The sequence below is a fragment of the Acinetobacter sp. SwsAc4 genome (assembly GCF_013391535.1).
In the GTDB taxonomy this organism is placed as follows: Bacteria; Pseudomonadota; Gammaproteobacteria; order Pseudomonadales; family Moraxellaceae; genus Acinetobacter.
In genome coordinates this window covers 1-57,671 of the sequence record NZ_JACAXC010000013.1, presented here as the reverse complement: position 1 = coordinate 57,671, position 57,671 = coordinate 1, and the positions used below count along the sequence as shown (strand labels likewise).

The following is a 57,671-nucleotide window of genomic DNA, read 5'->3' as shown; positions in this document are numbered from 1 at the left end:
CTCGCGACATTAACTCTCAACATTGAGAATGAGCTAAAATCCAAATTTTCTATTGAACATCCAACTATAGCCATTGATTGGCAAGGCAATAGTACTTGTAGCTTAGAAAACCCAACTCAAATTGATCCACACGCTGGACATAATCACTAACCTTAAATCTTTATTGTTATTCACTGATGAGGAGACTTTAATGTCTGATAAATACTACAATTTAGGAGATTACCAGCGTCAAATAACTACGTCATCTCCTGATACTCAACTTTGGTTTGATCGTGGCTTATTATGGACATATTGTTTCAATCCGAGTGAAGCCATAAATTGTTTTAAGAAAGCTCTAGAACATGATGCAAAATGCGCAATGGCTTATTGGGGCATCGCCTTTGCATCTGGTCCAAATTACAATAAAGCTTGGCATTTATTTGATCCTTCAGACTTACAGAATACCATTCCATATATTAATGAAATTATGGAACAAGCAAAGTTAGCAGCGACTCATAATGCGACACAATTTGAGAAAGATTTAATTGATGCCCTTGCTCCACGCTTTCCAAAACACGTGACTATAGATGAACAAGACTTTCATGAGCTGAATTTTGCATATGCTCAAGCTATGAGATCATTTTATGAAAAATATTCTAATGATCTTGATGCAGCTGCAATGTTTGCAGATGCACTCATGTGCTTGAGCCCTCGTAAATTGTGGGATTTAGATACCGGTGAAGCCATAGGTTTAGGTACAGTTGAAGCTAGAAACGTGCTTGAAGTTGCTTTCACTAAACCTGGGGCAAATCGTCATCCTGTAATTAATCATCTCTATATACATTTAATGGAAATGTCACCTTATCCTGAAGTTGCATTGCCAGCTGCTGATAACCTTCGTAATTTATCACCTGATGGGTCACATTTAGCCCATATGTCCACACATATTGATAATGCATGCGGAGATTGGCGTCGAGTGGTTTATTCTAATCTTGATGCAATCGCAGCCGATGAAAGATATTTTTCTAGAGAAAAGAATCCAGGTGGTTGGAATATCTTGTATCGCGTTCATAATTTAATGGTAGGTGCTTATGGTGCAATGATGGCAGGTAAATCACAGGAAGCGTTATTTATGGCTCATCGTATCAATGACATTTTAACACCCGAAGTACTACATATCACTACACCGCCAATGGCTAATTTAACTGAAAGCCATTGCACAACACTACCACATGTTATGATTAGATTTGGCATGTGGGAAGATATTCTGAAACTTGAGCTACCTAAAGATAAAGGTCTATATAGTTCCACAACCGCAATGATTCACTACGCAAAAGGCATAGCATTTGCTTCATTAAGAAGAGTTAAAGAGGCCGAAAAAGAAAGAGAGTCTTTTATAAAAGCAGTAGCTAATGTATCAGAAGAGCGCTTTAACTCTATACCTGTTAAAGAGGTCGAAGCTTTAAAAATTGCTGCCAAAATGATTCATGGCGAAATTGAGTATCGTAAAGGTAATACGAAAGAAGCATTCGCAATCTTGCGAGAAGGCATTAAATTAGAAGATGCTCTTCCTTATTGTGATCCTCCAGCTTGGTTACAACCAGTTCGGCATGCATTCTGCGCACTTAATATGGAACAAGGAAACTTTGAAGTAGCAGCCCAAGAATATCGGATTGAACTGGGGCTAGAAGGTGACCTTGGACGTCGCCGAATTCGCCCTAACAATGTATGGAGTCTTCATGGACTTTATGAGTGTTTAGCAAAACTAGGTCTAGAGAAAGAAGCTCGAGATATTTCGCTGCAACGTGATATAGCACTTGCCTCGGCTGATATTAATATTGAAGCATCCTGTTTCTGCCGATTAAGTGCATTTGAAGATAACACTACAAGTTGCTGTTAAAAACAGATAGCACTTTCCTCAAATAGATATCAAGGCATATAGCTAGACATTTCTTAATTATATGCCCTTGATCTTAACTTTTTGTAGATGATACTGATAACTTAAATAAATGCATGATATATTTCTTGTTTAGAGTAATAAAAATAAAGAATTCCTATAACCCTCTTTCCCCTTAAAGTTATTTAATTTAGATATTTTTGCAATACATTACGTACTACTATAAATTAGTGCTCCTCACTAATATGACTTGCCATATCTAATAAAACCTGACTAACATGTAAATCATCAATCTCATAAAATACTTGTTTAGATTGTCTTTCGCCTTTGACTAAACGAGCTGAACGCAATAAACGAAGATTATGACTGACTAAAGATTGGGATAAATCAAGAGCATCACTGATTTCACCTACTGAACTAGGCCCCCGCATACAAAAAAGTAGAATTTTAAGTCGTGAAGCATCACCTAATAGCCGAAATGTTTCAGCTAAAGACATAATCTCATCTTGAGATAATGGTATCGGGTGATTATTAAAATTCATACTAATACTTAAATTCCTATTATTTAGAAAATATATATGTTTACATATTCTACCCTTGACCTTCCCATAATGGCAAGGTTTATGCTCTTAATAATTGGGTAAGCACTATAGGTATATCTTATGGGAAAGGCAACAGATAAGCTTTCTAATAATATGAAAGTTACATTAAAAATTGAAGGGATGACATGTGCCAGCTGTGTTGGGCGTGTTGAAACAGCACTCAAAAAAGTTGATGGTGTACAGTCTGCCTCGGTCAATCTAGCGACAGAACGTGCAGATATTGTACTTGATCAGCCTGTGGATCGTCAGGTACTGGTTCATGCCATTGAACAATCAGGTTATGACGTGCCCGCAAATAATATTGAATTATCAATTAAAGGCATGACCTGTGCTAGTTGTGTAGGTCGTGTCGAAAAAGCCCTTAAAGCCGTTGCAGGTGTAAAAGAGGCCAATGTCAATCTTGCGACTGAGCGTGCAACGGTCAGTGGTTCAGCAAATGTCGATGACTTGATTACCGCAATTGATAAAGCTGGTTACGATGCCACAGAAATTCAAGCTTCTATTCCTGACCAGACAGAGCTGCTTGAGAAAAAAGATCAAGAACGTGCTGAACTTAAGCGTGATTTGATTCTTGCAACCCTATTGGCTTTGCCTGTATTTATTTTGGAAATGGGATCTCACCTTATCCCTGGTGTTCATCAACTGATTGATCAAACTATTGGGATGCAGAATAGCTGGTATTTACAATTCATCCTGACCACGTTGGTTTTAGTTATTCCAGGACGAAGATTCTATCTAAAAGGTTTGCCTGCATTACTCCGTTTAGCACCTGATATGAACTCGCTGGTTGCGGTTGGTACATTAGCAGCTTACCTATTTTCTATTGTTGCCACATTCATACCCAACATCCTTCCCACAGGAACGGTAAATGTATATTACGAAGCTGCTGCGGTGATTGTGGCATTAATCTTACTGGGTCGTTTTCTTGAAGCAAAAGCCAAAGGGCGAACATCTGAAGCAATCCAGCGTTTAGTCAGCTTACAGGCCAAAACTGCCCATGTTTTACGCGATGGCCAAATGGTAGATATTGCACTAGACCAAGTGGTTGCAGATGACATTATCATTGTGAAACCAGGTGAAAGAATCCCTGTCGATGGTCAAGTCACTGATGGAAAAAGTTTTGTTGATGAATCCATGATTACGGGTGAACCAATCCCTGTTGAGAAAGGCATCGGCAGTGATGTGGTAGGCGGCACCATTAACCAGAATGGCACGTTGACCTTTACCGCTGTGGCGGTGGGTGGCGAAACTATGCTGGCTCAAATCATTCGTTTGGTTGAGCAAGCACAGGGTTCTAAAATGCCGATTCAAGCTGTGGTGGATAAAGTTACCTTATGGTTTGTCCCTGCGGTGATGATTGCCGCAGTACTTACATTCCTAGTCTGGCTTATTTTTGGTCCATCACCAGCCTTAACCTTTGCGTTGGTTAATGCTGTGGCAGTGCTGATCATTGCCTGCCCGTGTGCAATGGGATTAGCGACACCAACCTCAATTATGGTGGGTACAGGTCGTGGTGCAGAGTTAGGAGTGTTGTTCCGTAAAGGTGAAGCCTTACAACTATTAAAAGATGCTAAAGTTGTTGCAGTTGATAAAACAGGGACGTTGACAGAGGGTCATCCTGTGCTGACTGACTTTGAAGTAACCCAATTGTTTGAGCGTGATTATGTTCTAGGCATGGTTGCGGCTGTCGAATCCCGTTCTGAACATCCGATTGCTAAAGCAATTGTTGATGCGGCAAAAAGTGAAAACCTAGCTCTACCTAAAGTCGATACCTTTGATTCAGTCACTGGTATGGGTGTCTATGCAACCATCAATGGTAATGAAAAAATCAATATTGGTGCAGACCGTTATATGGTTCAACTTGGTATTGATGTTGCTCCATTTGCTGTTACAGCTCAGCGTCTTGGTGATGAGGGTAAATCCCCTCTTTATGTTGCTGTCGATGGCGAACTAGCAGGAATTATTGCAGTTGCCGACCCAATCAAATCCACAACGCCAGCAGCGATTAAGGCTCTACACCAATTAGGGCTTAAGGTGGCAATGGTTACTGGTGACAATGTTCGTACTGCTCAAGCGATTGCCAAACAATTGGGTATTGATGAAGTGATTGCTGAAGTTTTACCAGAGGGTAAAGTTAGTGCGGTTAAAGAGCTGAAAGCAAAATATGGCCATATCGCTTTTGTGGGTGATGGTATTAACGATGCGCCAGCTTTGGCTGAAGCTGATGTGGGACTTGCGATTGGTACAGGTACAGATGTTGCAATTGAATCTGCCGATGTCGTGTTAATGTCAGGGAACTTACAAGGTGTTGCCAATGCGATTGCCTTGTCCAAAGCAACGATTGGTAATATTCATCAGAACTTATTCTGGGCATTTGCCTATAACACCATGTTGATTCCTGTTGCTGCTGGTATATTGTACCCAGCCTATGGAATACTGATGTCCCCAATCTTTGCAGCAGGTGCAATGGCTTTGTCCAGTGTATTTGTACTCGGTAATGCATTACGTTTACGTCGATTCCAGTCACCATCCGTCAGTCAAGGCTAAGGAGGATATGATGAACATTGGTAAAGTCTCTAAAGCTTCAGGAGTTACCGCCAAGATGATTCGTTATTACGAGCAGATTGGCCTGATTCCCGCTGCTGGACGTAATAATGCAGGATATCGCTCTTACTCAGTAAATGATGTTGAACGTTTAAAGTTTATCAAACGAAGTCGTGAACTCGGTTTTTCAGTAGCGGAAATATCAGACCTACTCGATTTATGGAATAACCGCAGTAGACAGAGTGCTGATGTCAAACGCCTGGCTCAGGGTCATATTGAAAAGCTGGAAGAACGTATCAATGACCTACAGCAAATGGCGAATACTCTCAAGGACTTAATCGACTGCTGTGCTGGTGATAATAGACCTGATTGTCCGATTCTTGAAGGTTTGCAAGAGCCCCACAATGATATAAAGGACGTTCACCATCATAATGACCTGCTTTCCGTTTCACCTTTAACCCGAAAGAAATGACAAATAATGGGAGGTTATATTAATATAACCTCCTATGCCATACCTATAAAAATTCTTATAAATCAATATAGCTTATTGACTTCTAATATCAGTTCTTCAAAATCTAATTAATTAACTACATTTATGAATATATATGTCAAAAAGAACAAGAGATAATTTCACCCAAAGAACAATTGATGCACTACGTCGCAGAGTATCAAACTGTTGTTCAAACCCTGAATGCTATGTTCTAACAGTGGAGCCTCAAGCGACTGATCCAACAAAAGTAATTGATACAGGTGTAGCAGCACATATTTGTGCTGCATCTATCGGTGGTCCTCGCTATAAGGCAGAGATGACAACTGAAGAAAGAAAAGACATCAATAATGCAATTTGGCTTTGTGCACATTGCTCTATAAAAATAGATAGGGAACCAGAGGCTTATCCAGCCCCTTTATTGCACCATTGGAAGAAAGAAGCAGAACATAGAATAAAAATTAATTCAAACTCAAGGCTTTATACGCAGAATGAGGCAGACTACAAAGTTCATCGTACCTTATTACAAGGTATAGGAGTAAACCTATCTGATCGAATGCAGACTTCCATCTCAGAAGTAGCAAGAGCTGTAAAATCATATATTCATAAATTAGACCCACGGCTAGATGTGGAATACTCTTTTATCAATGGTTCTAACCACTTTGAGATCAATGTTAAAGAAGATACAGATGATCCTGTTATCATCAACTTTATTCCTATTGATCCATCTGAATATAATGAAAAATTTTCGGACTTAATAGATCATGGCCAAACTCTCTCATGTGATATTGCCAAGGTAACCACCAACTCATTAGGGCTAGACTCAATATTTCCCCAGAACCTAAAGGATGGCATCCTGATTATTGAGCCCAATAATAAAAGAACTGCCATTGTTGAGATACAGGATGAAGAGGGTGAAACGCTTATGAGTTTTGAAGATGAATTGATATTAGGAAAAGAAACCTTTTCCTTTTCCTCCATGAAATATAATCATCTTCTAAGTTTTAAAATCAATAAAATTCCATATTCTGGACAACCTATAAAGGATGGTTTTAATCTGGATTTAAACTTCCAGTTATGGGATAACAAAAACTTATCTAAATTACCTTACTTTGATCAAATTTTTAAATTTTATAAATCATTGTCAAATAGTAAAGAATTCAAAGCAATCATATATATAGATGGTTTAGAAGTATTCTCTTCAAGCACCTCAATTGGAAAAACTTATTTTTCCAGACTATTACCTTTACTATCATATACTTATTATTGCAGACTCATTTGTAATGTTCTTCATATCGAATTACCATTCAAAAGTGACATTACGTTTAGTATTGAAGAATACCGCGATGTTTTTGAAACTGCCAAGGCAATAAAAGCAGTTCAGATCAATAATAAATTTTCTTGTACTTTTACCTTGATTAGGGACTCTCTACTATCTATCAGCACCTTTATGGGAAGTAGTGAGATTATTATCCAACAGAATATAATTATAGAGCTCGACAATGTATTCAAAGAGAATATAAAGAAAGATGTTTTTATAAGACATACATTCACTAATCCAAATTTATCTGTAATTAATAATACTAAATCCAAGAAAAATTATACTTACAAAATCAAAGCAGATAACAAACACCATCTTGGTCGATATAAAAGGATGACCACATTAACTCCAATAACACCTGCAAATGAAAAAGAGGTTATGTCTATATGACCACATATATAACCAATAAAGTAAGAATATATAAGTCAATTACTTAAAGAGTTTTTTAATTAGTACCAAGATATTCTATACACCACTGCCAAATCTTGTTCACAGTAGTATTAGAGTGTGAGGATTTTTTCCGTACAAGATAATAACTTGGTTCAATGGTCATTATTTCCGAAACAACCTGTACCAGTTTTCCTGATTTAATCTCTTCATCTACAAAGGCTCGGCATGCTAACGCAATGCCTTGCCCTGACAAAGCAGCGTCTAATGCCAGAGTGGTTTGACTAAAAACAAGTCCAGATAACTTAACATTTGTATTTAGGAACTTGGGCCAGTTATCGTGAGCATCATGTAGAAGTGGCATTGATATTAATTGTTCAGGCTTTAAAGGAAGAGTTAAATCTTGGACAAGAAAAGGACTTGCCACAACAATCAGTTCCTGACGGAACAATAACTGCGCTTCCAAATTCTCTGGAAATGACTTTTTAGTAAGGCGTACAGCAATATCAACCTGATCCCGATCAAAATCTGATACAGCTTCAGTAGCTAATGTATGCAGCTTGATATCAGGCAATGATGTATGTAGTTTACCTAAAAGAGGGATCAACAACTTGGCAGCAATCGTCGGAGTTACACTAATGGTTACGCTATCAGGTTGATCCAAAATCGATTCCGTTTATTCTGTAAGAATATCAAAGGCATGAGTCATATTGACCAAGTAATTAGCTCCCTCTGGAGTCAAAGCCAGTCCTCTTGGAAGACGCTGAAATAGTGTAACCCCCAGATGTTCCTCCAATGCCCGGACCTGCTGAGCAATCGCACCTTGGGTAACTCCCAGTTCATCCGCAGCAGCACGGAAACTCAACTTCCGTCCTGCCGATTCAAAAGCACGCAAAGCATTTAAAGATGGGAGTTTCCGACGAGATAACATAGAACCAAATAGACAGTAGTTTTTCTACACTCTAATGCGTTTATTAATCGTGTGCAAGTCATTCAACTAGTTGAAATAATGTCCTAATAAAAGCAATTTTTATGCTGAGTCTTCCTTTAGAAAATAAAGTATAGGACTGGAAAATTATCCTGACTGAGGTGTCTGTTATGGCAAATGATCTTATTCAAATTAATACTTTGGCCTGGAAAGAACTTGAATTGGCAACTATCACCCCTGAATCAGGTTTCCGCTATATCAATCTATGCTCGGTAGATAAAGAGGATACGCCACAGGCCAGAATGGTCGTGCTAAGACATGTAAATCAATTAAAACGTATTCTTGAGATCCATACCGATATTCGCAGTCCAAAATGGAATGAACTCTTGGCAAACCCATCTACGACCATTCTGGGGTTTTGCTCAAAGACGCGTTTGCAGCTTCGCCTAAAAGGTATTGCCACACTTCATGCTTCTGGTACTGAAGTTGCTCAACAGGCATGGCAATCATTGAGTATATGGACACAGAGAACCTATACGGGTGGACCACCAGGAGATGAGTGTGCTTTTACCACTGGTTGCCACTCACTTCTAGAAACAGACAGTGATGAAAGACAAGATGGATATTCATGTTTTGGTGTTATTTCTGTCCAGATTGAGATTTTAGACTGGTTTCAATTGCAGCACCAAAACAACCAGCGTGCATATTTCACTTATGACAACGATGGAAATTTGATGAATAGCCATTGGATTAACCCCTAAACTGACTCAATAGGATACAGATAAGATGCTTCGCGCTTATGTCGCACTAGTTCTACTTGGAATCATTTGGGGAACAAATTTTATCTATATGAAATGGGCCACTATCCTTATTTCCCCCTCACAAACCGTATTCCTGCGAGTCCTATTTGGATTTCTTCCTCTTTTAGTGATTGCTATTTATACAAGGGCAATCAATCGCCAGCAATTACGTTATCTCCCTCATTTCACCGTGATGTCAGTATTGGCAACGACACTCTATTATTATGGGTTTGTCGCTGGAACAGCTCTTCTTCCCACCAGTATCGCTGGACTGCTTAGTGGCTCTATTCCCATTTTTACGTTCTTGGCTTCCATCATATTTCTTCGTGAGGAACAACCTACAAAGCGGATGACCCTTGGAATTATACTAGGATTCCTAGGCATCATCTTAAGTGCCAGACCATGGGAAAGCACACAGGAGATCCCTTTGATGGGTATCGTATGGATGATTGTTGGAACACTCAGTGTTGGATGTTCTTTTGTTTATGCCCGATATTTTCTTTCTCCCTTAAACTTACCTCCAGTGGCATTAGCAACATGGCAGTCAGGCATCGCAACACTTACATTGTTGCTTCTAACAGACTTTGACCATATTACTGCGATTACATCGGACATCCATACACTATGGGGGGTGATTATTGGCCTAGGGATGTTGGGAACGGGAGGTGCTTTCTTCATTTATTACTACATCATTCAAAAGCTTGGACCAGTAAAAGCTGCTGGGGCTACATATATTGCCCCAATTGTGGCTGTTATCATTGGCGCTATGATTGGAGAAAGTATAGGAGTAATTGAATTATTGGCATTAGTTTTGATTCTTGGAGGGGTGGTGTTAATTCAACTTCCCAAAAATACTTAAGTTTTAGCTTTTTATTGGAAATAAAAAGCGACTACTTTGAGTCGCTTTATTATTTTGTTCACTCTTAGCGAGGAGGAAAACCAGCCTCTGTTAAAGCCTCAACCACTTGTTGCTGAGTTGCAGTTGTTTCAACTTTCACACTGCGATTTGGAGGATCAGTAATTACCTTTGCATTAGCATCAACTGCTTGAATTGCTCTGGTGACACCACGGGCACAACCGCCACAGGTCATACCTTCAACATGAAATTCCATATTTATCTCCACTATTATTCAAGATTTATTTAATATAAACCTTGCCATAATTGTAAGGTCAAGTCTTACTAAAATTTAATTAAGTAAAAAGTAGTTATTTTGGCCATTTCTGGTGGTAATCATCAATTACATATTCATGAATATGGATTCCATTGACCAGATGTTGTTGCAAATGCTCATGTTCTGGTGGTAAATCATCATGATTATGAGCCAAATACATTTCGTCCTGAGCTGACCATACACGCATCGCAAGTATGAGTGAAATAACGGCAATTACTGCCATAGGTATAAAAGTCTGTAATGTTCCCACATTGGTACTCAACCACCCAACTAATGGATAAGTAATCAACCAGCACGCATGAGAAAACGCAAATTGTGCTGCAAATAAAGCTGTTCTATTTTCACTGGATGCTGATTTACGAATTAATCGCCCTGTTGGTGTTTGAGCCACTGAATAGCCCACACCTAAAATAAACCACAATGCCAATAACCAAGCATAGGAATGAATAAAATAGCCAGAGAACAAGCCAATGGTCAGTATGGTTGTACCTGTTAACATCACGGTTCTATCATTAAATTTATCAAGAACTTTAGGCAATATAAATGCTGAAAGCATAGAACCAAGACCAAATAGACCAAACGCCCAAGTTGTTGCATGTTCTGTCAGTTTAAAGGTTGATTGAACCAGTACCACTGTATTGACAATAACTACAGCACTTGCCGAAGCAATGGCTAGATTTAATGCAAGTAAGGCTTTCAATCGTGGAGTATTAAAATATATTTTTGCCCCCTGTTTGATTCGACTATATATACCTTTAAATTCAGGAATTTTTGCTACAGGTAGTTTTGCACTGACAACAAATAATGCTGAACCAATGAAGCCAATGACTGTACCTAAGAATAAATTGTTATAACTAATAACTGTCAATAACAGCCCTGCTAACATCGGGCTAATTATATTTTCTAAATCATAAGCTAGACGGGACAATGATAAGGCGTTGGTATAATCTTTTTCATCAGGCAATACATCTGGAATCGTTGCCTGAAATGTAGGGGTAAATGCTGCTGATGCGGATTGTAAAATAAAAATTAACAGGTAAATCTGCCAGATTTGGGTTACAAATGGTAAGCAAAGTGCTGTTAATGCCCGAATAATATCTAATCCAACCAAAACCTTTTTTCGGGGTAAACGTTCTGCAAAAGCTGAGGCAACAGGTGCGACGGCAATATAAGCAATCATTTTAATTGCCAGTGCAATACCGAGAACCTGTGCCGCTTTTTCGCCAGCCATATCATACGCAAGTAAAGCCAATGCAATCGTAATTAAGCCAGTACCAATTAATGCAATCACTTGTGCAAGAAATAGATGTCTATATGTTGTGTTTTTTAATACTGTAAACATTTTATCGGCTCTCCTAGTTCACCTGCTTTATCCATAGGACACTTAAGAGCATTGCCCTTAAATGTCCTTAAATAGATTAAAAAATCCGTTTTATTTCACTAAACTGTCCTTCAACTGTTAAAGTTACTGTGACAGATTCTTTGTTACGGTTTCGCCAGAACCAACCATGTTTACCGTCAAATGCAGCCGTTAAAGTCCCTGATTGCTGAGTTTCATTTCGACCTTTGCCATAACCATGATAAAAATCTTTCGGGGCATTCACTGGGTCTCCATGTGTATCAAAATTCAAACCACCACCTGATGTTTTCCAGTCGAAATTAACACTTGCACCTTTAGGCATTGCCAGTTTCACTTCTGTTGCCTGACCAGCCTTGAGGTCAATCGAAATAGATTCTTTGGTCACAGCAGGTATCATTTTGGCTGGTTCACTTTCATTTGAAACCTTTGTATTTGCTTCTGTTTGTCCTAGAGCTTGGGTTGCCTCTGAAACACTAGTATCTTGTCCAGAAATATCAAACTCTTCTGCAAAACCGCCAGTGTTTTCGCCCAATCCCTGTTCAGCTTCTTTGGCTAAAGACTGTTTAATTTCTCCCATCTCAACCAAACCAATGGCTTTTCCTATACCTGTTGGGTCGATACCATATTCAGCGGGCATCACACATGTCACTAATACAACTACCGCACTTATGGCTGCAATTACTGTTGATTTAATCAACTTTTTGGAAGATGGAAGTTGAATATTTTTTGGAATTTCAGTGTTGTACATAATTCAATCCTTATTGTGTGATAAAGCCAGTAAGCTGATAGCCGACCAATAAAAAACCAAGAAACATCAAAAAGACATTACTTTGATAAGCTGTTTTAAAGAAGTAAGGGGTTTTTCGCCACATGGTCATAAATAGCAAAATGATGCACAGTGCCATGAGCTGACCGAGTTCAACACCGACATTAAATGAAATTAAATTTGCCAATAGGCCATCTTTAGGGACTTCATATTCCTGAATTTTGACGGCTAAACCAAAACCATGTATCAGACCAAAAATTAAGGTTGCAATTTTGGTATTGGGTTGATACCCAAACCATCTTTGATAAGCACCCAAATTATCTAAGGCTTTATAAACAATAGAGAAACCAATGATTGCATCAATAATGTAGGCATTCATTGAGATGTTGTAGTACACACCAATCAGCATGGTGATTGAGTGACCAATGGCAAAAAGGCTGACATATAAGCCTATATCTTTTATTCGATATAGGAAGAAAATAATGCCAACGAGAAACAATAGGTGGTCGTATCCCGTGAGCATATGTTTCGCTCCCAAATAGATAAATGGGATGATATGGACACCGTAGATTTCCTGAATGTAACCTTTGTCACCTTCCGAAACACCATGCGCAAATAACATTGGGCTAAACAAGAATAGGCTTAATACTACTATCAGTTTTAAGCGGCTTCTTGATTTCACCCACTGCAAGAAAGAACTTGTCATATAAATTAAACTCCAAAAAATTAAATGATGAATTGATAATTCATTCATTTTTTGGCGGTTTAAAAATGCGACTCATCACTAAAAGGGTATAGTGTTTGATTCTGTCAATAATTTGAGAATTGAAAATCAGTACAATAAAACTAATATTTTGACCAACATCATAACCAACAAAATGTTCATGATAAGTATCTTGGTGGCTATGTATATGCGGTTGATTCACTTCATGTGGATGTGTTTCTGCATAAGGTGCGTTCTGAAATGAACTGATTTCAGTTACATGTGTATTAGAATGCAGGCACAATGCAAGACTAAGGATGCAGACAAGCCACATCATTGTTCCTTTAAACTTTTTATCTTGCACCATGCCTATCATTTCATTTCTTCCCTAAACCTGTTGCTCAGAGAAATTTTCTACTTCTGCTTTACGCTTGGCTCTTTGATTGAACCAGACATACAAGGTAGGCAGAATAATCAATGTAAGTAATGTGGAAGAAATAATCCCGCCAATAACTACAGTTGCGATTGGGCGTTGAACCTCTGAACCAATGCCGACATTTAACGCCATTGGAATAAATCCCAGAGAAGCAACCAGAGCCGTAATTAATACAGGTCTTAATCTTTCTAAAGCACCATGCTTTACCGCATCAACCAAACTTTGACCTTGAGCTTGCAAGCGTTGAATTGCGGTGACTAAGACCAATCCATTTAATACCGCCACACCTGAGAGGGCAATAAAGCCCACAGCAGCAGAGATTGAAAGTGGAATATCCCTTAATGCTAAAGCGATGACACCACCAGTTAATGCAAATGGCACACCAGTAAAGACCAATAAACTATTACGAATATTCCCTAATGCCATGTAAATCATGGTAAAGATTAATAATAGTGCTACAGGTACAATAATCATCAAACGATTAGTAGCAGACTGCATCTGCTCAAATGTACCGCCCCAAGACATCCAGTAACCTTCTGGTAATTTGAATTGGGAATCTACTTTGGCTTGAGCTTCAGCAATATAACTACCCATATCTGTTCCACGTACATTGGCAGTGATGACTATTCGGCGTTTACCATTTTCACGAGAAATCTGGTTTGGACCTTGAATGGTTTTTAACTCAATCAAATCGGACAACAGTACACTTGACCCATCTGGCAAACGCATTGGAATTTGATAGAGTTTTTCCAGATTACTGACCGCACTTTCTTCCATTCTAACGACAATATCGAACTTTCTATCACCCTCAAACATTCTGCCTGCGGTTTGCCCAGTAATCAGACTAGATACTTTATTTTGAACATCTTCAGCATCTAAACCATAATTGGCAATCATGTCCCGCTTAAGTTCAATAGAAACCATTTGTAGACCAGACATTTGTTCAACTTTTAAATCGGCAGTTCCATTAACAGTTTCAAGGATATCTGCGACTTCATTGCCAAGTTCCAACAGTTGTTCCAAATCATCACCTGAAATTTTTACAGCAACATCCGTACGTACACCAGAAATCAACTCATTAAAACGCATCTGAATGGGTTGGGTGAACTCGTAGTTATTGCCATAAACACCTTTTGAAACTCGTTCGATTTCTGCCACGACATCAGCTTTCTCCTTGTTAGGATTCGGCCACTCCCTACGGAGCTTTAACACGACATAGTTATCTGCCACATTAGGTGGCATAGGATCTGTTGCAATTTCGGCTGTTCCAATTTTGGCAAAAATCGATTTCACCTCTGGAATCTTTTGGATTTCTCGTTCAAGTGCATATTGCATTTCGATTGCCTGGCTTAGTGATGTTCCAGGAATACGTAATGCGTGTAATGCCACATCACCCTCATCCAACGATGGAATAAACTCTGAACCAAGACGAGTAGACAAACTGGCAGTAAATACAAAGAAACCTGCTACACAAGCAACCAGTATCAGTCGATGGTTAAGTGACCAGTCCAGAACAGGGTGATAAAACTTTTTAATGCCATGAACAATTTTGGACTCTTCATCTTTTACTTTGCCTGTGGTAACTAATGCAATCATGGCAGGGACAAAAGTAATCGAGAGAATCATCGCTGCAAGTAATGCCATCACCACTGTTGCTGCCATTGGCGTGAACATTTTTCCTTCAACACCTGTCAGCGTCATCACAGGTAGATAAACCAGAATAATGATAAGCTGACCATAAAGAATGGCTTTTCTAGATTCTTTGGTGGCATCAAATACTGTGGCAAATCGTTCCTGTCGAGTTAGTACTCTCCCTAACTCTTTCTGTTTTAAAGCAAGTTTTGCCAGAGATGCTTCGACAATAACCACAGCACCATCAACGATAATCCCGAAGTCCAATGCCCCAAGACTCATTAGATTGGCACTGATTTTCTGATTGACCATGCCTGTAATGGTCATCAACATGGATAATGGAATGACCATTGCTGTAATAAGTGCGGCACGGAAATGCCCAAGAAAGATAAATAGAACCACAATCACAAGGATTGCACCTTCTAACAGATTCTTTTTAACGGTTTCAATTGTTGCATCAACCAGTGTAGTACGGTTATAAACAGCTTTCGCTTCCACACCTTCTGGTAGTGACTTCTGGACTTCCTGTAATTTTTGATCTACAGCATGGGCGACACTACGAGAGTTCTCTCCAATGAGCATGAATGCTGTACCCAATACAATTTCCTGACCATTCTTGGTCGCTGCACCTGTACGCAATTCACTTCCGATAGATACTTCTGCAACATCATTTAAACGCAGGATATAGCCATTACTTGTCGTAATTGGAATACTCTTGATTTGCTCAATTGATGTGATTTGTGAATCTGAACGCAGTAGATATTGCTCACCATTTTTTTCAATATAACCAGAACCTTTGTTCATGCTATTTTTTGAAATAGCTTCAACAATTACCTGTTGGTCTAAGCCGATACTCCGCAAATAAGGATAATTAGGACGTACCACAAATTGTTTTACATAGCCACCAATGGTATTGATTTCATTGACACCCTCAACATTTCGCAGTTGTGGCTTAATCACCCAATCCTGCAATGTCCTTAAATCCGTAGCTGACATTGGATTTGGATTATTGGGTGTATTCTCAACGGTATACATAAAGATTTCGCCAAGTCCTGTAGACACAGGTCCCATTGAAGTGGAAATACTACTTGGCAGACTTGGTACAATACCCTGAAGCCTTTCATTCACCAATTGGCGGGCAAAATAAATATCTGTACCTTCTTTAAAGATAACAGTGACTTGTGATAGTCCATATCTTGACACCGAACGGGTATAGTTAAGATTGGGGATACCTGCTAGGGCTGTTTCAATTGGAAAGGTCACCTGAGTTTCCATTTCCAGTGGTGAGAGTCCCTGAGCCTCGCTGTTAATTTGTACCTGAACATTTGTAATATCAGGGACTGCATCAATCGGCAGTTTGAAATAGTTATAGACACCAAATGCCCCAATAAACAAAAATACAATCAATACGAACCAACGGTTCTTGATTGACAGTTTTACAATCTGGTCAAACATGTTCGCTACTCCTGCTTTTAATGGTCATGAGAAGCGCCAGATTTACCCAGCTCTGCTTTTATGAGATAAGAATTACCTGCTGCATATTTTTGTCCAACTTTTAAACCCGATTTGACCTCAACAAATCCATTGAATTTCTCACCCAACTCAAGTGGACGAACTTCAAAGTCATCACCAACACGAAGAAAAACCACGTCCCAGTCACGATAGGTTTGTAGTGCATCTTCACGCACCACCATCGGTTTCATGGATTGACTTTCAAAGATTTGTGCTGAAATCAACTGACCTGAACGCCAGTTAAACTGATTCGGAATTTCAACAAAGGCTTGAGCAGTACGAGTTTTAGGGTCAATCACATCACTGATATATTTGATGCGCCCCAATGCTTCTTCCGAAGCTGTTGTCTGTGATTGGATGGTGACTTTATTACTTGTTTTCACCACATTCAATTTATCAGCAGGAATATTCACTACTGCTAAAAGTTGTGAAGTGTTGGCAATTTTAAACATCGGAGTAGATGGGTTAACATTTGTGCCAATGGCACTTAGAATTTCCAGCACTGTGCCTGACATCGCGGCACGTACTTCAATCATTCCATTGCCAGAACCACCATAAGAGTTAATGATGTTACTTAACTCATTGACACGAACATGGGCATTATCAAATTCACGTTCGGCATTAATATAGTCAATTTCAGGGGAAACACGTTTCTGCCATAAAGCCCGTTCTTGCTCCATTTTTTTACGTGTAAACTGCAAGGTATCCTGAGCGATAGTACGTTCAGCATTTAGACGAATCACATCCTGACTTTGTACGGTTGCCAATAAGTCACCCTTACTGACCTTATCACCAATCGTACGATAGGTTTTAACCAGTGTGCCACTTGCTTTAGGGGTAATAAAACTCTCAAAATTGTCTGGAAATTTAAGTTCACCTTTAAGCTGTAAGCTATTTTCAAACATCATAGGCTGAACAGTTAATACTTCGAGTCCACTACTTTTTAGACTGGCATCAGGAATATTGGTACGACCCTCTTTGGTGTCCCACCTCCATGTATGCTTTTTACCTTGATATTCCACATTGATCATCATCAAAAATGAATGTGGTTCATAAATCACTTCATTTCCAATCAGATAGTCACTTTCAGGTACAAAGCTAATATTTTGTTCCGCATCAAGACGCTTGATGAAAATATTTGCAGTCAGTTCTTGAGGCTTTAAGGGCTTATCCTTGAAATAGCCATATACACGTAAATGAGGTTCAACACCTTCCTCAAAAATCTTAACTTCCGTAGAGAAATCGCCATCTCGATATAAACGTCCACCATGTTGGCCTTTTTCATCACCTGCAACTGCAACGCTTTCCTCTACCGTTTCACCTGAATTCGCCTTTGGTTTATTACCTGTCTTATACCAAGCAATCGCACACAGGATAATCAGTAATGCAACAACACCTGTTGCAATTAAAGTATTGGTGGTTTTATTCATGTTTGTGTTCCCCCTATTCCTGTTCTAAATTGGTGACGTAGTTTTTCTCAATCTCTGCAATTTGATTTTGCAAAGCCAACCACAGGTCATAACGGGCTAACTGTTTATCCAACCAAATTTGCTTATTACTATTAAATTCCAATAGGGAAGTCTTGCCTGCCTGATAGCCCAGTTCAGCAATACGTAAACTTTCATTGGCTGCGGGTAATACCGTGCTGTCATATTGCTTGATTGCATCAATCAGGTTTGAAATCTCAACCGATTTATTTTCCAATTCAATTTTAGCGTTACGATTTGCCCAGACAGATTGGGTTTCTGCATTGGCTTGGGTAGCTTGAGCAATGGCAATATTGCCTTTATTACGATTGAAGACAGCGAGGGGAATTGAGGTGGAAACTAAAAATACCTTGTCACTGGTTTCCTGATAATTTCGGACACCAACACCCAATGTAATATCAGGTACGGCCTCTCTTTTTGCCAATTCAAGTTGTGTTTTTGCCAACTGTGTTTTTAAGACACTTTCCTGTTCCAATAAACTGACACGATTGGAAAAGTTAATATCTAGAGGCACTTCAATGGCTTGATTTGGCAAATCAGGAAGATACTTAGAGCAGAGGTTTCTCTGATATTGAATCCTCTTTAACTCATTTTGATGACGTAAAGCTGATTCTGCTGACAATGCCGAACTTAACTGGACATCAGAGGGAATCACTCGACCGAATTTTAACTTTTCAGTGAGTACATTGACTTGTCGCTTATACAAACTACTTTCAGTTGAAAAAATTTCAGCACGCTGGGTTGCAACATACCAGTTTGACAGACAAGTCCTTAATTCTGATTTAAGTTCTGCCTGACGTTTTACAATCTCAAACTGATTATTGTTGCCCTGAAATCCTGCCAGTTGTTTACGTAACTGTAACTTATTATTTAAGGGAATATCTTGAGAAAGCCCAATCATGGTAGTAGGGCCATCAAGTTCTTTAAGCTTGGAATTTCCTAAATTATCCAGCTCCATATTAAAAGTTGGATTGTTCAATCGCCCAGCATATTGTTGATTGATATCATACGCAGACTGAGATTGTTGCAAACTCTTGAGAATTACATCATTTGCTAATACCTGTTGTTGTAGTCGGGCATAATCTTGCTCTGCAAAAGCAGGTGCTGCCATGACTACCAAACCACAGGTAAGAAATATCTGATAAATTTTAGACATGACTTTACCTATACAAAAAAAATGAAAAATTATTTTTTGTATAGAAAAATCAATTACGTAAAACGATTAAAGCTTTTGTATAAGTATAAGAGTTACTAATAAAAGATTGCCTTTTCCTAAATCCAAAAGACCTAATAGGTATTTCAAAAAAACTAAGAAAAAGTAGTATAAGAGGTAGGGCAAAGCTCAAGAAGAATACAGGATCAAGAGCAAAATGTTCTTGAATCGTAATAGGCTTAACTGAATGTTGTAAAGCAGATTGATCATAACTTTTCCAATTATGATTTTTTGTATCTTCCTGAGAAATTTGATTATCATGATGAACTAGAGTCCAGTGACTTATATCTCCAGACACAATAGAAATATTTAGATCATGGTGATGGTCTAAATTTTTAGCAATTACAGGCGCCCATGTATAAACACCCGTAGTTGTTATTGAAAACAAAAACAGGACAAATACAAGAATAAGTTTTATGAACTTATTATTTGACATACTGACCAGATTCACCTTTTATCTGTACCAAGAATACTTAATCAAGTTTCAAAAGTAAATGTCTTAAAAACAAACTAGAAACACTTATTCATGATGATCTGAAATATAGTTTACCGTGTATTTGGGGATTTCTACTTCCAAGTTTTCATCTTGGACTTTAACCTGACAAGATAGTCTTGATTCAGCCGTAAGCCCCCAAGCACGATCCAGTAAGTCAGCCTCTACATCATCCATTTCTTCCAGACTATCAAACCCTTTTTTCACGACAACATGACATGTTGTACATGCACCTGATAAATCGCAGGCATGTTCTATGGGAATGCCATGATCCAATAAACTTCGACATAAATTACTTCCACTTTCAATTTCAAGTTCCGCACCCTGTGGACAAATCTTTTCATGCGGAAGAACTATAATTTTTGGCATATAACATAATCCTCAATTCATCAAATTTATAGATAAAACAAGGGGCTTTAAAAAGCCCCTCATTTAAAAGAACATCGAATAGAGAAGTATCTACTTATGTTTACTTAACCATTCATTCATCATCTTGATTTCTGATTCCTGGGCAGAGATAACATCTTCAGCAAGCTGACGCACTTCTGGATCAGAACCGTATTGAAGAACTACTTTAGCCATATCAATTGCACCTTGATGATGGGGAATCATGCCTCTCATGAAATCAACATCAGCATTTCCTGTAAATGGAACCATCATATCTGCGTGCATTTCATCATTGACCTTAATGTATGCTTGAGTTGATGGGCTATCTTCATTTTTGCTGTCAGAATGATTTTTATTTTTTGCCAACCATTCATTCATCATCTTGATTTCTGACTCCTGGGCAGAGATAACATCTTCAGCAAGCTGACGCACTTTTGGATCAGAGCCGTATTGAAGAACTACTTTTGCCATATCAACCGCACCCTGATGGTGAGGAATCATACCCAACATAAAGTCAGTATCTGCATTTCCCGTGAAATCAATACCCATTCCGCTGTGCATACGAGTATTTACTTCCATATAGGCATTTGTAGATGGATTATCTGTTTTAGCTGAACCATTCATATCATGGTGCATTGAATGGCTTTCATGTTTATTCTCACTCATTGAATTATCCTTTGGAGCGTCAGAAGAGGAACACCCCGCACTAAATACAATCGCACCGATCATTAACATTGGAACAAAGCGTTTCATGGAGTTATCCTCTTACTACAATTATGAAAAAATAATGGGTAATAAGCTCGGAAGTTATTCTTTCCTATCAGGTACATCATTACCCTTGATGTAGTAACTCTATTCTTTCCAATTATGGTAAGGTCAACACCTAATCAAATAAAAATAATTAAAAAATAAAACAATTAAAAACAAATACTTAAATACAATTAACTCCGTAGTGAGTCACAATAATCAATAGAATTAAAAAAATCACCTCCAATCACAAATAATATTTTTATATAAATATAAATGTGATATGTGTTTTCATGGTTTCACAATTATTTATTTGATTATTGGATGCACTACAAAAGACTACAAACATTCTCAAACTTTATACTTAAAAATTATCTTACTTCTCATCTTAAATTTGAGCATTTATGACAATAAAACCTTATTTATTAAAACCTTAAAATAATTATTAAGGTATAATTATTTTAACCATAACTACTATTTTTTGAGTTTCACAATGTCTGAAATTGATTTTTATAAAAGATTGAACAGATTAGAGAAAAGACGAAAAGGTACTGACCTTACATACAATGCTTTTGATAGTGTAACAGCAGGCGTAACTTCATTTAATGAGTTTGATGAATTAAAACGTACAATAGAAAAATGGCAGATTGTATCAGACAAACCATCTATCCGTTATGCAGTAGGAGCAATGCAAGAAGTTAGTAAACGTTACACAGAAATCAGTATTGAAACTGCTAAAAGAATTGAAAAACAATTAGAGCCTAGGCTACTAAATAATCATAACATTGTCACAGAATACAGATTACAAGGGTCAGTTCCCCTAAATATTCATATCAAAGGTGTAAGTGATGTTGATTTACTTGTACTTAACAAATCACATTATCGTACAGAGGGTTATTTAGGTACTTTACGTCATGATGATATAAAAATATTAAGAGAACTCAGGAACGCGTGCACTTATGAATTAAGACAAGCATATCCTGCCGTAACAATTGATACTACTGGTGCTAAATCTATAACTTTAACAGGTGGATCACTTCCTCGGGATGTAGATGTTGTACCCTCTCATTGGGTAGAAACATATGAGTACCAACAACAAAAGCACCTTTATTTAAGAGGAGTCAATATTCTAGATAATAAAACTCCTACTACATTGATGAACTTACCTTTCAAGCATATTTTTTATATAGATTACAAATGTAAATACTATGCTGATGGAGGATTGAAAAAATCTATCCGCCTTTGTAAAACAATAAAAGCCGATTTAGTTGAAGAGGGCAAAGTAATTTACTTAAGTAGTTTTGATCTAGCCTCTATTATGTATCATTCCAATCTAGAAAATTTAAAGAAAGGTAGAACAAATGCTTTAGCAATAGTTCTTGAAACAAAAAGATTTTTTGATTATCTGTATCATAACCCAAACTATAGAAATAGCTTATATACACCTGATATGACCAGAAAAATATTTGATAGTTATCAGAAAGAAACCTCTCTCACAACAATGAGCATTGCCTTAGATAAACTCGTTACGGAAATACGTAAAGATTTGGGTTACCTATATGACGAAACCATTGGCTCTTATCCATTAGTTATCTAATTTTTCCCATAACATTGTTCCCATGGTTCTTCGACCAGTAACATTATAATATTTAGCACTGGCACTTTTATTGTCTTTATGAAGTGTCAGCTCTACAAATCCTCGATGGATACGTAACTCTTCATGATCTAAATCTTTTGGTTTGTTTTCATAACTATAAAGAACTTTGTATTCTTCAATTTCGTCATAAATAATTGCAGCAGAAATACTGTCAGATGTGGAAAATTCTGTTTCTAATCTGATTCTTACTTTATCCCAACTTTGTAAAATTGTTACTTTTCCAATCCACTCTCTATTGTGCTTAATCATTTCAGAATTTTCTTCTTGGTAATCAGAGATACCTTTACATGACCATTCTCCCGAAATATCAGGATATTTCAGAATCTTGAAAAATAAACCTGTTTTCCATATCCATTTATCAAATAGAAAATAAAAAGTAAGAAATAATAAAGCAGTGATAGCACTAGAAATGATGACATTCCAATAAGGAGACAATCCACCCAAGAACTTCAGTAAAAAGTAAATCAATATCCAAGATATAAACGTAGCAAGTGAATAAACATATTTCCCTGCATGAGACCTATTGAATCCATTATGAACACAATATTCATGACCTAATTGCCCCATACATACCCTCTGGAAGCCCAAAATTCAGTTTTAACTTTATGTAGCTACATTAGCGTTATATGGTCCAGTTATACAAGCAATTTAGGTATCCAATATTGCTGATCACCAAACCTCACTTCAAAGCCATCATTCAGCCCCCTATAATTAATACTATCCATTTGATTAAAAAAGGATTTATCCAAATTATGAAAATACATCAATCCTAACTTTATCCACTCTAGTTCATTAAAATTTTCCTCTGGGGCTTTCATGATGGCCAACAATTGTTTTTCCAGTTTCTTCATATTACTTTTTTCTGTTATTTTTTCATCTAGTACCCATGACGTATCAAGGTTCGTATCATAATTCTTGTTTAAAAAATTAAGAAAGCCAACAATAGCGCAAGCTTGTCCAGGGGACTTAAATAAGTAATATTTTACATGCCACATTGTTGGTAAATCTAATCGTGATTGACTTACCAACAGCATTAAAGCAGATGCTGGTTTCATGGCTAAACGGGCAGAACGTATACTCGTTTTCCCTAAATCCATTTTATTTATTAAAACCTGATAATAGTTCTGAAGAATTTGGGCTGAAAGCGATGAACCAGGACATGAGTTCGCCAGTTTTCTCAGTTGGTCAAATTCAGAACAGTGGCCTTTAGATTGGGTATCTATATGCAGGTGATGTACTGCAACCAACCACCGGATGGGCAGCTCATATTTGCGTAAACCACTTGTTCTTAGTCTATGTAATAAAGAGTCATTGTCTGGGATCTGATCTCCCCAAAGATCACTGGTCTTTTCAAAAAAATGAATATGTTTACGAATTAGTAATGCAGCCTTATGCGGTCCAACCTCATGATCAAGCCAATTCATATAATCTTTAAAGTAACCTTTGAGGCTTGGATTTACTAATGTATTAACCAGTTCCTTAATCCTATTCCCCAATATTCTTCGCCATGTACATAATTCACAGTATTTCCCATATCCAGCAGGAATCTGTTGCTGGCAAGTTAGACATTGAAGTGGTGGACAGGTCAAACATTTCTTACAAAGCATTTTGCCTGACACAACATCCTGTTCAATCAACCTATATCTTCTACAACTTTGGCATGTCTGGTAATCACGGGTTGCACACTTTGGGCAAACTCTTAAATTATCTCCAAAACGGCTGATACGAGATAAGCGTTGTGATGTCACACCACACCGTTCACAAGCTTGAAACTCTCTAAAATAAACTGAACAACTATTACAAACAGGGCCTTGCTCCGTTATTTTTCCTATAGGGTAATCAATACGCTGACATCTAATGCAAGGTCTATTGGTTTCACATTGTTGGCAAACGGCCAAGTTATCAGCTTTATATAATCTGGAACTTTTACCACACGACGGACAATCCTGTTTTTTAAAAACTCGTACATAGCACTTATGGCAATAGTTACGCTGTTTATAAAGTCGGTGTATCTTTTCAACCGCATCACCACATTCATCACACTGAGGCATGGTGTTGTCCCCCCAAAAGTTACCCTAGTTTTCTTTTTAATCTTAAAAACTTGCGTATTACAGTCTCCTTACTTTTAGGTTTAAAGGTAGCTACCAATGCTCTCTTTGGAGGGTAGTTCCGATAAATCGAGCCTAATTGTTCTTCAACAGGCCTTAATATGGCTGGCAACTGGTTTCTCTTATCCCAAAATGAAGACCTGTTCATATTTAAAGATTTTGCTGTTTCAATAAACTTTTCCTGGGGAATAATGAGTAATTGATAAATACAGGAAAATAGCCGTTCTCTCTCGGTAACTGGAAGTTGGTTAACAGCCAATCCATTCGATATAAGCTCAGGATGGGGCACCTGAATTCTGAGTTGTTCAAGAAAAGCCCATCCTTTTCCATTTACTGAGCCAGCTAAAGCTTTTCTAATAAATTGTGAAAATAACTTAATCACCGTTAACCAATCAGTTACTGAAATCAACTTGTCTTGATAGGTTGCACAGCCTTGTTCCAGGAATTGATCAAAGATTTTTTGGAATGCCAAGGCATGACAATCCACAAGGCTTTTATTAACCTCCAATAGACTTTTTTTACATATTGAACAGCAAGTCATAACCTGATCAGGGGCTTCAAGACGTCTAGGTTGAATAGCATTATGGCAATGAGGACATTGATCATGTAAATGCTGATTATGTTTTATACAACCTGTATGCCAGGCAAAACGCCAAGGCAGACGGAAATAGGCAACATTATCCTCAGATAGACACTCAGGACAATATTGCCAGCCACCTCGATGCTTACGGTTTCTTGTACCTAATACCAAGTACCATGCATCAAGAGTTTGATTATCCAGATTATATTTAATTAAAAAATTGCGAAGCGTAGCAGAATTAAATTGGCTTTCATCAATTTTTGTCGTATTGATCAATACCTGTACTTGCTCTGCACTTAAACCACGATCTACATCTACAGACCAGATTCGCCATTTGGGCCAAAGTACTCCAGTTAAACTTAATGGGTCACAACCACTGTCAAGTGCGGCACGTATCAACCAAGAAGATAATGCCTCATCTTGCTTTAAGTCCGTGGGAATAAACCATGAATGGATTTCTGTTGCACTTATCATACCTAGTCCTCCACATTGCTTATTTCACACTTTCTAGCAAGCTACGGTCGATAAACTCCTGACCAGAAACAACAGCTTTCTTTGCGGCGTCCCGTAAAATCGTTCGCAGATTACCTAAGTTTCCATCTGTAATATCATGCAGATATTTTACTGTTGCTGGTTCAGCCAGTTTTGAAGCCTGTTTGAGGGGAAGAACTTTCTCAAATTTATTTACCATAGCTTGAAAGTCTTTATCTAGTTTCCATAAGGGCAAATTAACCACACGAAAACGGCTGACATGCTGTGGATCAGTACGCAGAACACTAATTGCTTCTTCTGTACCAAACCCAACAATGGGTATCTGTGTTTCATTACACAAATACTTAATCGCATTCATTACTGTTCTTTGCTTAATCGGACTGCCACATAATAGAGAATTCATTTCGTCGATAATGAGGAGCTTTACCTCATAAAGTTTAAGGCAATGGACCACTTGGTAACGTAGCTTCGCAACGGGATCTCTTTCTCGAAAAGGAACCCAGAACTTATCAAGAATAGCCATATACAGAGCTTTTTCATCAGGGGAAACAGGTGCCTGTACAATGATTACAGGTTTTACTGCATTATTTTCTGCATTGACATAACCCTCCCCATACAGCTTAAAGAACTGGTTAATAATTGAGGTTTTACCATTATTTGGCTTACTCAATACCAGTAAGTTGGGCATACGGCTCCGCTTAGGAAGTGTCAGGAATCCTTTCAATTGGTCTAACAAGTCATTGGCTGCTGGATACCCAATCCATCGGTCCTCTTCCAGGAAGTAGAGTCTGTCCTCATTAGACTGTTCCACAATAGGGCGAAACTCTTGAAAAACATGTGAATAGTTACTCATGAAATATCCTCATCATTTTCCAGCTCATCGAGAGGCAATAAACCATATACGTTTTCAAGCTGTTGCTCCAAAATCGTACTCTCTTGTTGAGGTTTTTTGCCCTGAATTGAAGCAGGGTTAACACTCTGTTGATGTTGGGTACTGCGCTGATGTGATCTGCGAGCCCGTCGAGTTTTAGTACTTGCCTCCTGAACACGCTCCCGAAGTTTAGCTAGAGCCTGTCCAAGTTCATGATCTTTTAGATATTCGCCAGTTTCCTTTTTCAGTTCCTGAATCTTTTTGTGTTCCCAAATACTAAATGGTGGAATACTTTGATCCGCTAAAGGAACCTTAAAATAATTTTTGATTTCGGGATCAAAGAACCATATCTCACTAATATTTCTTGGATCACGCCTAAAGATAAATTTACGTTTTTCCTTTTGATTATCAGGGTCTACAGCATTAATCCAACCTCTTAGTACATCAGCATAATAAGCAAGACCATCAATTGTTACACCTGTTGTTTGAATCGTCCTTTCAAAACTTGGTAGAAAATCAAGAAAGAAATTATGATCATTTGCAGGCAATCTAGCAGCCCCAGAACCTAACGTGTTTTTATCACCAAAGATACCTAACTCAAAAGCATGTAGTGGAGAAGTACCTAAAGCAGAGTGTTTCCTTTTGTGGTAAACATTACAGATAAAATCAATCAGCCAGTCCTCAAATTCGGAGAATGTGAAAACTGCTTCCGCATCTGAGTTATAGCCTTTTCTTTCAAAAATATTTGAAAAAGTTGTTCCTGGAACTGCGTGAATATCGGTTGCAAATGTTCCCATCAAACGTTCAATGTGCCCGCCAAAACGTGGTTTTTTAACTGGTCGGTATTCCAGACGAATATCATGTGCCATACAAGCATTTCTGAAAGTTTCTGAGTGAAACTCAGGTCCATTATCGACATGAATGGTGTTCATAATTCCCCAGACAGGCCATTCAGCTTGAATCTTGCGCGAAGCTAGCCATTTCTCTTTGGGCAGTACAGCTTGAGAAACGCTCATTGCAATAGACATAACAGAGGGGGCATCTAATGATAAGTAATATCCCACAACTACCCTTGAACGCACATCAATTGCCAACGTAAGAAAAGGTCGTCCTATAGGACACCTGCTAAAATCATCAACCAGAATAAGATCAACAGGCGTATGGTCAATCTGTACGACGGCAAGTGGATAATCAGCATGAGGGAATTTCCCTGCGGCAGGTGTAAATTTGTTATCGGCCTTTTCCTTATGTCCCCTCTTACGAAGAGAGTCTCTCTGGCTAATCGCTGCAATACGATTTCTTACTGTATTGGCATGAGGCACCTCTAGGATATGGTATTCATGACATAAGCGTTTCACTTCAAGTACAACTTTTTGAACACTTATTCTTTGATTAGTTAGGTATAAATCCTTGATGGCTTTTTCAATGATTGCTTCAGCATGTTTATTAATTATCTTCTTGCCTTGTGGCAATCCCTCTTTTCTGGGCCGCAATCCATCAATAGTTCCATATGCCTTATAGATTTTTAACCATCTATAGATAGTGGCTGGATTAATATCATGTTCTTGGGCTCGTAACTCTACTTCCTTACGACCACTCACGCCTCCCTCAATGAAAGGACGGATGATGTTGAAACGTCTTTCAGCCTCAATCCAGTCTTTATCAGCGATGAGCTCTAGATCTTCATGCTGTTCCACAGCTATTGACGGCCTTAATTCACTGATAGCCGCAATATTTTTCCTACCTGTATTATTGTTTTCAACAAAAACTGATTTCAGGTCAATGACTTCAATAATCGTATGAGGAATCCCTTTTATCTGAACAGGTTCCCCAGCAGCTATTTTGATATTCACACGTCTATCATTCATGACAAACTCCCACTTACCCAGAGTTCAGTAGATGGCTGTAAAGGTGCACTTAAATCGCAAACCAGATAACCATGAGCAACTAAATACCAGATTTGACTAATTCCATTTGCTCGGTCCCATTTGCCAAGAAAATGTCTGGCTAATAGAGTCTCAAAAGTTACTACTTCTCGATCTCTCACATAATCCAATAAGTGCTTTGAATCAGCAGGGGGAAATTCCATCTTTCGGTACTTTTGTAAAAACATGGCATTCGACCATAACTGGTCCCGAATACGACCCTCATGTGCAATATGAAATTTCCAACCCTCTTCTTTGCATACCCTCATGGCAGCACGATATCTAGCTTTCCATAGATGTAAATTAAGTTGCAATTCATCTGTAGGTTTTACTTCAACCAGTTTAGGTGCAATAAATGGAAGAAAATCATCATGCTTATAAGTTACCAGGTAGTCAGGGGTGTAAACTCGTTTCTGCCCATTATCAAAATACTCAATCGTAAAGGGTTGAGATTCAACAGCAAGAACATTAGGGTCAACCTCTAATCGAATGAGAAAATCGCGTTCCAGTGTTGATTCAAAGGCCACTGCCGAATCTTTTTTAAAAGGGTATAAACCAGATACACTAATCCGTGTATTACCAATTTTTCTTCGAGCTGGTACGATGTTAACGGTGTCGCATGATTGATTGTTCATTCTGGGTTCCGTTGCATAGTTCTTTATAAAATTTGTCGCATAGTTATTTGTAAAAGGCAGTCTAAGTCATTGACCCTAGCTCATATTGTCGCATAGTTCTTTGGAAATGACAGCGGTTCACAACCTAAACCAGGCGAAATTACACTTGCACACTTAGGCGTATTATTTTTAGATGAATTACCTGAATTTGACCGCAAAGTTTTGGAGGTTCTCAGACAACCGCTAGAGTCGAAAGAGATCGTCATCTCCCGTGCGGCAAGACAAATGACATTTCCAGCGAATTTTCAATTTATTGCAGCAATGAATCCATGTCCTTGTGGTTACGCATTTAACCAAGATAGCCGCTGCCAGTGCTCAGCAGAAAATATTCAGCGCTATCAAAACCGTATCTCAGGTCCATTACTAGATCGTATTGATTTACATATTGATGTGCCACCTTTGCAGACCAAAGAACTACAAGATCAAAGTCCGACAGAAAGTTCTACAATTGTGCGGCAACGCGTGATGAAAGCTTATGATAAACAAATGTTAAGACAGCACTGTTTGAATCAGGCACTTTCTCCAAATTTGCTAGAACAATATGCTCAATTAGATGAAAATTCAGCCAAAATCATCGAAATGGCTCAACAGCGACTTAATCTCTCAGCACGCGCCTATCATCGGGTGTTACGTGTGGCACGCACCATTGCGGATTTGGCAGAAAGTGAAATTATCTCAAGCTCGCACCTGACTGAAGCACTGTCTTATCGGGGTCATTCAACTTAAAACCAGACCATAAAAAAAGCGACCTTATAGGTCGCTTTGGTTTTTATTGTTCTTAGAAAGCGTAACCTAAACCCAAAACAACTTTATTTTTTTGCTTTGTTTCATCACGAGTATAGCCACCGAAGATATAGTCTAGACTCCAAGTTGCACCAGTATTACCTAAAAGATGTGACAGTCCAAGAGTTGCGTGACGGAAAGCAAAATCAGTTTTGGTGACATCTCCTGCTTTAGCTTGGTAAGCTAAATACTCATCATCATCACCATAATAATAAGCCGCAACTTGTGCTTTACCTGTAAATCCGCCAGCTAATTTAGGTGCATAAGTTGCCAAGAAATAGGTGTCACCTTTATTACCAAAAGTCACATTATTTAATAATGTCTGAGCAGTAATATTAAAGTCTTTGTAGCTCAGTCCGACAATTGTTTCATAACCCGTTGATTCCCAGCCTGGATAGTAATAATAAACAGTCCCACCAATTTGATAGCCCAAATCTTTTGTGATTTTTCCTTTGTATCCTGCATACAAATCATTTTCAAATGACTTCTTCTCTTCTTTTACATAAGTCGGTGATGTATTAAAATCTGCATATGCAGCAGTTAAGGTCGAAAACCAGTATCCTAAATAGAATCCACTATCATGTGTATAATCAAGCCCACCTTGTACTGCAGGTGTATCACTTTCAGGTGAATTTGTCATACCACGTAGATTATAACTAGATACTACGTTTACATTGCCTGTAATCGTTCCTGGAAATGGTAGCTTTGTTTCTTCAGCCAAACTTAAAGTTGATGCTGTAAATACCATCGCTAGAACTGTAGCTTTGCATGCAAATTTCATCATATTGATTTCCCCCATGATTTAGATATTCAACTGATTTATGTTCTAAATTGCATCATGATGAAATTTGCAAATGCTGTGCCAAAAGTAAAAATTAAATTAAAATTAAATATAAATTATTGATTATAATTATATTTTAAATATATTTATTTTATTTTTCTATTAATCAATCAACCGCTCAGGATTAAAATGTGATAATAAAATGCATCTTTAAATATAGAGACGCACATAATTAGCACCTATTTTTAATATGAAATTTTCGTTTTTCTTTTCTAAGAATGAATAAAAAAAGCCAGCAATTTGCTGGCTTTTTAAAGGTTTATAAATGTTTTTTAAATTAGAATGTTTTAGTCAAACTAAATAAAACACCCGTATCATAAGGTTTTTTAGCATTATCGCTCATACCTGAAGTACTTACATTTGTTCCAACAACATCAACTTCAGCGAGGATACCTAAGAAGTTATAATTTACACCAACTTTATAGTCGATATAATTATCATCTTTTCCAGGACCACCAGCAACAACACTTAAAGCGTCTTTATTTTTTAATTTATTATACCCTACAGATGCTAAACCTGTTAAACCTGTGCTTGCAATTGGTGCTGAGTAACCTAAGTTAAAATACCAAAAATCATCAGTTCTACCCCAGTAATCAGGTGAATAATTCACGCCTACACTTAGAGCATCACCTGCTAATAATGTTTCAGGGAAAGTCAGCTTACCAAATACTTCTGTAAAAGCTAAACCTTTCTTACCATTATATCCATTTACAGCATTAGATTTAGAACCTATATATCCATAATGAATTACACCTACATCGTAGGTTGGTTTAATTTTATCTGTTAAGGCAAAACTATTAGTAAAACCTAATGTAGCGTCAGTTTCAGTTGAAACACCAGGAATACCGAAATCTACACTTGAACCCCAAAGTGCTAAATACGCACCTGAAGTATGTGAAAATGTAAATCCACCTTGAATCGCAGGATTATTCGAAGATTGTGTCACACCACGAAAACGATAATCTGTTACAGCTGAAACATTGCCCGATGCAGTAATACCATATAATGAAGGTTTATCTTCTGCCATAGCAAAAGTCGAAGTCAAAGCAAAAATACCTAACGCGATCGCTTTACATGCAAATTTCATCATATTGATCTCCCCCATGATGGATATTCGACTGATTTATGTTTTAAGTTGCATCATTTTGTAATTAGCAATTGCTGTGCCAACTTTTAGAAATGCTTGCTAAATCTAGCTTCTGTTCAGTAAGAGTGCTATCGACGCCATTTGGCTGTGCTGAAATATTATTTTTTCTTTAATAAGGTTCATTTTTCTGAACCATTAAGAAGCACTGCCATTGTTGTGCCTAAAAAATGCACAAAAATAATGCAATTCAATTTAATAAAAAGTGCTGTTCTCCTTAAATAACAATCAAATATGTTGATATAGCCTAAATCGCCCCCTAAAAGTGCACAGATAAAACTTAAATCTTCCTGAAAATAATGGTGTGTTTTTGTACAGCGAAAAATGTCATTCGTCGGGATGTAATTTTTTGTAAATCAGCCGAATAGCTTTTGATCAAAGAAAAAAATAAATCATTAAAATAAAAGAGAAAAAACGGAAACAAATCACATATTTTTAATGTATTTAACCAAAAAATAATCAATATATTTTACGATTAAAATAAAACAATATATTAATAAAAATCAATATATTAATTTAAATATGATTTAATTTTAAACGATAATTAAATCATAAAATGTTAGCTGAATTTTGTGTAAAAATGATTAAAATAATTTAATAAAAATCTATCTTTTTTATGTATAACTTATACAATTGGCCAAAATTTCGATTCTGACCGAAATTGATCTTATTTATTATGAGGCTACCTATGCCAAAGGCAAAAAAACTAACATTAGCGGTTTTGATTAATGCCGCATTGATCTCCTCAACATACGCAAGCGAACAAAGCGAAGCAAAAGGTTTTGTTGAAGATGCAAATGGTTCAGTATTGTTCCGCACAGGCTTTTTAAATCGTGATAAAAAAGACGGTTTAACAAATGATACAAGCTCAACAGCGCAAACTGCCATTTTTGATCTTCAATCAGGCTTTACAAAGGGTGTTGTTGGCTTTGGTGTTGGCGTAGTAGGTGATGCATCTTTCAAGCTTGGTGCGAATAAGAATACAGGTAATCAAATGATTCCTGTAGATGATCGTGAATTTGCTTATGATCATTGGGCTCGTGGTGGTGCCAATGTGAAAGCACGTATTTCCAACACAACCGTGACTTATGGTACACAGGTGTCAACACTTCCTGTCATGGCAAGTAATCAAGCCCGTTTAGTGCCTGAGTATTACACAGGTGTTTTCATTGAAAGTAATGAAATTCCGAATCTAAATGTGGTTGCAGGTAAATTCACAAAAAACCAAATGTCAAACCAAATTAGTACCGATAAAGATGTGACAGGTCAAGGGCTTGATCGTGCAGTAGTTTGGGGTGCTAAATATAAATTTAATGATCAACTCAATTCATCGTATTATGGCTTAGATGTTCAAGATAAGTTAGAACGTCATTATGCCAATGTAAACTTTACCCAAAGCTTAAAAGACAAGAGTACCTTAACACTTGATGCCATGGGTTATCATACAAAATGGGATAAAGATGCACTCACTGATTCACATACCACAGATGATCTAGCAAACCGTAAAAACTCGATTTGGGCTGTTTCAGTGGGCTATGGCAAAGATGTACATAATGTCATGCTTTCTTATCAAGATAACACAGGTAATACTGGATATGACTATGGCTATAATGCTGATGGTTTACAAAGTATCTATGTCCCTAATTCCTATTTAGGTGACTTTAATGGTAATGATGAAAAATCTGTCGGGCTACAATATAACTACAACTTTAAAAATCACGGTTTACCTGGTCTAAACTGGACAACTGCATTTGTTTATGGTTGGGATATTGATATCGCTAAAAAAACAGATCGCTCAAAAATCATTGACCAAGCCGAAGAACATGAGTTCTTTAACCAAGTCAAATATACAGTTCAAACAGGTGCATTGAAAGATGCAAGCCTACGTGTTCGCTATTCTTACTTACGTTCAAGTGATACCTATAATAATGTTTCTGATGAATATGTCAGCAATGTCATTGGCTCAACCAATGAATGGCGTTTGTTCCTTGATATTCCTGTGAAACTGTTCTAATTCACAGCTTTATTTAAGTCATAAAGAAACCTCCATTCAATTGAATGGAGGTTTCTTTATCAGCTAGACTTTAAATCATAAAATCTAGCTGAATCTACTCAGAAAATTACTTCTTAGCAGCTTCGATTGCTTTCAATACTTCAGCTTTTGCAACGTCAGCACCTTCCCACCCGCTGATTTTTACCCATTTACCTGGCTCTAAATCTTTATAGTGAGCAAAGAAGTGCTCAACTTGGCTAATCAATAAAGGTGGAAGATCTGTATATTCTTTCACATCTTTATAGAGAGGAGATAACTTCTCATGTGGAACTGCGATGAGTTTCGCATCGATACCACCATCATCTTCCATTTTTAATTTACCCACTGGGCGGCAACGGATGACTGAACCCGCAGCAACAGGATGTGGAGTTACAACAAGTACGTCTAATGGGTCGCCATCTTCAGATAATGTATTTGGTACATAACCATAGTTAGCTGGGTAGAACATTGCTGTACCCATAAAACGGTCTACAAATAACGCATCAGAATCTTTATCGATTTCGTATTTGATTGGCGCTGCATTTGCAGGAATCTCAATGATGACATAGATGTCATTTGGTGCGTCTTTACCCGCAGGAATATTGCTATAACTCATATCAACACTCGTTTATCTTGTGAACTTAGATGTAAATCCGACAGATTATAGCGTGAATACCATAAAAATGATGCTAGATATGCTGAGCGTTAATGAATTTTATACTCAACATCGATTTAGGTCAGTTTAATCGTAATCACAAACAGTAAAATTGGACAAAATATTGAAAAAAACCAAATAATCGAACGTAAAGTAGCTAGATTCGCTAAATAACAGATGCCATAAATAATGCGAAATACAATATACGCCCAGCCTAAGCTCAGAATAAATTTCTCAGGCACAACCATATATTCAGCCATTAAAATTGCAGCGATAAATAAGGGTAAACTTTCAAAACTATTCTGTTGTACTGCATTGGCTCTTGCAGCTAGACCTGTCGTTTTCGCCAAAAAATCACGCGGATTCTGATTATCCTTTGCTTGGAAGCCACCTTTTGCTTTTGCAATTAAGGTAAAAACATATGGCAATAAACACGCAACGATAAGAATCAATATAATGCCGCTAATACCTTGCATGCTAATATCCATCATTTGAAGTTCTTGTGATCATGCTATCATAACTTATAATTTATCAAACTTTCATTTGTGCTTGTTCAGCAAGCACTGCTTTTATATATTCTGCTAGTTTTAAAAGTAGTTTTCTTTGATTCAATCTCAAGGTCATGTTATGCCAGCTCAAGATCAAAACAAATTGTTTGATGTTCTTGCTCAACAACGACAGCATCAGCTTTTAGTTGACCGCGTTCTCAAAGTAGTGTTGCCCATCATCGCATTTCTACTCAGCGTGATTTGTGCAAACCTCAATTGGCAATCAACTTTGGGGACTTTCGCGATTCTCACACTTGCATTTTATGCGGTTGGAATTAAAAGGCTCACACTTTGGCATTGGCTAACGATAGTTGTTCTCTACGTTTTTGCGGACAATTACTTCAGCTTTAATGGAATTGACCCAATTCGGTTACGTTTTCAACTTGCGACCATGCTTGTATTTGTCGGCATTGTCGGTATTGGACGGCCTTATATTGATCGTTGGTTGATGAAATCAAATAATACTCAATAAGCCCAAATAAAAAAAACGCCACAATTGTGGCGTTTTTTTATTTCCAATAGCTCCCTTATTTTAAACGGAGGCTAAGTGGGATTCTTAAGCTGGTTTACGTAAATCTTTACGTAAGATCTTACCTACGTTCGATTTTGGTAGATCATCCATAAACTCAACATAACGTGGGCATTTATAGCCTGTTAAGTTTTGTTTTGCATAAGCAATAATTTCTTCAGTTGTTAATGAAGGATCTTTTTTCACGATGAATAATTTAGGCACTTCACCTGATTTTTCATCTGGCACACCAATCGCAGCAACTTCCAATACTTTTGGATGCTTCGCAATCACTTCTTCAATTTCACTCGGGTAAACGTTAAAGCCTGAAACCAAGATCATATCTTTTTTACGGTCTACAATTTTGAAATAACCGCGTGAATCCATGACACCAACATCACCCGTACGGAAGAAACCGTCTTTGGTCATGACTTTCTCAGTTTCATCAGGACGATTCCAGTAGCCTTTCATTACCTGTGGGCCACGAATCGAAATTTCACCCTGCTCACCAAATGCCACTTCATTACCATCATCATCAAGTAAAGCAACTTCAGTCAATGGTAATGGGATACCAATCGTACCACTAAACTCTGTTGTTGCAGGCGGGTTTGCAGTCGCCACTGGCGATGTTTCAGATAAACCATAACCTTCGATAATGATCGTACCTGTTACTTTCTGCCAAGCAGCAGCCGTAGATGGTAATACAGCCATACCACCACCCATTGCCATCTTCAATTTGCTATGGTCAAGCTGTTTGAATTCTTCGTTGTTCACTAAGGCATTAAACAAGGTGTTTACTGCTGGGAAGAAAGAAGGTTGGTATTTACGTAATTCGCCAACGACTGCTGGTAGGTCACGTGGGTTCGGAATCAAGATATTCGCTTGACCTTTATACATACCGTAAAGCGCGCACACCATGAATGCAAAGATGTGATAAAGCGGTAACGCACACACGATACGATCATCTTTAGAACCGTCACCTGTGCCAAATTTACTTGAGAAAATACCATCACATTGTAATAGGTTAGAAACCAAGTTACGGTGTGTTAACTCAGCACCTTTAGAAACACCTGTCGTACCACCTGTATATTGCAGTACAGCAGTATCGCTTAAGGTCAAACTTGGGCGTTTATAATTGCTTGGATTTGCTTTACCTAACGCTGCATTAAATTTAACGTGGCCAGGAATATTCCATGCTGGAATTTGCTTACGTACTTTACGTAAAACGAAGTTTACAATCGTACCTTTCAGTGTACCGAGCATGTCACCGACAGAAGCAACCACAACATGCTTCACTGGTGTTTTACCAATAATGCTTTGATAAACACTAGCAAAGTTTTCGATGATTACAAGAGCTTCTGCCCCAGAGTCATTTAACTGATGCTCAAGCTCACGTGAAGTATAAAGTGGGTTTACATTGACCAATACTAAACCTGCACGGAATACACCTAGAGCAACTACTGGATACTGGAATACGTTCGGCATCATCACCGCAACGCGCGATCCTTTTTTCAAGCCCAGACCTTGCAGGTAGGTGGCAAATTTACGGCTGGCGACTTCTAATTCATTATACGTTAAAACTTTATCCATGAAGATAAAGGCATCACGTGAACCAAATTTTTGGAAATTGCGTTCAAAAATATCAACAAGTGAGGTGTTTTCAGCAGGCAGCGCAACTGTTTCTGGGATTCCTGTCTTTTGGTATTCTGCAAACCAAATCTTTTCCATAATGCCATTATCTCCGAGTAGTAATCCTTAAAAATGTAACGACGTTACTTTCCATGACAAAACTTTTTTTTAACTTTTGGAATTGCCCTGTCAATCTATTCAAATAATATGAATACCTTGTCATATATAACGTATTTTTATCACAGAATACTAGCCTTATCTCTGAATGAGGAGTCTATTTGCTTTTTGATATCCCCGTGGTAAAAGTTGCCCCTTTGTTGCTCTTTTTCCTATATATTTTTGGAGATCGTCCCCTTTCAGTTTTAGGTGTTGTTGTCCTGCAGCGACTTGGATTATTTCATCTAAATTAAGTGTTGTCATGGATAAAATTTGCTCTTTTTCATCAAGTTGTATCAACTTGTTACCTTTACCTTTATTCAGAACAGGTAATTCAGCCAAATCTATGATCAATAAGCGCCCTGATGAACTGAGAATTGCAACATGTGTGGCTTGTTGAATTGGCAATAAAGGTAAAGCGGTTGCATTGTCTGCAACTGTCAAAAAGGCTTTACCTGCTTTCGCATTGGTATCTAACTGCGCCGCTTGCGTTTTAAATCCATATCCGTTTGAACTGACAGCAAGTAACTCATTACTGTCCTCATCAACAAATACTTGAATAAATGACACGCCGCTGGCTGGTGCAAGCTTTGAGCTCAATGGCTCGCCTAAACCACGTGCAGAAGGGAGACTACTAATCGGCAGCGCATAACTCCGCCCTGTTTCATCTAAAAAGTAGACTCTCTGATTGGTTTTCCCAACTGCATGACTCAAATATTGATCACCTGCACGGAAATTTAGATTTGCTGCATCAACGTCACCACCTTTAGCGGCTCTCACCCAGCCTGCTTCTGACAAGACCACAGTTACTGTTTCCGCAGGCATTAAATCTTGCTCTTTGATTTGTACCGCATCTGCACGTGTCACAATCGGTGAACGACGATCATCACCGAACTTTTTCGCGTCTTCTTTTAACTCACCAATAATTAAATTCTTCAATGATTCAGGATTTGCAAGTTGCTCGCGAATAATCGCTGCTTTTGCTTCCAGTTCTTCTTGTTCACGGCGGATTTCCATTTCTTCAAGTTTAGCCAAATGACGAAGCTTGAGCTCCAAAATTGCCTCAGCCTGAATATCATCAATCCCAAAGTGCTGCATCAAAACAGGTTTTGGTTGATCTTCTTCACGAATAATCCGAATCACGGTATCAATATCTAAATAAGCAATTAAAAGGCCTGCCAAGATATGCAAACGCTTTTCGATTTTAGTTAAATGGTATTGTAGACGTCGTGTTACGGTTTGCTTACGAATCTCAATCCATTCCAACAAAATACGGCGAATCGATTTGACTTGAGGACGACCATCTGCACCAATCATATTCAAATTAACGCGATAGCTTGATTCTAAATCAGTGGTCGCAAATAAATGGCTCATCACCGTTTCAGCATCTACACGATTAGAACGCAATACAATGACTAAGCGTGTTGGATTTTTATGATCTGACTCATCCCGAACATCACTGACCAATGGCAGTTTCTTGGCAATCATCTGATCGGCGATTTGGGTGATCACCTTTGAGCCTGAGACCTGATAAGGCAGTTCAGTAATCACAATCTCATTTTTTTCGACCGTATACACTGCACGCGCACGATAGCTACCACGCCCTGTAGTTTGGATTTTCAGTAATTCTTCTGGTGGCGTAATAATTTCAGCTTTGGTCGGTAAATCGGGTGCTGGAATATATTCTGCTAATTTTTCATCAGTGGTTTCAGGGTTACGAATCAGCGCAATGGTGCCTTTAACGACTTCACGTAAATTATGTGGTGGAATATCAGTTGCCATCCCTACCGCAATACCCGTAGTACCGTTCAGTAGGATATTGGGAATCCTTGCAGGCAAAGTAATCGGTTCTTTCATCGAACCATCAAAGTTATCTTGCCATTCACTCGTTCCTTGCCCAAGCTCACTCAGTAATAATTCACTATAAGCAGACAATTTGGCTTCGGTATAACGCATTGCAGCAAATGATTTCGGATCATCAGGTGAACCCCAGTTGCCTTGACCTTCAATCAATGGATAACGGTAGCTGAATGGCTGTGCCATCAACACCATTGCCTCATAGCAGGCTGAGTCACCATGTGGATGGTATTTACCCAATACATCGCCAACAGTACGGGCTGACTTCTTCGGCTTGCCTGTTGACTTCAAGCCCAGCTCACTCATTGCATAAACAATACGGCGCTGTACGGGTTTCAGGCCATCACTGATATGCGGCAATGCACGATCCATAATCACGTACATGGCATAATTTAAGTAAGCTTGTTCTGTGAATTCGGCTACGGAGCGGTTTTCGGTTGCATGATGTGCAAGGCTCGTCATTTCAGCAAGTCATCCAAAATCATTGTTATCGTCAATGTTTTGTATGCTATGTGGATGAATGCCTTGTGACAAGCCCTTGTTGTTGTTTAAACGTCAAATGGTGTCTTATCAATGCTCATCTGTTGAAGAAGCAGACTCAGCATCATCTTCTTTATAAATAAATTTCGGCATTTCCAAACCAAAATAAATTGCGATTACACGCAAGGTAAAACCAAATACTAAAGTAAAAATCACAGTCAAATCATGAGGTAAACCAATTTCCAAACACACCCAATAGCAGATGACTGCAACAAATGAGATACTGGCGTACAACTCACGGCGGAACACTAAAGGCACATCATTACAAAGAATATCTCGTAGGATACCGCCTGAAACGCCCGTTAACACACCTGCCACGGCAGAAACTACAAAACCGTGACCCATCGATAATGCAATTTGACAGCCAATAATCGTGAAACCAATTAAGCCCATAGCGTCAAGCAATAGAAACACGCTACGTAAATGTTTCATCCATTTGGCGATAATAATGGTGACAAACGCTGCACAACAAGTCAGAACCAAATATTCAGGATGTTTGACCCACGTTAAAGGATAATGGCCTAGTAAAACATCTCGAACTGAACCACCACCTAAAGCAGTCACACAAGCAATCAGTGTTACCCCAAACCAGTCCATACTACGTCGTCCTGCTGATAACGCCCCTGTCATCGCTTCCGCAGTAATAGCAATAATATAAATCACGGTGAGTAACATCTGCCGACATCCCTAAATCAGGCATCAAAGTGTGCGCTATTTTAAGGCAAACTTAGATGAATTGCGCACAACATTGTTTAAATTTTTTCCCTGAACCGCAAATACAGGGTTGTTTCATGGTGATTTGCAGATCCAAGGTTGGATCAAGAAAATACCAGTGCTGCTGATGCAAAACAAAATGTGAAATTTCATGATGAATATGCGCCTGTTTGTCACCCTGATTTTTATCACAATAATGAGCTTTGAACTCGACCAAGGCATGGGTTTTATCCAGTTTTGGCTGGTGCTGCACGACTTCTAATTTTAGCCACTGATTGGATTGACTCCAATCTGCAATCGCATCTCGATCCAAAGCGGCTTGCTGCCCCAAAGCAGTAGTTTCCAAAATATAATCAATCTGTTGTAAAGCAAAAGCACTGTAACGCGAACGCATTAATTGCTCTGCATTTTGAGCAAATTGTTGTTTCAAATGCAAAGGTTGGCAACATGTTACATATAGCCCACTTCCACATGGGCAATTCTCTGTCAATGTCATTTCAATACTCAAATAAAAATAGCCTTGAGCAAAACGACCGTAATCACGATCGTAAAACTCAGAGGCTATTTAAAACAAACTTAATTATGTATCGGCTAACTTTTCTTTGGCAATAATACGCACTTTTTCAATTTTGTGCCCATCCATTGTAACAACTTCAAAGCGATAGCCATCAGCTTCAACCATTTCCCCATTTTCAGGTAAACGACCTAAATGGAATAACACATAACCAGATAAAGTTGAATATTCTTCACTTTCATCAACCAGATCCTTACCTAATAACAGTGATACATGGCGAATGTCCGTTGAACCTTCTAATAACATTGAACCATCATCCAAACTGGCAGCCACGGCTTCCAATTCGTCTTCATCAGGGAACTCACCTGCGATCGCCTCTAATACATCTATCGGCGTTGCAATTCCCTCGATAGAACCGTATTCATTTAAAACGATGGCAATTTGTAATGGAGCCTGACGTAACTGCTCCATCACCATTAATACTTGTGCATTTTCATGCACAATCACAGGCTCACGTAAGTGTTTACTGAAATCAATTGCACCTGTTTCAATATATTCATTCAACACTTTATGCGTTAAAACAACACCTTCAATATTGTCTAACTCACCACGCGCAATAATCAACCGCGAATGGGTCATTGCCATTAAACGTTCTTTCAATTCTGCCGGATCAGCGTCTAAATCTAACCATTCTAATTCAGGACGTGGTGTCATCACAGATTTCACAGGACGTTCAGATAAGCCTAAAACACCCTGTACCAATACGCTGTGATAGACGCCATTATCTTCGTCAAAAACTTCTTTGGCATAGGCTTGAGTCGCTAAAACATCTTCGGCTTCTTTATTTTGGCCTTCACTACCATTACCTTTACTGCCCAACATGCGTAATACCGCAGAAGCTGTGCGATAACGTAAATCAGTCGTCGTCACCAATTTCTCTTGATTACGGCGCATGGTCTGATTCACGATTTCGACTAAGACAGAGAAACCAATCGCAGCGTACAAGTAACCTTTTGGAATATGGAAACCAAAGCCCTCAACCACTAACGAGAAACCGATCATCATCAGGAAGCCAAGACACAGAATCACGACCGTTGGATGCTTATTCACAAAATCCATCAGCGGTTTGGATGCCCAAAGCATAATACCAACAGCAATAATCATTGCCAGCATCATGACACTTTGATGCTTCACCATACCAACTGCAGTAATCACACTGTCTAAAGAAAAGACGGCATCTAAAACGACAATCTGAACAATCACCATCCAAAAAGTCGCATGTACAGGATTTTCTTCTTTCAGTGTTTGGTGACCCTCGATTCGTTCATGTAACTCCATCGTACCTTTGAAGAGTAAGAACACACCACCAAACAGCAAAATCAGGTCCCGACCAGAAAAGGCATGGTCAAAAATATGGAACAGTGGTTCAGTTAGAGTCACAACCCATGCAATTGCAGCAAGCAATCCTAGACGCATGATTAAGGCGAGAATCAAACCAACTCTACGAGCAGCATTACGTTGTTCTGGTGGTAGTTTTTCTGCCAAGATTGCAATAAATACTAGGTTATCAATGCCTAGTACGATTTCAAGCACCACCAATGTGGCTAAGCCAACCCATGCAGCAGGATCAGACATCCATTCAAAAATCATTGATGTGACTCCTCTGCAAAATCAGCAATATCGTTATGTAGTTGAAATTTTAAAAGGTCGGCACAAATAGCCAAAACATTTTTTTTAGGAAATAAGAACAAAGCGGAGCGACAACAACCACTACTCATAGAGGTACATAAATTAATAAAAGGATTTTCAGTATAGGCAAGATTGCAGTGAAATTCATCTTTTTTATGTGCTTGTTGTTTTCAAATTTTTTCTAAAATTCATGATATTGTTTTGTACGTAAAGTGTGCATAAAACTGTCATAAAAGTCATTTAACCTAGACAAGCATAATGAAAATGATAAGGTGAAAATAAACCGAATGAATAGTGTATTTAGAATGACAGATAAAAAAACCATTTCTTCTACTCCCAGAAAAACCACCCAATCTCTGATTGCGTTATATTGCGGTTCTCGTACAGGTAACAAACCCATTTATCGAGATAAAGCCATCGAACTTGCTCAACACATCGCGAATCAAGGTCTTGGAATTGTCTATGGCGGGGCAAGTATTGGCTTAATGGGTCAAGTTGCAGATACTGTACTCGAACATAGCGGTGAAGTAGTCGGTGTAATTCCTGAGTTTATGTTGGACTATGAAATTGCACACAATAAATTAACAGAGCTTCATATTGTTGAAACCATGCATGAACGTAAAGCATTGATGGCAGAACGTGCCAGTGCTTTTATTGCTTTACCTGGTGGTTTGGGTACTTTTGAAGAGATTTTAGAAATAGCGACTTGGGGCCAACTCAATCAGCACCAAAAACCGATGATTATTTATAATGTTAATCGTTTTTATGATGCCTTGATTGCTCAACTAGATCATGCTGTTGAAGAAGGATTTTTACCTCCTCAACATCGTGCCAAAGTGATTATTTGTGATTCGCTTGAACAAATTACCAATGTAATTAAAAATTTGAATAGTCCTACACGTATCGAGGTTTAAAATACTCAGCATAAAAAACGGATCAAATTGATCCGTTTTTTTATGCTCAGAGTTTATTGAAGATTAACTTGGTAAACAGCCGTTGAACCACTGACTTCATTACCAACCACGAGTAATGGCTTGCCATTTGGGGAGTCTTTTGCAGAGACAAAAATCAACCCCTCAGGTCCTAAATCACCCTGCTGCGCAATATCTGTTTCTACAAAGTTACGGGTAGTAAAATATTCAATAAACTTAGGTTTATTCGGTGTGGTGATGTCATACGCCATGATGCCACTCATACGTTCCAAGCCAATAAAAGCAAAGGTTTTCTTCCCGATTGTCCCCACAGTAATACCTTCTGGTTCTGGGCCTTTGGCAGCACTTCGCTTATCAAAAGTGACTTCTTCATGATCACTATTAAAGTATTTAGGGAATAACTCTGCTATTTTCTTTTCAAATTCGCTGCCCGAATCCCAAACAAGTTGACCTTGGGTATTCCAGATACTAAATGAACGCGCACCATAGGCATAGAGTTTGTCATAAACCAGATAACCATCTGCATCCAGTTTTGGTGAACCGTCTTGATTCACTTGGTATCCTTTGGTCCACGTCACTTTTAAACGACCTAATTGACCATCTTCACGACAGCCTTTTGCATCTGTTGCCGTTGCGCCACAATAACCAAAAGTTGATGCATTTAATCGTGCACCTTTTACGCCTACAGCGATTTTCTGTAAATGCGCTGGATACTCATCTTTGACTTTATTGGTAAAACCACTACTCTTAAACAGGTCTTTAATGCGAATTTCTTCTACAAAGCCCTTACTGGTATCACCACCAAAATATGCCTCAGCATCTTTTAACCAAGCTCGTGAATCCCCTTCATTAGCAGTCACCAAATAAGTTTGGCCATTCACCTGATAGTTCGCAATCGAATCTGGTTGATACATCCCCACTAAACCTTCCCAAGGTTTGATATTGATAATTCCCTTATCTTTATCTTTGGTATCAATAACACCATCACCATTACAATCTGTTTTTGGATCACAATCCCGATCACTCACATCTAAAGCATTCTCAACCAAACTATGGTCTTTATAGCCTAATGGATAAATATCGGTGACTTTCTGTTGTGCGATATCTATTCTCGCAATTGCATTATTTTCTTGTAACGTGACCCAAGCGGTTTTGCTATCTGCTGAAATGGTTATATATTCAGGTTCTAAATCTTGAGCAACGCTGGCATTTGGACCAAAGATACGTACTCCTTTGGCAAATAAATCTGACTTTTGATTATTCCATGCACTAAAACCTGCCACACTGGCTTTAGGTTGTTGAATATTGCTGATATCAATAATGCTGATCGAACCTTCAGGATCAACCGAGTAATCATCATTCGGTTCTGCTTCATTTGCGACTAAAACCGTTTTAGCATCTGGACTAAAAGTCAGCATATCAGGTAAAGCACCCACACTCACTTTGCTAATAAAACTGAGATCTTTGGCATTAAAAAACACCACCATTCCTGCATCCGTTTTATTCTCAGCTTGTACTGCAATCGCAACAATGCCATTTTTCACAGCAACACTATTTACTTCAGAATTTGCTAAATACGTTCGTGCTGAAAGCTCTGCAATGTGTACAGGCTGTGCTGGTTTAGATGCATCTAAAACATCGACTAAACCTTTTTGTGCATTGACTACAAATAAGCGTTTACTTGCCGCATCATACGCAGGAATCTCAGCTGCACTTTTAACAAACACCTTGGTTTCATAACGCCCTAACAAACTTAACTTCATTGTTTCAGGCGTTGCTTCTACAACCTCTGGTGAGTTCGTAGCATTATCATTTTCATTACAGGCAACCAACCCGACAGACAACAATGCTGTCAATAAAACTGAAATCTTAAATTTCATCATCAAATTCCATACCCTTATTTTGTATGGTTAATTTAGTGATTTGAGATGCAAGTTCGATGACACTTTAATGTCAGTTCCATGACCACTCTTTGACAATTTTCGTCTTTATTTCCAATAGGGTTGCATTAAACTAGAACCGATTTCTTATGTGTCAGAACTCATGACCACGACAACACACCAAGCTGTACAGCCCGAATTTCGATGGTTGGTCATATTGGTTTCGATTGGCTTTTTTATGCAAGCCTTAGACACCACCATCGTGAATACTGCAATACCAACCATGGCGATTCAACTGAATGAAAATCCATTACAAATGCATAGTGTGATTGTCGCCTATGTATTATCTGTTGCAGCCTGTATTCCCTTGAGTGGTTGGTTAGCCGATCGTTTTGGGATTCGTAATATTTATCTCAGCTCTATGGTGATTTTCAGCTTGGCCTCATTGGGATGTGGCTTATCGCAAAACCTAGAACAACTGTTGTTTTTCCGTGTGATTCAAGGTATCGGTGGCGCCTTACTGATGCCTGTAGGCCGTTTGGCTTTATTAAAGCTAATTCCACGCTCCCAATTTCTTTCAGCCATGAGTCTCATGAGTTTGGCAGGGCTAATCGGTCCACTGATGGGACCTACATTAGGCGGTTGGTTAGTTGAAGTCGCCACATGGCATTGGATTTTTTTGATTAATCTTCCGATGGGTATTCTCGGTATGATCATGACATTTAAGATCATGCCCAATCAAAAAGAGCCGACGGTGAAAACTTTCGATTTCAGCGGTTTTATCTTATTGATGGTCGCAATGGTCGGTTTATCCTTAGGCATTGAAAATATGGCCTCCTCACAATATTCAAATCTTGTGAGTATCAGCTTATTGTTGATTGGTATAATTGCCACAGTTAGCTATGCCTATCATGCGCATACCCATCAAAATGCATTATTTCATGGGCGTCTATTCCGTTACAAAATCTTCTCGATCGGTGTATTAGGTAATTTCTTCGCACGTTTGGGCAGCAATGCTATTCCTTTTATTTTACCTTTGATGTTACAAGTTGCCTTTGGCTTTGAACCTTTCATTACAGGATTAATGATGATTCCATTGGTCTTGGGTTCATTATTTTCGAAACCAATTATTCGTCCATTAATTCAACGTGTAGGATATCGTCGTTTTCTACTCACCAATACCATCTTGGTCGGATTATGTATTGCGAGCTTCTCATTCATGACAGCAGTGACTCCACTGTGGTTGAAAGTCTTACACTTGTTTATTTTTGGTACATTAAATTCGCTACAGTTTGTAGGCATGAATACGCTCACTCTCAAGGACTTGCCACAACACGATGCCAGCAGCGGTAATAGTTTCTTATCAATGATTATGATGCTGTCTATGAGTATTGGGGTCGCAATGGCAGGCACACTGATTAATCTATTCAGTCAGCACTTTTCAACGACATCAATGAGCAGTGCTTTCCATGCCACATTAATTACACTGGGTTGTATTAACATCATTACTGCAATCATCTTTTGGCAAATTCCGAAAGAGACCACCGACGAGTCTCCATAAGACAATATCTAGGATTACTCTCAATACATCATGTAAATTTGTGGAACAATTGAGTCATCAGATGATCAATCTAAAAGCTAAACCGAGTACAATCTCTGCATGATCAATACTGTAAATCTAGCACTCAACTCGATATTGCATAGTACAAAATCTCATTATGGCAAAGAAAATACCGAAGTATCCACTCTCTCAGCATTATCCAGCACTGACTAGTATTGCTTTAACAGTGATGCTCGGTATCGTCAGTTATTTTGGATTGTTCTATCAACAAAAAGCCGTAGCACAAGATTATTCAATCCGTGGATTTGATGTATCGCATCATCAAGGTGAGATTAACTGGAAAAAGATCTCTCCGATGCAATACCAATTCGTGTATCTCAAAGCCACCGAAGGTGGCGATTTCAAAGATCAAAATTTTCAGCAGAATTGGCTCAAAGCACGTGAAAGAGGTTTACATGTCGGTGCGTATCATTTCTACCGTCTCTGCCGTGATGGCACCGTTCAGGCTGAAAATTTTATCGCTACTGTGCCAAAGAAAGCAGATGCCTTACCACCTGTGATTGATCTTGAATATGACAGTAATTGCATTAATACCTATACCAAAGAGCAGTTACTCAAAGAAATTCAGATCATGAATGATCAACTCCATAAACATTATGGCAAACAACCTATTTTTTATATTTCCAAGACTTTTTACCACATTGTTTTGATGGGTAATTTTAGCAATACCCCATTATGGGTGAGGGATTATGAGGGTAAACCTGAATTAAAAGATGGCCGAAAATGGCTCTTTTGGCAACATAGCCAAAGTGGAAAGATAGAGGGTATTCCAAAACCTGTTGATCTAAATGTCTATGCAGAATCGCCAAAACAGTGGCGAATCTTTTTAAAACAACAAGGCATCGTAGATGCCAAGTGAACTGCGCAAAATCATCCATATTGATATGGATGCCTTTTATGCATCGGTTGAACTCAGAGAGCGCCCTGATCTCAAAAACTTGCCTGTGGTGATTTCATCACACCACCCTCGTGCTGTAATTGCTGCAGCATCCTACCCCGCTCGTGTCTTTGGTCTGCGCTCGGCGATGTCGATGGGGCAAGCCAAAAAACTCTGCCCACAGGTTATCGTGATTGAGCCTAATTTTGAAAAATATCGTGAAGTCTCAGCTCAAATTCATCAAATTTTCCAACAATACACTCCTCTGATTGAACCCTTATCTTTAGATGAAGCTTATTTGGATGTCACTGAAAACTTAAAGAATATTCCTAGTGCGACTGAGGTCGCTGCACACATTCGTGCTGATATTTTTGCAGTAACAGGACTCACTGCGTCCGCTGGGGTAGCTCCCAATAAATTTTTGGCAAAGATCGCCTCTGATTGGAACAAACCTAATGGTTTATTTGTGATAAAACCCCATCAGGTACTCAATTTTATTCAGGATTTAGCTCTCAATAAAATTCCAGGGGTCGGTAAAGTCACTCAAGAAAAATTAAGTCAACTGAATTTACACACGCTCGGTGACCTACAAAAAATAGAAGAAAATATACTTATTCATCATTTTGGCAAATACGGAAAACAACTGTATTTATATGCTCAAGGGATTGACCATCGTCCTGTAAAAGCAGAACGGGAGCGCCAACAAATATCAAAAGAGATCACTTTTGATGATGATTATACACTTGAACAATGTCATCACACTTGGCAGCCCCTAGCTGCGCAAGTGTGGCGTAGTCTAAATAAAAAACAATTAACTGCTCGGGGAGTCAATGTAAAACTTAAACTTAAAAATTTTCAGGTTTTACAACACAGTAAAAGCTTCAAACAAGCGCTACAATCTGAACAAGACTTAGCACAAGTCATCTTTCAACTGCTGAATGAAATGCATATTGACCCGACTTTTCAATTCCGCTTAGTCGGTGTTGGCGTCTATCAATTACAGCCCATGCAACAAGAATCTCAACTTTCTTTGTGGTAGTGGCGTTTTTTTACACAAAAGCATATCCCAAACTAAAATTTATGTTTGCTTTTTATGCGGTTTTCAGTACTCTAGGCGGCGCGGTAACATTATCCTTGTTGCTTGCCCTTGCTAAAGAAATCCTCGCTTTTAGCATTTGCTCCTGTGGTTAGCGTGACGATCAAATCCGAATATTACAGGGCACTTCAGGTGTCCTTTTCTTATTTATCTTTTATAAAAACTCTCAACATTAGCTCTCTCGATCCAGAGTTCAGTTAAACTAATATCATAAAATTAGAAAATATTGATTACTGATCATTATGAATCAAAAACAAATTCTCTGTATTGAAGACGAAGCCGCAATTGTGTTGCCACTACGTTATGCGCTTGAACGTGAATGATGGAGTGTCAGTTGGGCAAATACAGGAACGCAAGCACTCGAATTACTCTCTCAACAGACTTTTGATTTTATTATTTTAGATGTAGGTTTACCTGATCTCAATGGTTTTGAAGTCTGCAAACAACTGCGTCAAAAATATCAAACACCTTTATTATTTTTAACAGCTCGCGATGATGAAATTGATCGGGTTGTCGGTTTAGAAATCAGTGCTGATGATTATTGTACCAAGCCTTTTAGTGCACGTGAAATTGTGGCAAGGATTAAAGCCTTTTATTTTTCCAGCAACGCAGGCTGGTTCGCATGGAAAGCTTTGCTGCCTGATTTATACAAAATTACACTGTAGTTAGGGGCCATGCAGTACAATCAGCCTATGTTTTTTTCATTAGGTTACCATTATGTCTGTGCAAAGACTGCATGTCACTTCACGTTATTGCGAAGTCGCAATTTCAGGAAATCTAGTTCATTTGGCAGGTCAACTGGCAGATGATACCAGTGTCGATGTTACTGCACAGACACAACAAACTTTAGATAATATCGATCGTTTACTCGCAGAAGCAGGTACAGACAAAACGCATATTTTATCTGTACTTATTTTTCTAAAAGACATTGAACAAGATTATGCAGCAATGAATGCGGTTTGGGATGCATGGATTGCTGAAGGTCATCCCCCAGCACGTACCTGCGTAGAGTCTAAACTGTATACGCCAGATGTTTTGGTTGAAATGACCGTGACAGCAGTACGTCCATAATCAATTAAGATGATTTTGCTGCTAGAACATTATATTTCATAACTCGTTCCGTTTGCGGCATTGTGGTTGCTGTGATTGAAACAGGCATGATCGGTTCAAATAGATCAGGAACTAAGTTCTCACGTAACTCTTGCTCCGTTGGAATACTGCTATAGCGCAATACTCGATAACCCGCTAATTCTAATAAGCTGTCTTGATAATGCTTTTGATGCAGCCGATTCACATATGACTCGTCTGCAATCTCAATAATTGCAAGCACTTGATGTTGCTGATCAAGTACGACAAAATCAGCAACTAAACCTTGATACTTACGACGCGTATGTGCAAATTTTGTCGTTAATAGCGCATCAAAAGAAACATGCGCCAAAATCGTATGACGAGGTAATACAGCTTGTAAACGCATCAAGGTAATTTGCTCAGAAATATTGAGAATACCACGGCGTTTTAATGGACTATCTTGACGCCGATTAGGATGTAGACGTCGAAACACAAGTGCTGTAATCAACAGCAATCCAACTATTGTTATGAAATAATACATTTCTAACGAATCCCTTTAGATTTTTTATAATCATTTTGGCTTTGAGCCATTTTTTTAATCAGTAACAACGATAGTTAAAGTCATTTTAGCAGTGTAACTTAAATTTTTTTAATCGTGTTTCACTCGTCGACCAAAGTCGTAAAAGCATCCTGCATCTATATTTATAATCATCAGTAGGCAAATATTCAAGCGGATATTGTCAGTATATGTTTCGATAAATTGTACTTTTATAACCAGATTGTGACTACCCTACCATTTATGTATAAAAAAGAAGGCATCATGACTGATGCCTTTTTTTATAGATTTAACGCTTTGGTTTCACTTTAGGTTTTGATTTTCCTGAGGATGGTTTTTTGTCACCTGTTTCACGTGGCGGTAAACCTGTATGTTGCGTTAAGATCTGCCCTTTTTGTGGACGTTTCTGACCTGATTGTGGCTGAGATTGCGCTTGACCACGCTTCGCTGAATCACCTGCAACAGTTGAGTTCTTTTTACGTGCAGATTTATATTCACCTTCAGCCGTACCTTGTGGCTGATAGGTTGGGATCAGATGCTGCTTCGAATTACCAATTAAATCCGAACGCCCCATCTCTTTCAGTGCTTCACGTAACAAAGGCCAGTTATTTGGATCATGATAACGCAAGAATGCTTTATGCAGACGGCGACGCTTTTCACCTTTCACAATATCGACATTTTCAGTATAACGCGCCACTTTAGACAATGGATTCTTGCCTGAATAATACATAGTAGTTGCAGTTGCCATTGGCGATGGATAGAAGGTTTGTACCTGATCAGCACGGAAACCATTTTTCTTCAACCAAATCGCCAAGTTCATCATGTCATAATCAGTGGTACCTGGATGCGCTGCAATGAAGTATGGAATGAGATATTGTTCCTTACCTGCTTCCTTACTGAAACGCTCAAACATTTGTTTAAAGCGGTCATACGTCCCGATTCCCGGTTTCATCATCTTCGACAATGGACCTTGTTCAGTATGCTCAGGTGCAATTTTTAAATAGCCACCGACATGATGCTGTACCAATTCTTTCACATATTCAGGATTTAATACCGCGAGATCATAACGAAGACCTGAACCGATCAAAATCTTCTTAACACCTTTGATTTCACGTGCTTTACGATAAAGCTGAACCAATGGTGCATGATCAGTGTGTAAGTTTTGACAAACCCCTGGATAAACACAAGATGGCTTACGACAATTTTTTTCAATTTCAGGGTCGTTACAGTGCAAACGATACATGTTTGCAGTTGGACCACCTAAGTCTGAAATAATGCCTGTAAATTGAGGTGCCGTATCACGAATTTTTTCGATTTCACGCAAAATCGAATCTTCAGAACGGTTTTGAATAATACGCCCCTCATGTTCAGTAATTGAACAGAAGGTACATCCGCCAAAACAACCACGCATGATATTGACCGAGAATTTGATCATATCAAAGGCTGGGAAACGTGCATTTCCATAGGAAGGATGCGGTAAACGTGCATAGGGTAAATCAAACACATAGTCCATTTCCTCAGTGGTCAGAGGAATTGGTGGTGGGTTGATCCAGACGTCCCGCTCACCATGACGCTGCACTAAGGCACGTGCATTACCCGGATTGGTTTCCAGATGCAAGATACGGTTGGCATGGGCATATAACACATGATCATCAGCAACGGCTTCAAAAGACGGTAAACGAATCACGGCCAATTCACGTGGCGGTAACTTATGTTTAATCGCTTTTGATGGCGCAGGCTTTAACTGCACAATCTGTGTATCTGGATCGAGCTGATCGCCTTCACGCACGATTGGATTGGTCACAATTTCTTTTTGGAAATTTTGATATTGTGCGAGTGAGTTGCCTTTTTCTTTTTCAACTTCACAGCCATCAATATCTTCAGTCATGACATAAGGATTGATAATTGGGTCTACACGACCAATCGTATCCACATCATTACTTGCGATTTCAACGAATTTGGCTTTAGATGCTTTATTATGCTTATTAATAATAAATGCTGTACCACGAACATCTGTAATTTCGTGGATTTTCTCACCTTTGGCTAAACGATGCATCACATCGATAATCGCACGCTCGCCATTACCATACATCAATAGATCAGCTTTTGAGTCCATCAAAATAGAGCGGCGAACTTTGTCAGACCAATAATCATAATGTGCAATACGACGCAAGCTGCCTTCAATACCACCAAGCAAGACAGGAACGTCAGGAAAAGCCTCACGGCAACGCTGACAGTAAACTGTTGCTGCACGGTCTGGACGCTTATTTGCTTCATTGTTTGGCGAATAGGCATCATCGGAACGAATTTTACGATCTGCCGTATAACGGTTGATCATTGAATCCATATTCCCTGCGGTCACACCCCATGCAATGGTTGGCTTGCCTAGAACACGGAAGCTCTCTGCGTTGGTCCAATCTGGTTGTGCAATTATTCCGACACGGAAGCCTTGTGCTTCAAGTACACGCCCAATCACACCTGATACAAAAGATGGATGGTCAATATAGGCATCACCACAAACCAAAATAAAGTCACAAGCATCCCAGCCGAGTTGATCCATTTCTTCTCGTGACATCGGCAAAAATGGTGCGGGTTCAAAACACGACGCCCAATATTTGTCGTAATCAAACAACGCTTTTGGCGCGGTCTGCATAGTATAGGCAGTAGACATGGCTTGTGAATCTCGGCTAGCAGATGGAGGAGAGACATCTAAAGATGAAAGCCGATCATTTTAACATGAATTCAATTCATTTTCCCTGTTTATAAAGCATTCAAGAACAAGGAGATAACAAATTATTTGTACAAAGTTTATTCGAATTTAAAAATTTAGGCTGAACGCTGTAATTTACCAAGATATAAAGCGGATACTAACCCAATCACCAAAACCACACTCACACTCAAATTAATTCCAATCCAGCCAAACTGCTCCCAAACCAATCCACCGAAGCTGCCGAGCAAACTTGAACCAATGTAATAGCAGAATAAATACAGCGAGGATGCCAATGCACGATATTGAACTGCTTGTACTGAAACCCAACTACTTGCGGTCGAATGCGCTGCAAAAAATGAAAAAGCGAAGATAATCAAACCGATCAAAATTGACCATAATGATGGAATGAGTGTAAACCACAAGCCAATCATCATCATCATTAACATCATCGGCAGAACATTATCACGCCCATATTTAAAGCCCCATTGTGCTGCTTTAGGCGAACTATAAATGCCTGCTAGATAAGCAATCGAAATCACACCAATCCATGTTTGTGATAAGTGAAATGGTGCTTCTAATAAGTGGTAACTGATATAGTTAAAAACTGTGACTAGGCAGCCCATTAAAATAAAGCCTTGGGCAAATAAAATTCGTAGTTTCGAGTCTTTTAAATTTTGCTCAAACGCGGCTTTAAAACGTGAAAATCGGAATGGAAATGGCTTGAAATGCTGTGATTTGGGCAACAATAAATAAAATAGACAAGCAATAATAAAATTTAGAAAACCAATGATATAGGTTGCAGATTGCCAAGAAATAAAGTCAACCAATACCCCTGCAATTAAACGTCCACCCATGCCGCCAATCGCTGTGCCAGAGATATACAGCCCCATCGCCAAACCAATATCTTTCTGTGCAATCTCCTCTCCAATGTAAGTCATGGCAACTGCGGCAACACCACTCACCGCCAAGCCTATAAAAATACGAGTTGTTAAGAAAATTTCCCAGATTGGAAAAGACGCACTGACCAGCAATAAAACCGAAACAAGGAACAAGGCAAACACCATAATCGGTTTGCGCCCGAAACGATCAGAAATAAAGCCTGTAAACAGCAGGCCAATCGCGAGGGCAATGGTGGAAAAGGATAATGGAAAACTACTATGTGTCGGGCTGACCTGAAAGAACTTTGCAAAAATCGGCATCATCGGCTGCACACAGTACAGGGATGAGAAAGAGGCAAACCCTGCAAAGAACAATGACCATAAAATCGCGGTAAATGATTTTGAACCATATTCAATATGGGTTTTGACAATGTCCGACATAAATCAGCTTTTTCTACAGGTCTGATTTGATTTTAGTCTTTTTTAGACTCCCTGTAATGGCTGCCTTTAAAAAAACCTGAAAAGTTGGGCATTGCATATAGTTTTCTGCAAAATGACCCTATATTTTGTAGGCTAAAACGTACACGAGTTGGGGTAATTAGCGAATATACGACTAAAGTTTAATTATCTATGATATTAGTCATAAAGAGATAGGATGTCTCATTCAGAACAACAAGAAACACAGGATGTGGTCGTTGACAGGAGTTAACGGCAAGAAACCAAATATGAAAAAGCCTCGACAGGATGTCGGGGCTTTTTCTATTGATAAAGAGATATTCACATGATCATAAAGTAACTGTTATTGACTCATTTATTCGTGGTTAATACCATCCATTTAACTTAACGCTAACGGTTTATTATTTTGCAATTCATCTCCATTCACCATGATCAACAACGATCTATAAAAAAATTAAAAAGCCTGATTATTCAAATAAGTTTGATTGTGATTGCAATCAATATGACAGCTTGCAGTAGTTTAACTGGATCATTCGCCAATCGCTCTACTCAGTTGTCATCTGGACTACAAAATGCCTATTCTGTTTCTCCAAATACAGCAAATCGCTTATCCTCAATGATCGTGCAAAATGCAGAGCGTTATGATGTATCACCCACTTTACTCGCTGCGCTCATTCGCCAAGAATCAAATTATAATAGTTCAGCACGCTCCCCTACAGGTGCGATCGGTTTAACTCAAATAGTTTCGACTCATTGGCGCCAGTCTTGTCCTGGCAATCTTTATGATGAAAATACTAATATTAATTGCGGTGCATATATCCTATCGACCTATTATAAATCTGCAGGCAGTTGGTCAAAAGCCGTAGCGTATTATAATGTTGGGCCATCAGGTTATGAACGGAGTTTTTGGACACGCCATAAAGGTAAAAAGTATGCTCGTTCAGTAAAACGTCATGAAAAAATCTTAAAAAAAGCCCTATAAAATAAAGCGTAAATAAGAAACCATGCTCTTAGGCATGGTTTTTATTCGCTGAATAATGAAATTATGCTTCGTCAAACAAACCTTCAAATAACACCGAAGACAAATAACGCTCACCACTATCAGGTAAAATTACAACAATCGTTTTGCCTACATTTTCAGGGCGTTCAGCAATTTGTGCCGCCGCCGCCAATGCTGCACCGCTTGAAATACCCACTAAAATTCCTTCTTGCATTGCACATTTTCTTGCCCACTCAATCGCATCCGCACTATTCACTGGCAACACTTCATCGACCAAGTTTAGGTCTAAGTTTTTAGGAATAAAATTCGCACCAATCCCTTGAATTTTATGCGGTGCTGGTGTAATGCTTTCACCATTTTTAGTTTGGGTAATAATTGGAGACTCAGCAGGTTCGACTGCAACAGAATAAATTGGCTGATTTTGAACTTGCTCAAAATAACGTGAAATTCCTGTAATTGTTCCACCAGTACCAACACCCGCAACTAAGATATCCACTTGTCCATTGGTTGCCTGCCAAATTTCAGGACCAGTCGTATCAACATGAATTTGAGGGTTGGCTGGGTTTTCAAACTGTTGTGGTAGGAAATAAAGCTCAGGATTTTCAGTGGCTAAACGAACAGCTTCATCAACCGCACCTTTCATGCCCTTAGCAGGCTCGGTCAAAACCAAATTCGCCCCTAAAGCTTTTAATACTTTTCTACGCTCTAAGCTCATACTTGCTGGCATAGTTAAAGTAATAGGATAACCTTTTGCCGCTGCAACAAACGCTAAAGCAATACCTGTATTACCGCTAGTCGGTTCAACAATATGCATACCCGTTTTAAGTACACCACGTTTTTCCGCATCCGCAATCAACGCTGCGCCTATACGGCATTTTACTGAAAATGCGGGATTACGGCTTTCCACTTTTGCCAATACTGTAGCATCTGATTTAATCAAGCGATTGATACGAACTAAAGGTGTATTACCAATGGCTTCGGCATTGTTTGCATAAACAGCGATACCTAGGTTGGCAGGCGTTGGAAATTGCTGATCGGTCGACATGTTATTTCCTTATTAGATTTGGAATGATTCTTAAGCATTATAGGCTTGTGAATCTAAGAGGAAAGTAGAAAACATTAAGATTTATGAAAAGTTTTTCCCATATTCATAGTTTTCTTCGCCGATTATGCACCCGTAAACCATGAGAAAAACACATAGTCATCGGACGTTTCATAAAATATCTCTATCTCATTCCAATCTGCTGTTAATCCTAATGCTAATTTTATATCTGAAGAAATAGGTAAAGTAAAACCTTCAACTGGAGTAACCTCCACACCGTTATGATAAATTCCCCAACGATCAGAGTATTTTAGATTTTTCGCATTCTGATTTTTCTTAATTAAAATAAATGTAACATAAAAAACACCCCTAACCATTAGGTTAGGGGTGTTTAGATTTAAAAGCTGGCGATGACTTACTCTCACATGGCAAGTGCCACACTACCATCAGCGCTAAGAGGTTTCACTTCTGAGTTCGGGAAGGGATCAGGTGGTTCACTCTTGCTATTGTCGCCAGCAAACTGTTGTGGTGTTTTGGGGTCTTATTGATCATGTTGTTCTTTCACTTCATGTCTGCCTTACTTACGAACCAAAGAGTTATTAACGGATTAGATATTGAGTCTAACTTTGTGTTCAGCATTTTAACTAGTTTTCACACTAAATCAAATTGTGTATTGAATTTATCTTGAATACAACAACTGTTTGGGTGTTGTATAGTCAAGCCTCACGAGCAATTAGTATTGGTCAGCTTCACACGTCACCGTGCTTCCACACCCAACCTATCAA

The 57,671-nt window shown here is 38.6% G+C and carries 49 protein-coding genes, 1 rRNA gene and 3 pseudogenes (1 of these 53 running past the window's edge); 18 read left to right on the top strand and 35 right to left on the bottom strand.

Annotation, left to right across the window (positions count from 1 at the left end; genetic code table 11):
* Positions 1–150 carry the final stretch of a cation diffusion facilitator family transporter gene (locus tag HYG88_RS08320; RefSeq protein ID WP_130576038.1) on the top strand. The gene continues 876 nt to the left of window position 1, outside the view, so only the last 150 of its 1,026 coding nucleotides appear in the window; its start codon lies beyond the left edge, outside the window; the stop codon is at positions 148–150.
* Positions 151–190: 40 nt separating this feature from the next.
* The gene (locus tag HYG88_RS08315) at positions 191–1,879 is read left to right on the top strand and encodes a hypothetical protein (protein ID WP_023187987.1); all 1,689 of its coding nucleotides are present in this window, start codon (positions 191–193) and stop codon (positions 1,877–1,879) included.
* Positions 1,880–2,103: 224 nt separating this feature from the next.
* Here HYG88_RS08315 and HYG88_RS08310 read toward each other — a convergent pair whose 3' ends face one another.
* Complete coding sequence (locus HYG88_RS08310) at positions 2,104–2,418, bottom strand: helix-turn-helix transcriptional regulator (RefSeq protein WP_023187988.1); 315 nt, start codon at positions 2,416–2,418, stop codon at positions 2,104–2,106.
* Positions 2,419–2,538: 120 nt separating this feature from the next.
* Between HYG88_RS08310 and HYG88_RS08305 the strand changes: the two genes are divergently transcribed.
* The 3 genes from HYG88_RS08305 to HYG88_RS08295 all read left to right on the top strand — a co-directional run bounded on the left by HYG88_RS08305 (position 2,539) and on the right by HYG88_RS08295 (position 7,220).
* Complete coding sequence (locus tag HYG88_RS08305) at positions 2,539–5,025, top strand: heavy metal translocating P-type ATPase (protein WP_023187989.1); 2,487 nt, start codon at positions 2,539–2,541, stop codon at positions 5,023–5,025.
* A 10-nt stretch (positions 5,026–5,035) separates the two neighbouring features.
* The gene (gene cueR, locus HYG88_RS08300) at positions 5,036–5,494 is read left to right on the top strand and encodes a Cu(I)-responsive transcriptional regulator (RefSeq protein WP_023187990.1); all 459 of its coding nucleotides are present in this window, start codon (positions 5,036–5,038) and stop codon (positions 5,492–5,494) included.
* Positions 5,495–5,627: 133 nt separating this feature from the next.
* Positions 5,628–7,220, top strand: coding sequence for a hypothetical protein (locus tag HYG88_RS08295; protein WP_023187991.1), 1,593 nt, complete (start codon positions 5,628–5,630; stop codon positions 7,218–7,220).
* A 55-nt stretch (positions 7,221–7,275) separates the two neighbouring features.
* On the opposite strand, the pseudogene HYG88_RS08290 reads toward HYG88_RS08295, so the two are convergent.
* Positions 7,276–8,148, bottom strand: a pseudogene (locus tag HYG88_RS08290) (LysR substrate-binding domain-containing protein).
* Between the two features lie 167 nt (positions 8,149–8,315).
* Between HYG88_RS08290 and HYG88_RS08285 the strand changes: the two are divergent.
* Both HYG88_RS08285 and HYG88_RS08280 read left to right on the top strand, forming a co-directional pair.
* Positions 8,316–8,906, top strand: a complete 591-nt coding sequence (locus HYG88_RS08285; RefSeq protein ID WP_023187992.1) for a pyridoxamine 5'-phosphate oxidase family protein — start codon at positions 8,316–8,318, stop codon at positions 8,904–8,906.
* A gap of 25 nt (positions 8,907–8,931) precedes the next feature.
* Positions 8,932–9,804 carry a DMT family transporter gene (locus tag HYG88_RS08280; protein WP_023187993.1) on the top strand — a complete coding sequence of 291 codons (873 nt, stop codon included), beginning with the start codon at positions 8,932–8,934 and terminating at the stop codon, positions 9,802–9,804.
* 64 nt (positions 9,805–9,868) lie between these two features.
* On the opposite strand, the gene HYG88_RS08275 is transcribed toward HYG88_RS08280, so the two are convergent.
* The 11 genes from HYG88_RS08275 to HYG88_RS08225 all read right to left on the bottom strand — a co-directional run bounded on the left by HYG88_RS08275 (position 9,869) and on the right by HYG88_RS08225 (position 20,859).
* Positions 9,869–10,057: a heavy-metal-associated domain-containing protein gene (locus HYG88_RS08275; protein ID WP_023187994.1), complete on the bottom strand. Its 189-nt coding sequence runs from the start codon at positions 10,055–10,057 to the stop codon at positions 9,869–9,871.
* 94 nt (positions 10,058–10,151) lie between these two features.
* Positions 10,152–11,459 (bottom strand): MFS transporter, encoded by a 1,308-nt coding sequence (locus tag HYG88_RS08270; RefSeq protein WP_023187995.1) that lies wholly within the window; start codon positions 11,457–11,459, stop codon positions 10,152–10,154.
* 76 nt (positions 11,460–11,535) lie between these two features.
* Positions 11,536–12,225, bottom strand: a complete 690-nt coding sequence (locus HYG88_RS08265) for a hypothetical protein (RefSeq protein WP_023187996.1) — start codon at positions 12,223–12,225, stop codon at positions 11,536–11,538.
* Between the two features lie 10 nt (positions 12,226–12,235).
* The gene (locus HYG88_RS08260; RefSeq protein WP_023270952.1) at positions 12,236–12,949 is read right to left on the bottom strand and encodes a HupE/UreJ family protein; all 714 of its coding nucleotides are present in this window, start codon (positions 12,947–12,949) and stop codon (positions 12,236–12,238) included.
* 40 nt (positions 12,950–12,989) lie between these two features.
* Positions 12,990–13,322 carry a hypothetical protein gene (locus HYG88_RS08255; protein WP_023187998.1) on the bottom strand — a complete coding sequence of 111 codons (333 nt, stop codon included), beginning with the start codon at positions 13,320–13,322 and terminating at the stop codon, positions 12,990–12,992.
* Between the two features lie 12 nt (positions 13,323–13,334).
* Complete coding sequence (locus HYG88_RS08250; protein ID WP_023187999.1) at positions 13,335–16,469, bottom strand: efflux RND transporter permease subunit; 3,135 nt, start codon at positions 16,467–16,469, stop codon at positions 13,335–13,337.
* 17 nt (positions 16,470–16,486) lie between these two features.
* Positions 16,487–17,956 (bottom strand): efflux RND transporter periplasmic adaptor subunit, encoded by a 1,470-nt coding sequence (locus tag HYG88_RS08245; RefSeq protein ID WP_023188000.1) that lies wholly within the window; start codon positions 17,954–17,956, stop codon positions 16,487–16,489.
* Positions 17,957–17,969: 13 nt separating this feature from the next.
* Positions 17,970–19,169 (bottom strand): TolC family protein, encoded by a 1,200-nt coding sequence (locus HYG88_RS08240; RefSeq protein ID WP_023270954.1) that lies wholly within the window; start codon positions 19,167–19,169, stop codon positions 17,970–17,972.
* Positions 19,170–19,218: 49 nt separating this feature from the next.
* Entirely contained in the window at positions 19,219–19,662 is a 444-nt protein-coding gene (locus HYG88_RS08235) for a hypothetical protein (RefSeq protein WP_023188002.1), read from the bottom strand.
* Between the two features lie 84 nt (positions 19,663–19,746).
* Complete coding sequence (gene fdx / locus HYG88_RS08230; RefSeq protein ID WP_023188003.1) at positions 19,747–20,088, bottom strand: ISC system 2Fe-2S type ferredoxin; 342 nt, start codon at positions 20,086–20,088, stop codon at positions 19,747–19,749.
* A gap of 90 nt (positions 20,089–20,178) precedes the next feature.
* Entirely contained in the window at positions 20,179–20,859 is a 681-nt protein-coding gene (locus tag HYG88_RS08225) for a DUF305 domain-containing protein (protein ID WP_023188004.1), read from the bottom strand.
* 487 nt (positions 20,860–21,346) lie between these two features.
* Between HYG88_RS08225 and HYG88_RS08220 the strand changes: the two genes are divergently transcribed.
* A complete protein-coding gene (locus HYG88_RS08220) occupies positions 21,347–22,450 on the top strand; it encodes a hypothetical protein (RefSeq protein ID WP_001289337.1) in 1,104 nt (367 codons plus the stop codon).
* Here HYG88_RS08220 and HYG88_RS08215 read toward each other — a convergent pair.
* From HYG88_RS08215 to HYG88_RS08190, 6 genes are all read right to left on the bottom strand, one after another.
* Positions 22,439–23,077: a hypothetical protein gene (locus tag HYG88_RS08215; protein WP_000530048.1), complete on the bottom strand. Its 639-nt coding sequence runs from the start codon at positions 23,075–23,077 to the stop codon at positions 22,439–22,441. The genes HYG88_RS08220 and HYG88_RS08215 overlap by 12 nt on opposite strands.
* A gap of 68 nt (positions 23,078–23,145) precedes the next feature.
* Positions 23,146–24,561, bottom strand: a complete 1,416-nt coding sequence (locus tag HYG88_RS08210; RefSeq protein ID WP_004777765.1) for a hypothetical protein — start codon at positions 24,559–24,561, stop codon at positions 23,146–23,148.
* 19 nt (positions 24,562–24,580) lie between these two features.
* The gene (locus tag HYG88_RS08205; RefSeq protein WP_000622362.1) at positions 24,581–25,672 is read right to left on the bottom strand and encodes a TniQ family protein; all 1,092 of its coding nucleotides are present in this window, start codon (positions 25,670–25,672) and stop codon (positions 24,581–24,583) included.
* 19 nt (positions 25,673–25,691) lie between these two features.
* The gene (locus tag HYG88_RS08200) at positions 25,692–26,543 is read right to left on the bottom strand and encodes a TniB family NTP-binding protein (protein WP_000073961.1); all 852 of its coding nucleotides are present in this window, start codon (positions 26,541–26,543) and stop codon (positions 25,692–25,694) included.
* The gene (locus HYG88_RS08195) at positions 26,540–28,429 is read right to left on the bottom strand and encodes a Mu transposase C-terminal domain-containing protein (protein WP_032047827.1); all 1,890 of its coding nucleotides are present in this window, start codon (positions 28,427–28,429) and stop codon (positions 26,540–26,542) included. Before HYG88_RS08195 ends, HYG88_RS08200 begins: the two co-directional genes overlap by 4 nt.
* Positions 28,426–29,121, bottom strand: a complete 696-nt coding sequence (locus tag HYG88_RS08190; protein ID WP_032047828.1) for a heteromeric transposase endonuclease subunit TnsA — start codon at positions 29,119–29,121, stop codon at positions 28,426–28,428. Before HYG88_RS08190 ends, HYG88_RS08195 begins: the two co-directional genes overlap by 4 nt.
* Before the next feature lie 114 nt (positions 29,122–29,235).
* Between HYG88_RS08190 and HYG88_RS08185 the strand changes: the two are divergent.
* Positions 29,236–29,886, top strand: a pseudogene (locus tag HYG88_RS08185) (ATP-binding protein); the annotation flags it as partial.
* 52 nt (positions 29,887–29,938) lie between these two features.
* Here HYG88_RS08185 and HYG88_RS08180 read toward each other — a convergent pair.
* Together HYG88_RS08180 and HYG88_RS08175 are read right to left on the bottom strand one after the other, a co-directional pair.
* Positions 29,939–30,727, bottom strand: coding sequence for a TorF family putative porin (locus HYG88_RS08180; protein WP_178882890.1), 789 nt, complete (start codon positions 30,725–30,727; stop codon positions 29,939–29,941).
* Positions 30,728–31,061: 334 nt separating this feature from the next.
* The gene (locus HYG88_RS08175) at positions 31,062–31,874 is read right to left on the bottom strand and encodes a TorF family putative porin (protein ID WP_178882889.1); all 813 of its coding nucleotides are present in this window, start codon (positions 31,872–31,874) and stop codon (positions 31,062–31,064) included.
* A gap of 742 nt (positions 31,875–32,616) precedes the next feature.
* On the opposite strand from HYG88_RS08175, the gene HYG88_RS08170 reads away from it, so the two are divergent.
* On the top strand, positions 32,617–33,942 hold the full coding sequence (locus tag HYG88_RS08170; protein ID WP_178882888.1) for an OprD family outer membrane porin: 1,326 nt from the start codon (positions 32,617–32,619) through the stop codon (positions 33,940–33,942).
* A 106-nt stretch (positions 33,943–34,048) separates the two neighbouring features.
* Here HYG88_RS08170 and ppa read toward each other — a convergent pair whose 3' ends face one another.
* Positions 34,049–34,576 (bottom strand): inorganic diphosphatase, encoded by a 528-nt coding sequence (gene ppa, locus HYG88_RS08165; protein ID WP_046737873.1) that lies wholly within the window; start codon positions 34,574–34,576, stop codon positions 34,049–34,051.
* Between the two features lie 116 nt (positions 34,577–34,692).
* On the bottom strand, positions 34,693–35,091 hold the full coding sequence (locus HYG88_RS08160; protein WP_178882887.1) for an MAPEG family protein: 399 nt from the start codon (positions 35,089–35,091) through the stop codon (positions 34,693–34,695).
* 151 nt (positions 35,092–35,242) lie between these two features.
* Here HYG88_RS08160 and HYG88_RS08155 point away from each other — a divergent pair, with 151 nt between their 5' ends.
* Positions 35,243–35,635 (top strand): hypothetical protein, encoded by a 393-nt coding sequence (locus HYG88_RS08155; protein WP_087545108.1) that lies wholly within the window; start codon positions 35,243–35,245, stop codon positions 35,633–35,635.
* Positions 35,636–35,719: 84 nt separating this feature from the next.
* On the opposite strand, the gene HYG88_RS08150 is transcribed toward HYG88_RS08155, so the two are convergent.
* From HYG88_RS08150 to HYG88_RS08130, 5 genes are all read right to left on the bottom strand, one after another.
* Entirely contained in the window at positions 35,720–37,399 is a 1,680-nt protein-coding gene (locus HYG88_RS08150) for an AMP-binding protein (protein WP_178882886.1), read from the bottom strand.
* A gap of 156 nt (positions 37,400–37,555) precedes the next feature.
* On the bottom strand, positions 37,556–39,775 hold the full coding sequence (gene parC / locus HYG88_RS08145; protein WP_178882885.1) for a DNA topoisomerase IV subunit A: 2,220 nt from the start codon (positions 39,773–39,775) through the stop codon (positions 37,556–37,558).
* 108 nt (positions 39,776–39,883) lie between these two features.
* Complete coding sequence (locus tag HYG88_RS08140) at positions 39,884–40,528, bottom strand: trimeric intracellular cation channel family protein (protein ID WP_004659470.1); 645 nt, start codon at positions 40,526–40,528, stop codon at positions 39,884–39,886.
* Between the two features lie 52 nt (positions 40,529–40,580).
* On the bottom strand, positions 40,581–41,063 hold the full coding sequence (locus HYG88_RS08135) for a YchJ family protein (protein ID WP_005163214.1): 483 nt from the start codon (positions 41,061–41,063) through the stop codon (positions 40,581–40,583).
* Positions 41,064–41,147: 84 nt separating this feature from the next.
* The gene (locus HYG88_RS08130; protein WP_178882884.1) at positions 41,148–42,731 is read right to left on the bottom strand and encodes a TerC family protein; all 1,584 of its coding nucleotides are present in this window, start codon (positions 42,729–42,731) and stop codon (positions 41,148–41,150) included.
* Positions 42,732–43,057: 326 nt separating this feature from the next.
* Between HYG88_RS08130 and HYG88_RS08125 the strand changes: the two genes are divergently transcribed.
* On the top strand, positions 43,058–43,684 hold the full coding sequence (locus tag HYG88_RS08125; protein ID WP_087536517.1) for a TIGR00730 family Rossman fold protein: 627 nt from the start codon (positions 43,058–43,060) through the stop codon (positions 43,682–43,684).
* Between the two features lie 53 nt (positions 43,685–43,737).
* Here HYG88_RS08125 and HYG88_RS08120 read toward each other — a convergent pair whose 3' ends face one another.
* Positions 43,738–45,582, bottom strand: a complete 1,845-nt coding sequence (locus HYG88_RS08120; RefSeq protein ID WP_178882883.1) for a choice-of-anchor I family protein — start codon at positions 45,580–45,582, stop codon at positions 43,738–43,740.
* A gap of 163 nt (positions 45,583–45,745) precedes the next feature.
* On the opposite strand from HYG88_RS08120, the gene mdtD reads away from it, so the two are divergent.
* The 5 genes and pseudogenes from mdtD (at position 45,746) to HYG88_RS08095 (ending at position 50,247) form a co-directional block, all read left to right on the top strand.
* Positions 45,746–47,143 carry a multidrug transporter subunit MdtD gene (gene mdtD / locus HYG88_RS08115; protein WP_178882882.1) on the top strand — a complete coding sequence of 466 codons (1,398 nt, stop codon included), beginning with the start codon at positions 45,746–45,748 and terminating at the stop codon, positions 47,141–47,143.
* Positions 47,144–47,300: 157 nt separating this feature from the next.
* Positions 47,301–48,062 carry a GH25 family lysozyme gene (locus tag HYG88_RS08110; protein ID WP_087536514.1) on the top strand — a complete coding sequence of 254 codons (762 nt, stop codon included), beginning with the start codon at positions 47,301–47,303 and terminating at the stop codon, positions 48,060–48,062.
* Between the two features lies 1 nt (position 48,063).
* Positions 48,064–49,119, top strand: a complete 1,056-nt coding sequence (gene dinB / locus HYG88_RS08105) for a DNA polymerase IV (RefSeq protein WP_178882893.1) — start codon at positions 48,064–48,066, stop codon at positions 49,117–49,119.
* 296 nt (positions 49,120–49,415) lie between these two features.
* A pseudogene (locus HYG88_RS08100) lies at positions 49,416–49,772 on the top strand (response regulator); the annotation flags it as partial.
* A 121-nt stretch (positions 49,773–49,893) separates the two neighbouring features.
* Entirely contained in the window at positions 49,894–50,247 is a 354-nt protein-coding gene (locus HYG88_RS08095; protein WP_178882881.1) for a RidA family protein, read from the top strand.
* A gap of 4 nt (positions 50,248–50,251) precedes the next feature.
* Here HYG88_RS08095 and HYG88_RS08090 read toward each other — a convergent pair whose 3' ends face one another.
* The 3 genes from HYG88_RS08090 to HYG88_RS08080 form a co-directional block, all read right to left on the bottom strand.
* Complete coding sequence (locus tag HYG88_RS08090; RefSeq protein ID WP_005218803.1) at positions 50,252–50,785, bottom strand: DUF2726 domain-containing protein; 534 nt, start codon at positions 50,783–50,785, stop codon at positions 50,252–50,254.
* Between the two features lie 304 nt (positions 50,786–51,089).
* A complete protein-coding gene (locus HYG88_RS08085) occupies positions 51,090–53,471 on the bottom strand; it encodes a YgiQ family radical SAM protein (RefSeq protein ID WP_178882880.1) in 2,382 nt (793 codons plus the stop codon).
* Positions 53,472–53,626: 155 nt separating this feature from the next.
* Positions 53,627–54,829, bottom strand: coding sequence for an MFS transporter (locus HYG88_RS08080; RefSeq protein WP_178882879.1), 1,203 nt, complete (start codon positions 54,827–54,829; stop codon positions 53,627–53,629).
* A 517-nt stretch (positions 54,830–55,346) separates the two neighbouring features.
* Here HYG88_RS08080 and HYG88_RS08075 point away from each other — a divergent pair.
* The gene (locus HYG88_RS08075; protein ID WP_256731560.1) at positions 55,347–55,826 is read left to right on the top strand and encodes a lytic transglycosylase domain-containing protein; all 480 of its coding nucleotides are present in this window, start codon (positions 55,347–55,349) and stop codon (positions 55,824–55,826) included.
* 61 nt (positions 55,827–55,887) lie between these two features.
* On the opposite strand, the gene cysK is transcribed toward HYG88_RS08075, so the two are convergent.
* From cysK to rrf, 3 genes are all read right to left on the bottom strand, one after another.
* Positions 55,888–56,889, bottom strand: a complete 1,002-nt coding sequence (gene cysK, locus HYG88_RS08070; protein WP_178882878.1) for a cysteine synthase A — start codon at positions 56,887–56,889, stop codon at positions 55,888–55,890.
* A gap of 122 nt (positions 56,890–57,011) precedes the next feature.
* Positions 57,012–57,263: a hypothetical protein gene (locus tag HYG88_RS15175; RefSeq protein WP_218647861.1), complete on the bottom strand. Its 252-nt coding sequence runs from the start codon at positions 57,261–57,263 to the stop codon at positions 57,012–57,014.
* Positions 57,264–57,288: 25 nt separating this feature from the next.
* Positions 57,289–57,403, bottom strand: a 5S ribosomal RNA gene (gene rrf / locus HYG88_RS08065).
* Between the last annotated feature and the right edge of the window lie 268 nt (positions 57,404–57,671).

What these genes read in the sequence shown, in the direction of transcription:
- HYG88_RS08245 (WP_023188000.1), bottom strand. Translation starts at nt 17,956, where the DNA reads ATGAATAAAACCACCAATACTTTAATTGCAACAGGTGTTGTTGCATTA.
- HYG88_RS08250 (WP_023187999.1), bottom strand. Translation starts at nt 16,469, where the DNA reads ATGTTTGACCAGATTGTAAAACTGTCAATCAAGAACCGTTGGTTCGTA.
- HYG88_RS08295 (WP_023187991.1), top strand. Translation starts at nt 5,628, where the DNA reads ATGTCAAAAAGAACAAGAGATAATTTCACCCAAAGAACAATTGATGCA.
- HYG88_RS08270 (WP_023187995.1), bottom strand. Translation starts at nt 11,459, where the DNA reads ATGTTTACAGTATTAAAAAACACAACATATAGACATCTATTTCTTGCA.
- HYG88_RS08180 (WP_178882890.1), bottom strand. Translation starts at nt 30,727, where the DNA reads ATGATGAAATTTGCATGCAAAGCTACAGTTCTAGCGATGGTATTTACA.
- HYG88_RS08190 (WP_032047828.1), bottom strand. Translation starts at nt 29,121, where the DNA reads ATGAACAATCAATCATGCGACACCGTTAACATCGTACCAGCTCGAAGA.
- HYG88_RS08075 (WP_256731560.1), top strand. Translation starts at nt 55,347, where the DNA reads ATGACAGCTTGCAGTAGTTTAACTGGATCATTCGCCAATCGCTCTACT.
- HYG88_RS08195 (WP_032047827.1), bottom strand. Translation starts at nt 28,429, where the DNA reads ATGAATGATAGACGTGTGAATATCAAAATAGCTGCTGGGGAACCTGTT.
- HYG88_RS08160 (WP_178882887.1), bottom strand. Translation starts at nt 35,091, where the DNA reads ATGCAAGGTATTAGCGGCATTATATTGATTCTTATCGTTGCGTGTTTA.
- HYG88_RS08240 (WP_023270954.1), bottom strand. Translation starts at nt 19,169, where the DNA reads ATGTCTAAAATTTATCAGATATTTCTTACCTGTGGTTTGGTAGTCATG.
- HYG88_RS08130 (WP_178882884.1), bottom strand. Translation starts at nt 42,731, where the DNA reads ATGATTTTTGAATGGATGTCTGATCCTGCTGCATGGGTTGGCTTAGCC.
- HYG88_RS15175 (WP_218647861.1), bottom strand. Translation starts at nt 57,263, where the DNA reads ATGGTTAGGGGTGTTTTTTATGTTACATTTATTTTAATTAAGAAAAAT.
- HYG88_RS08125 (WP_087536517.1), top strand. Translation starts at nt 43,058, where the DNA reads ATGAATAGTGTATTTAGAATGACAGATAAAAAAACCATTTCTTCTACT.
- cysK (WP_178882878.1), bottom strand. Translation starts at nt 56,889, where the DNA reads ATGTCGACCGATCAGCAATTTCCAACGCCTGCCAACCTAGGTATCGCT.
- HYG88_RS08275 (WP_023187994.1), bottom strand. Translation starts at nt 10,057, where the DNA reads ATGGAATTTCATGTTGAAGGTATGACCTGTGGCGGTTGTGCCCGTGGT.
- HYG88_RS08225 (WP_023188004.1), bottom strand. Translation starts at nt 20,859, where the DNA reads ATGAAACGCTTTGTTCCAATGTTAATGATCGGTGCGATTGTATTTAGT.
- HYG88_RS08095 (WP_178882881.1), top strand. Translation starts at nt 49,894, where the DNA reads ATGTCTGTGCAAAGACTGCATGTCACTTCACGTTATTGCGAAGTCGCA.
- HYG88_RS08235 (WP_023188002.1), bottom strand. Translation starts at nt 19,662, where the DNA reads ATGTCAAATAATAAGTTCATAAAACTTATTCTTGTATTTGTCCTGTTT.
- HYG88_RS08305 (WP_023187989.1), top strand. Translation starts at nt 2,539, where the DNA reads ATGGGAAAGGCAACAGATAAGCTTTCTAATAATATGAAAGTTACATTA.
- HYG88_RS08205 (WP_000622362.1), bottom strand. Translation starts at nt 25,672, where the DNA reads ATGATAAGTGCAACAGAAATCCATTCATGGTTTATTCCCACGGACTTA.
- HYG88_RS08285 (WP_023187992.1), top strand. Translation starts at nt 8,316, where the DNA reads ATGGCAAATGATCTTATTCAAATTAATACTTTGGCCTGGAAAGAACTT.
- cueR (WP_023187990.1), top strand. Translation starts at nt 5,036, where the DNA reads ATGAACATTGGTAAAGTCTCTAAAGCTTCAGGAGTTACCGCCAAGATG.
- HYG88_RS08175 (WP_178882889.1), bottom strand. Translation starts at nt 31,874, where the DNA reads ATGATGAAATTTGCATGTAAAGCGATCGCGTTAGGTATTTTTGCTTTG.
- HYG88_RS08085 (WP_178882880.1), bottom strand. Translation starts at nt 53,471, where the DNA reads ATGTCTACTGCCTATACTATGCAGACCGCGCCAAAAGCGTTGTTTGAT.
- fdx (WP_023188003.1), bottom strand. Translation starts at nt 20,088, where the DNA reads ATGCCAAAAATTATAGTTCTTCCGCATGAAAAGATTTGTCCACAGGGT.
- HYG88_RS08255 (WP_023187998.1), bottom strand. Translation starts at nt 13,322, where the DNA reads ATGATAGGCATGGTGCAAGATAAAAAGTTTAAAGGAACAATGATGTGG.
- HYG88_RS08265 (WP_023187996.1), bottom strand. Translation starts at nt 12,225, where the DNA reads ATGTACAACACTGAAATTCCAAAAAATATTCAACTTCCATCTTCCAAA.
- HYG88_RS08215 (WP_000530048.1), bottom strand. Translation starts at nt 23,077, where the DNA reads ATGGGGCAATTAGGTCATGAATATTGTGTTCATAATGGATTCAATAGG.
- HYG88_RS08120 (WP_178882883.1), bottom strand. Translation starts at nt 45,582, where the DNA reads ATGAAATTTAAGATTTCAGTTTTATTGACAGCATTGTTGTCTGTCGGG.
- HYG88_RS08140 (WP_004659470.1), bottom strand. Translation starts at nt 40,528, where the DNA reads ATGTTACTCACCGTGATTTATATTATTGCTATTACTGCGGAAGCGATG.
- HYG88_RS08135 (WP_005163214.1), bottom strand. Translation starts at nt 41,063, where the DNA reads ATGACATTGACAGAGAATTGCCCATGTGGAAGTGGGCTATATGTAACA.
- HYG88_RS08155 (WP_087545108.1), top strand. Translation starts at nt 35,243, where the DNA reads ATGCCAGCTCAAGATCAAAACAAATTGTTTGATGTTCTTGCTCAACAA.
- HYG88_RS08310 (WP_023187988.1), bottom strand. Translation starts at nt 2,418, where the DNA reads ATGAATTTTAATAATCACCCGATACCATTATCTCAAGATGAGATTATG.
- HYG88_RS08200 (WP_000073961.1), bottom strand. Translation starts at nt 26,543, where the DNA reads ATGAGTAACTATTCACATGTTTTTCAAGAGTTTCGCCCTATTGTGGAA.
- HYG88_RS08170 (WP_178882888.1), top strand. Translation starts at nt 32,617, where the DNA reads ATGCCAAAGGCAAAAAAACTAACATTAGCGGTTTTGATTAATGCCGCA.
- HYG88_RS08090 (WP_005218803.1), bottom strand. Translation starts at nt 50,785, where the DNA reads ATGTATTATTTCATAACAATAGTTGGATTGCTGTTGATTACAGCACTT.
- HYG88_RS08260 (WP_023270952.1), bottom strand. Translation starts at nt 12,949, where the DNA reads ATGACAAGTTCTTTCTTGCAGTGGGTGAAATCAAGAAGCCGCTTAAAA.
- HYG88_RS08150 (WP_178882886.1), bottom strand. Translation starts at nt 37,399, where the DNA reads ATGGAAAAGATTTGGTTTGCAGAATACCAAAAGACAGGAATCCCAGAA.
- HYG88_RS08080 (WP_178882879.1), bottom strand. Translation starts at nt 54,829, where the DNA reads ATGTCGGACATTGTCAAAACCCATATTGAATATGGTTCAAAATCATTT.
- HYG88_RS08220 (WP_001289337.1), top strand. Translation starts at nt 21,347, where the DNA reads ATGTCTGAAATTGATTTTTATAAAAGATTGAACAGATTAGAGAAAAGA.
- HYG88_RS08280 (WP_023187993.1), top strand. Translation starts at nt 8,932, where the DNA reads ATGCTTCGCGCTTATGTCGCACTAGTTCTACTTGGAATCATTTGGGGA.
- HYG88_RS08110 (WP_087536514.1), top strand. Translation starts at nt 47,301, where the DNA reads ATGGCAAAGAAAATACCGAAGTATCCACTCTCTCAGCATTATCCAGCA.
- mdtD (WP_178882882.1), top strand. Translation starts at nt 45,746, where the DNA reads ATGACCACGACAACACACCAAGCTGTACAGCCCGAATTTCGATGGTTG.
- HYG88_RS08210 (WP_004777765.1), bottom strand. Translation starts at nt 24,561, where the DNA reads ATGCCTCAGTGTGATGAATGTGGTGATGCGGTTGAAAAGATACACCGA.
- HYG88_RS08315 (WP_023187987.1), top strand. Translation starts at nt 191, where the DNA reads ATGTCTGATAAATACTACAATTTAGGAGATTACCAGCGTCAAATAACT.
- parC (WP_178882885.1), bottom strand. Translation starts at nt 39,775, where the DNA reads ATGACGAGCCTTGCACATCATGCAACCGAAAACCGCTCCGTAGCCGAA.
- ppa (WP_046737873.1), bottom strand. Translation starts at nt 34,576, where the DNA reads ATGAGTTATAGCAATATTCCTGCGGGTAAAGACGCACCAAATGACATC.